The organism is Bacteroidota bacterium (assembly GCA_030706745.1).
Lineage (GTDB): Bacteria > Bacteroidota > Ignavibacteria > Palsa-1295 > Palsa-1295 > PALSA-1295.
In genome coordinates, this window is sequence record JAUZNX010000019.1 from 1 (window position 1) to 53,587 (window position 53,587).

The following is a 53,587-nucleotide window of genomic DNA, read 5'->3' on the forward strand; positions in this document are numbered from 1 at the left end:
AAGCCCATGGTCTTACAGATGGCCGTCGCTCGAAAACTCATACATCTCCTCTATGCGATGGAAAAGCATCAACGGGCATATGACCCTAAATATCAAAAATCACAACGGAACGGAGGAACGAACTAATACGGTATCTCCGGAGGGAAGCCGCGCAAGCGGTGCAGTACCCGCCAGCTCAGGGTGGAGCGAAGAGGAACCTTGAGTAAAAGTTTGCTGAGGGTGTGGCATTTTGCAAGCCAAGGAATTAGGCCGTATCTTTGTCAGATGTTTATCACCATTTGAATGGAGTTTGATACGTGGCAAATGCGGATATTGGAATCAAAGACCTAAAGCAGGAAGCTGTCCTCAGGATTCTCGAGGATAGCGCGACTTATCGAGTACCATATTTCCAAAGAGAGTACTCGTGGAGATCTGATGATTGGACTGCTTTTTATGAGGATTTGGAAGCAGTCAGAAGTAGTAAGGAAGGTCATTTTTTCGGTTTCATGACCTTCAGGACTGCAGTCGATGGCGATATTGAAATAATCGAAGGTCAACAGCGACTGTCAACAGTCTGCATTTTTCTGGCAGTGGTTCGTGATATTTATTACGCGGTAAACGACCTTGATTGGAAGGACTTGGACAAGTACATTAATCGCCAGCCCGGATTCAAGAGTACCGATTTGGTAACCCCACGTTTGAGGCTATCAAGAATGAATGCGGATTACTTTCAGACCTTTATTCAGAAGGCAAGCGCCCCAGAAACCAAGCTTGCCAACCAAAAGAAGAGCAAGTTGAGCGTCACTAACCAATTGATACTTGGCGCATATAAATATTTTTATGATCAACTCCAATTAGCGTCCTCACGACTTAGTAAAGATGAAAGTGATGGCTTCTATTCATCAATGGTTGAGGCTTGCACTAGTAAACTTGTAATTGTCACAACCTACGTCACAGATGAAATCGTCGCTTACAACATTTTCCAGACGCTTAATGGACGGGGCCTAGACTTGACGTTGACTGACTTGCTAAAAGTCTATCTCTTTGAAATGGTAGGTAAAGCGAAGACCAACGTAGCCCTAGAACGTTGGGATATTATCAGAGAAACACTAAGTTCTGTCAACACCAATGCTTTTCTTAGGCATTTCTGGCTTTCGACCCGATCATTGGTGCAGGAGCAAAAGCTCTTAACCGAAGTCAAGAAGTCTGTTCACACGGGGCGGCAAGCTCTAAGCCTTCTGGATGAGTTGAAGGAAGAGGCTGGTGTTTATGACTCACTTCTGAATCCAAATCCTGAGGACTGGTCGGACCCGGAAATAGCCGATCTTCTTGAAGAACTTCAGATTCTCTCGACGCAACAACCCCTGCCTCTTCTACTTGCGGGGCAGAAGAGGTTTCCACTTTCAGAGTTTAAGAAGCTTATCCGTTTATGCATTGCTTTCGTCTTCAGATATCAAACGATAGGCGAACTTGAGAATAAGGAAATGGAACGCCTATTCAGTGGCCTCGCTATTGACATTAGGAAGAAAAGTGTGAAAAATACCGCTGAGGTCTCGGAGCGAATGCAGGCCTTGTACCCGCGAGATGATGCTTTTAAAGCACAATTTCTTGGCAAGACAGTCAAAGCTAGGCAGGTTGCAAAATATATTCTGAGTCGCATAGAAGACCACCTTGGCGGAGATACCGAGAAGGTCGCGAAAACAATCACTCTTGAACACATCCTTCCTCTTAGTCCGGACGATGAATGGAAAGCTTATCTTTTTTCAGAAGGGATGAAGAAGGACGAACTTGTACATCGCTTGGGTAACTATACCCTCCTCACTGGGAAAGTGAACAAGGCAGCTCAGAGTAAGTTTTTTACGAAGAAGCGAGATGAGAATTATAAGAATTCAAACCTCAAGATCAATACCTCGCTACAAACTATCAAATCCTGGACTGAAAAAGACATCGCCCACAGACAGAGTTGGCTTGCGTCGATTGCATTGCGGATTTGGAAGATTTGACGGCCATCGAGGATTTGCCGAGGAAGCGGCAGTCCTTGCTGTGATAGCATTTGCCGTGGCGAGTGATGTAGACGGTCTTCTCGTTCTTCTGCGAGATCGCGGTAGTGTCGGTGGGTTTGTTTTGCGCGGGCGCGGCAATCGGTAGCGCGATGAGCGCGCAGAGAATGACAAGCGATGTGAGACGTGGGAGCATGGTGCGCGGTGTAACGATGGGGAGGGGAGTGTCGTGTCGGGCGAGAACATTGGTGTGTGGTAGAAGGGCGGCCGCTCCGCGGCGCCGAACATAAAATGATTGCCCCGCAACCCCGGCCCTCCCGGGCCGGGCTACCCAGCGCAGCGGCTCCGCCGCGAATTCGGATTCTGGCGGTTCGACGGCGGCCGCTTCGCGGCGCGAATAAAAAAAATGATTGGGGCGCCATCCCCGGCCCTTCCGGGCCGGGCTACAACAGCGCAGCCCACTTCGGTGGCGGAACACGGAATTCGCGGCGGAGCCGCTGCGCTGTGTAGCACGGCGCGGAAGCGCCAAGTTATTAACAAAATGAAAATAATTCATCAGATTTAAGATGTTGAGGTGGTGATTTGTTGTTATATAGGGTGAAGGGGTGTCTCTTTATTTGCGCATTATGTTTCCATGGGCATAAATGGAAAATGGCCCAGGCCATCTGGAAATTGCGCTGTGGGGCCTCAATAACCAAAGAAATAGATCATGATCGAATACAAACAGGGAGCGTATCGGGAATTCAATCTGGAGACGATCTTCTCGGACGAGGTCCAGGTACCGGATAACAAGATCATTTGGAGGTCTCGTCATCTTTTGGCGGACGGCCGACCGGACCCGGAGAACGAAGAGCTGATCCAGATCGCGCAGAACGGGATCAATGTCGTGTCCTCGCGTGACGTGCGGCGAAACGTGCGGACTTCGCTGCGGATCGGTCTCGATCTTGCGGCGAGTGGGTTGAGGGTGCTTTATGTCAATAGCTATGCGGGTGTTGCGCTGTTGCGGGAGAGCTTGCAGTCGGAGTTGAATGCGGGTGGGAGTCGGGTCAACCACCCCCTTATCGTGGGCGATGACCCCGCCTTGAAAAGGCGGGGGAATCTAATTGACGAAAGGCGGGGGAATCTCACTGATGAAGGGCGGGTGGATTATTTGAAATCAAATTTCCGCATTCTCGACTGCAAGATGGGGACGTGGGGTGTGTGCGCCGGGGTCGTCCGGAACATGCTTTCGACGACGCGGCGTGTGGATGGCGTGGATCATCGCGAGGCGAAGATCGATGTCCTGATCCTGAACTCGTTCGAGTTTTCGGGTTTGTACTACTACGAGAAGCGTTGGGTCGCGCTGGACGTCAACGATTGGGTCAACGAGATTTCACTGACGGCGATCGTCTTCACGCAGGAGGTCCGGGCCGTCATGGGTGCCGGGATTCCGGTTCGGGGGCCGGTCGGGCTTCTCACAGCATGGGCTATGACCGTTTCAAAAGTGGATGAGCCACTTGTGGGTAGGAATTCGCCGGTTCATGAAAAACTTCCGAAAATCAACAACAAAAAAATATATACTGACGCGGTGCCCCTGGAAATATCGGGTTGCGAGGACGAACAGGGAGAGGACGACCCGGATGAGCCGACGCCTTATGGAGGTCCTTATGACGAAGAGGGCAGGCCGCTGCGGTATGAGTGGGAGGGGAAATTATCGCCGGAATACCCTCAGCCGCCGGAATGGCCGGGGGGAATTACGAATGATGAGCGAGGAATGGGGTGCCGGAAACCGTGAAGGGGGTATCTTCGTTACGGGCGGGCTATTTGGCAGGGGCGGATTGCCGGAGTCTCCGGCGATTGAGGTCCACGCGGGGAGTAACGTTCGCTGGTTATTACGGACCAGGAAGGCGCAACCATGGTTGCGCCGGAACGCTGCGCGAGATGGCGAATATTGGAGAGCTTCAAACTCCGATGATTGCAAGATGCTGCCAAAAGCGATGTTGGGATCATCGATGATCTCATCAAACACAACACAATCAATCAATGACACGCGAAGAAAAAACGCAAGTCGTTGCTGAACTGAAGGAAGTCATCGGCCGCTCGACGGGCATGTACTTCACCGACTTCGAAGGGCTGACGGTCGAGCAGACCACGCGTCTGCGCGCCGAGCTCCGCAAAGCCGGTCTGACCTATAAGGTCGCGAAGAACACGCTGCTGAAGCGCGCGCTGGATGAGTCGGGACGGCTCTCTCCGGAACTGAGTGCGGCACTCGTCAGACAGACGGGCGTTGCGTTCGGGTTCGACGATCCGGTCGCACCGGCGCGCATCCTCCAGGAGTTTGTCGGAAAAAATCAAGATAAACCAGCGCTCAAGCTGGCGTATCTCGAAGGCACGACCTATCCTGGGACCGACCTGAAGAAGGTCGCCGCGCTGCCGAGTAAGAAAGAAGTGATGGCGAGCATCGTCGGAAGCTTGGAGTCGCCTATGCGCGGCATCGTAAGCGTCCTCGGCGCGCTGCAACGCGACATCGTCTATCTTATGGACGCGATCGAGAAGAAGAAGGGCGAAGGCACACCCGCTGAACCCGCAGCCGCATAGTTCAACAACAACTTTTAACAACGTAACCGTAATAAGATCATGGCAGATATTAATGCAATCGTAGATCAGATCAGCGCATTGACGCTGGGTGAAGCAGCGGACCTGAAGAAGGCGCTCGAAGAGAAGTTCGGCGTAACGGCTTCGGCCCCGATGATGATGGGGATGATGCCGGCGGCCGGCGGCGCTGCTCCGGCAGCCGTCGAAGAGAAGACCGAGTTCGACGTCGTGCTTACCGATGGTGGCGCTTCGAAGATCAACGTCATCAAGGCCGTCCGCGAAGCGACGGGTCTTGGCCTCAAGGAGGCAAAGGACCTTGTCGATGGCGCGCCGAAGGTCGTCAAGGAAGCACAGCCGAAGGCCGATGCCGAGGCCCTCAAGAAGAAACTCGAGGAAGCCGGCGCAAAGGTCGAGCTGAAATAAGTGAGTTACGAGAATGTACTCAGCAAGCCCCGGCAAATTGCCGGGGCTTTTGCGTTTATTGCATACGAATTCACACCCTGGCTCCTGTAACAAAATGAAGATTCGGAAGTTATTCGCCCAGAAGGCTGTTACCTTTTCGGAGTTGAGTGGTCATCTTAGAATAGAACCGAACCAACCATGATGAAGCGCGCGGTCCCGACAGTTCTCTATCTTCTGCTGCTGTCAAGCCAACTTAGTGCTCAGGTGCCAAGCGGTCTCTCGTCCGATGGGCGTGATTTCTACTTAGGCTTCATTCGAACGAGCTTCAACTGCACGACAGTCATGCCGTATCAGTCCTACTGGATACTCATTAGCTCGTATTACGACTGTAACGTCACGGTTGGCTACTTCGACCACCAAACCGGTGCGGAAGTGATCGGTAGTCAGGTGCACATTACGGCAAAGAATTACGCGCAGGTTCCGATAAATCTCTCGTATGTCATTGTCTCCGATGGCAACAACGGCAACCTCAACGTTAATGGTGAAGTGGCCGAATACACAGGCATCCACGTCCATGCCGACCGCCCGATCAGTGTTCAATACTTCTCAGCAGGTCCAGACAACTCCGAGATGTATCTGGCGTTGCCGACCAGCGCGCTTGGAAAAGAATATGTCGTTGCTGCCGCGCCAAACGACGATGGGACCGGTGCTCCATCGCCCGCACGCTTTTGTAACAACGGCGGCGAGCCGTCGAGCTCGTTCTTCGGAGTGATTGCCGTTAAGGACGGAACACACGTAAAAATCTTCCCAGCGGGGACGACCCGTAATGGTATCCACGGCGCGACCTCTGGCCCGAATAACGGAAACGGCACGCCTTCGGAACTCGATGTCACATTACAGCGTGGCCAGGTTTACTGGGTGAAGTCCGAGATCAAAACAAGTCCAGGCCCGGGGAATATAGACGAGACAGGATCTCAGATTGAGGCGGACCAGGCAGTTGGCGTGCTTGCCGGCTGCGAAAATGCGCTTAATGGCACGACTCAACTCAACTTTGCCGACATGAGAAATCTCAATCTTGAGATGATGATCCCGACCCAATATTGGACCGACGGAGGGTATCTCGTGATGCCGATGTTCGATTCTCCTGGCATCAATCCGAATGATTACAGTGCCGGGGACCAGGTCAAGATGATCGTGGCCGACCTGGGCGGTTGCCGGGTTACGGGGGACCTCGCGACTGGAACCAGCCTGTATGACGTTCCACTCTATGGGTCCGCCACAGAGAACAACGTCGAGCAGGGAGCGCATTTCTATTCGGACTGTGGCCATAAATTCGCTGTCGAGCAGTACGATTACCGCGGTGCGGGTGGATCCGCGAGCCCGCAGGGGCCATTTACCGCCCCAGCACAGATGAATGTTGTCTCTGCCTCGCGCTATCGCACCAGTTTCATGTGGACCGTCCCGGATGATGTGAAGCAGGTGGCAAAACACCGTTATATTAACGTGATTGCGCGCAGCGATCAGTTATCCAAAATTAAGGTTTGGAAAAACGGAAATCCGATTGGCACGATTGGCAATATAGGGACTCCATTAGGAACGACCACGTTTCCAGACTATCCCCCGTTGACCGGTCTCCGGTACGAACTAGGTGTTGGGTGTTACTATGCGACCGCCGATAGCGCGTTTGCCGTGTATCAGTATGGAGTGTCCGGATTCGATTACGATAACGATCTTGGCGACATGGATGCGGATGACTTTTTCAACGAGTACGCTGCACCATGTGGACAGTCATTCGGTATCGAAGGTGCATACTCGCCGAAGTGTACCGTCGATACTAATTGCACCAGTTGGACGATCCACGTGCATGACTCGAATCCTCTCGATCGGTCCATCTCAGCGGTTGACATCTTGAACGATCCGATGGGTGTCCAGAAGCGAAGACTGGGTATGGATTCAGGATATGTCAGTTCGAATGTCAGCTTCAATCCCGTGAATTTTACGGTCATACCGGGCATCGATACGGTGATCACGGTCGAGCTCGATGTCATTAATCCGTTGAAGAATGCGGAGGCATGGGTTTGGGCGGTCAATGGCGCGGGCAACGACACGGTGATCCATTTACTTTATGCCGCTCCGGCATTAGCATTCGGGGCCCTCACCCCTAACGGCCCTGATAGTCTGACCTTCCTAAATGCACAAGAGGGGGTGGACACTTGCTCCTACTTTGTATTCAAGAATAATGGTGCTCCCGGCTCGTGGAATTACAGTCTTAAGAGTATAAGCTTCCGGATGGGCAATCAAGGCTTTTCGGCTACGACGGATCCGATGCTACCAGCCAGATTGCATCCTGGTGATTCTGTGATTATTACAGTATGCTTTAATGCTACAGAAGCCGGTAGAGTCTTTTTAGATACGCTCGTTGCCCAGACGGACTGCCCAACTGTGCTTGGCGCGCTCATTGGCTCGACGACGCTCCCGGAGATCAATGCCAGCGATTGGGACTTCGGATCGCAGAATCTGGTCGGCAAGACGGTTTGCCATACGGTTCGTGTTTGGAATTCGGGCAAGGCTCCATTTACTCTAACCAATAATTGGGTTATGGAGAACTACGGTGCCGGAGACTTTACATTCCAGGATCAGAACAAGTTACCGGTGGTGCTCAAGCCGGGCGATGCCATTAATCTGCAAGTCTGCTTCACCCCCAGCGGCCCCGTTCGCGATTCATCGATTCTGCGATGGGCGTCGAATATCCCTGAGCCATTTACTCATACCAAGAAGGACTATAGTATCCTGGTGGGAAGTGGCATTCAGCCAGAACTTTCGTGGGACCGGCCAAGCGTACATGTTAAGACGCAATTTGGGACGGTGTGGACCGACACATTGTATCTGCGCGATCTTGGAACGGCTTCGGTCATGGTCGATAGTCTCGGAATCGTTGGTCCCACTAGTAGCGAATGGACAATTGATGCAGTCCAGCACGGTCATTCGACCAACTTCGTGATTGGCCAGGAAACATTGCCAGATAGCGCTTATGTGGTGATATCCTTCACGCCCGACCCCAAATTCGGAGTGTCATCAACCGATACATTGATTGCTTACGATGAGGATGGTTTTTATCCGAAGGTCATTTTGCGCGCTGACACGACCAGTAGCTCGGTCGCCGCGATGGCGCCGGATGGGGGTGCCAGCTTGCTGGTCTCACCGAATCCGTTCGAAGATCGCGGCCTGGTCGCGTTGGTCATGTCGCGGACCGCGAGAGCTTCCATTACGATACTGGATATCCTTGGGCACCAGATGGCGACGTTGCTGAATTCAGCAATTGGGCCGGGCACATACCAGTATACGTTTGACGCAAGTCCCTGGCCGGATGGGGTCTATTTCGTCCGACTTGAGTCTGGGGAGCAGACGCTCACAAAGAGAGTGATGAAGAAGAACTAACCGGAAGGTGGAAGGACTTTTGCATGAGCTTTCTGTGTTCAAAAATAGGTGAGCATACCTCCTTCCCTAAAGAAAGCCTCTCAAAATGGCCATTCGGCCACGAAGGGCATATCGAAGCGGCCGTTACCGACCAAAGCTGATCTTTTGCGCGATCCGACCCTGAACAAGGGCCGAGCCTTTACGGCCGAGGAGCGCGTTGCGCTCGGACTGCGCGGGCTTCTGCCGCCACGGATCATCTCTCTGGATGAGCAGGCCGCGCGGGTCATCGCTACTGTCCGTGCGAAAAAGAACGATCTCGATAGGTACAATAGCCTCATCGGCCTGCAGGACCGCAATGAGACGCTGTTCTACCATGTGCTGATCCATCACCTCGAAGAGCTGATGCCGATCATCTATACGCCGACGATCGGGCAGGCGTGTCAAGAATATGGCCATATTTTCCGCCGCTCGCGTGGGATGTATATATCGGATGCTGACCGCGGGCAAATCCGGTCAATCCTTGCTAATTGGCCGCGTGACGATGTTCGCGTCATCGTCGTAACCGATGGCGAACGCGTTCTCGGTTTGGGCGACCTCGGTGCGCACGGCATGGGCATTCCGGTCGGTAAGCTCTCGCTCTATGTCGCTTGCGCCGGTGTCAAGCCCGAGCAATGTCTACCGATCACGCTCGATGTTGGTACGAATAACGAAGTGTTACTTTCGGATCCTGCTTATCTGGGATTGCCACACGAGCGCGTTCGCGGTGAAGAATATGATAGTTTCATCGAAGAATTTCTACACGCCGCGAACGACCGATTTCCGAATGTGCTGATTCAACTCGAGGATTTTGGAAACGCGAATGCCTTCCGGCTACTTGAGAAATACCGCGACCAGTATTGTCTGTTCAATGATGATATTCAGGGCACGGCGGCTGTGACGTTGTCGGGTTTATTTTCGGCGCTTCGAATTACAGGTGGGAAGCTCTGCGATCAGACTATCGTACTCTTCGGTGCTGGTGAAGCTGCGACGGGCATCAGCAATCTCATCGTGCTTGCCATGACGAAGGAAGGAATGCCCGAAGAGGAAGCTCGCAAGCATTGCTGGCTGATGGATTCGAAAGGACTTGTCGTGAAGAGCCGGACTGATCTTGCTGAGCACAAGAAGCCGTATGCGCATCAGCACGAACCGCTACCGGATCTTTTTTCGGCCGTGCAATCGCTACGGCCAACCGTATTGATTGGTGCTTCGGGACAGTGCGGGGCGTTTACGCATGCGGTGCTGTCACAGATGGCCGGCGAACAGGTACACCCGATTATTTTCGCGCTTTCGAATCCGACGTCGCAATCCGAATGCACCGCGGAAGAAGCCTATCGTTACACCGAGGGTCGCGCGATCTTCGCGAGCGGCAGTCCATTCCCGGATGTCCGGTATGGTGGCCGTGTCATTTCTCCCGGTCAGGCGAATAATGCGTATGTATTTCCGGGCATCGGACTTGGTGTCATTTCCTCGGGTTCGACGCGCGTAACGCAAGAGATGTTTTACTCGGCAGCTCGTGCGCTCGCGGATGAAGTCTCGCCGGATGACTTGAAGATTGGGCGGGTATTTCCTTCGCTCTCCAAAGTCCGGCAACTTTCCGCGTGCATCGCCACCGCTGTGGCGAACGTTGCATTCCAAACGGGACTCGCGACGGTCGAGCAACCGGCTGATGTGCGAGGCTGGCTCGAATCGCTGATGTATGTGCCAGATTATTCGTCATATGTTTAGGCGGTACGCAGGAGTTGTTCTTGTTGGGCTGGTGTCATTTTGCACGGCAAATGCGCACGCAGTTGCTTCTTCGGTCTTGAAGCCAGTTACAGTTTCGCAGTTGCTCAAGCGGATGTCTCGTACCGAGTTGTTCGCGCTGCTCGGTCGAGAAACGCTGACGGACTCCGCCAATTCGCAGAGCCCTGATTCAGGCCTTCGAATCGTGATGCTCAATTTCAAGCCTGTTTTATTCGAGGGACAGCAGGCGGCCGTCAGCGCGATGCTGAAGGACGATACGCTTATCACTGTCGCCGTTTCAATCCCGCGTCGGGGTATGGCGACAATCGACGATTTCACGAAGTTGAAATCAGATATTGTTCGTGAGATCGGTGATCCAACAGCTTACACCGATACCTACATCGACTATATGATGAAAGGGATGCAATCGGTCTTCGGATCGTTTAAAGATGGGAAAATCAAGGTCGATATTTTGACCAAGCTCGGGTCGTAATTTCTTGCGTTATGGAAAAAGCAACATTTGGAGCCGGCTGCTTCTGGGGCGTCGAAGCAGAATTCCGGAAGATAAAAGGTGTCAAGCGGACGGACGTCGGATATGAAGGCGGCCACACGGACCAGCCAACGTATCAGGATGTCTGCACAGACAAAACCGGCCATGCCGAAGTCGTGCAGGTCGAGTTCGATCCAGCGGAAGTCGCCTATCAGGATTTATTGAATGTTTTTTGGGAGAACCACGATCCGACGCAGGTAAATCGGCAAGGCCCGGATGTCGGCACGCAGTATCGCTCGGTCGTCTTCTATCACAATGATGAGCAGAAGCTTACTGCCGAGCAATCAAAGCGCGAGCGATCGGAGTCAGGCAAGTACCGTCGTCCGATTGCGACCGAGGTTGTACCGGCTACCGATTTCTGGCGCGCCGAAGAATATCATCAGCAATATCTGGAGAAGCGCGGTTTGGCGAGTTGCCACATTTGAGCTGGCGTTAATAGCCCAACTTCCAGCCTTCTCCTTCGAGATACACATTGGCGATCAATGAGTCCTCGGTTTTTGGCGTGCGGCCGCTAACTTTCAAGTCGTAAACGACCATTGCTGTGTCATTGTGGCGATTCACCTCGCGAACGGTCACCGCCACACTGTCACCCCGCCAATGATTAAACAAGCTATCGAGTGCGCCCGGAATTGATTCATAGACTTCGCGCCGGTCGCGAGCCAGAGTGTTCACATAGGCAAACGAATCCTGCCTGCTGAGCGCTCGATAACTACTGAGGATGGCATTGCCTGGTGTATTCGGCAGTCCCTGCTGGGCGCAGGAAGCCAGCAGGGGAAAGAAGATTAGAGGTAGTATCTTTGTCATTGTACACAAGATAAGCGACACTAACAATTCATGCAAAAAGTATGCGACGATGAAAGGCACACTGCCATATTCATTGAACTGTCATTATCCCGAACGCACTCGCTCAATAGCCCAACTTCCAGCCTTCTCCTTCGAGATACACAGTCGCAATGAGTGAATCCGATTTGATCTGGTTTGGGCCGGATGCACGAAGGTTATAAACGACAGTTGCCACGTCATTTCGTTTCTGAATCGAGAGGACCTTCACATCGGCGTGCTCACCTTTCCATTGCTGAAGGAGCGCGTGTGCCGCCGCTGGAAGCGCTTCATAGACGCCCCGTTTATCACGCGTGAGTGATTGAAGGTATCCAATAGAATCCTGGTTCGTAAGCGCCACATAGCTTCGGACAACCGCGTTCGCAGGCGTGTCTTTATCCTGTGGCCCCACACATGAACTTAGAATCAGAGAAGGCGTGAAGAGAGCGAGAAGAATGACGAATGATTGGCGCATAGTACAATAGAATTGTCCAATGCTACAAGACGCAAACCCCGTGCTGAATTATTTCCCCGGGGATTTGTATTCCATTGGGTGCAGAATGTGAAGCCGGACTCATTGAATCGCGAGGACAGAATCGTCTTACGCGCTCCACGTGCAGGGGATATAGGCCTGGTCATTCATCGTCATGGAGTCCTCTATGCTGAGGAGTACGGCTGGAACGAGCAGTTCGAAGCACTCGTGGCGGAAGTCGCTGCGAAATTCCTGAAGCGACATGATTCCGTGAAGGAGCGGTGCTGGATCGCTGAGTTGGATGGCGAGTTCGCGGGATGTATCTTCATCGTTCGGGAATCTGAGAAGGTTGCGAAGCTCAGGCTTCTGCTCGTCGAGCCGAAAGCACGCGGTTTTGGACTTGGCAGACGATTGATTCAGGAGTGCATCGACTTCGCAACTAATGCCGGCTACGAAAAGATGGTCCTCTGGACAAACGATGTCCTTCATGCCGCGCGGCATCTTTATGAGGAGTTCGGCTTCCATCTCATCCATGAAGAGCCAAACACGCTCTTCGGTCCGCTGACGACGGCGCAGACGTGGGAGCGGTCATTGTGACAGACGGAACTCATCAAATGCCCACTCGGTCTTAGCCTATCCAATCGATCCTGTTACTAAACGTTGTCCTGCAATGGAAAACAAAAATGTGAAGTCCGATAATACTGCGGCCGCGATCCTGACTGACGGAGGAGAACCGGAAACAGAGACTGCTGCCGGAACGCCGTTCCCGTTCCTGACGGGATTCTGGAGCAAGGGTGATGAGATCGCAATCACCGGAGGGGTGCTCTTCGCCCTGGGAATGATCCTGATCACCGCAATCAAGACGGACGTCTCACCGACGGGTCTGCTCATCGGACTTCTCTTCGGCGGTCTCTATGGCCTCATTATCTGGCTGGCCTTGAAGCTCTACTCTGAAATGGCCGGGGTCTGGCTCAACGTGGAGGAGAGTACTCGTATCGTCGCAGATATTATGTCCCGCAAAGAGGCGCAAGAACTTCAGGAAGCTGGTCGTGAGTAGAAAATAAAAGTGTTTCCACGACCAATCGCATCCTCGGGCTCCTCTTAGGCAATCTCTAATTTCTCGGTCCCGTCACAAGTGTATCCAGAAAAACTTGGTTGGGCCAGCGCCAGACAGTATAAATCATCCGACGACCCACATCGGATTTCATGCGATGCATGGTCTCGACGATGTCAATGTTCTGCATACTCCGGCCATCAATTTCGAGGATTTCATCGTCAGTCTTCAAACCGCTCGCCGCTGCTGGCGTATTTGGAAAAACATAAATGGCGGGCCAGAAGTTGAGTCCGTCACTTGTCCAAATAGTTGGTCTTATACCCGATTGTCCCTTCCCGACAGGAAGCGCAATTGGCGTGGGATTGAAGAACGGGTGAAAAAATGATTCAGGTAGAAGAAGCTGAGATGCAACCAATGCATTCTGCGAGCTTGCCACCCCGCCGGCCTGATATTGACCGATTTCCTTCAACGTTCTTGCATCGTAAACAATAATTGTTAATTCCGGAAAAGCCCGAGATCTTGAATCGTATCGCGGAATACGAGGTTTATGATCCAACGATCCAAAAGACGACGAGATGAAGGAGAATGGTAGCACCCGCTTCATAGGAACCGTAACAAATCTCGTTGAGTCGAATTTCTCGCGCAAATTGAAATCAGTTCTCACACATTCAGTCACGATGAAATCTGCTGAATCAATATCGTCCACATAACGGTATCCGCGACTAATAAGCTTATTGACGAGAGCAAACAACATTGCATTTTCATCATTGCCGGACAATTGTACCGAAGCTGAATCCAATTCGGAATAAGGGATGGCAGTGAAAGAACGGTAGAGGCTTGGACCGAAACGAGAAAGAGAATCAATTCTTTGGATCGAGCGAGGACCATCGATCCAGTATGTTGGCTGACAACTGGCGATTCCAATTGAGGCAAGTAGAATGTAGAGGAGTATGTATCGGCGCATTATTAGTTTTGAGATCAATCAGTCGAAAAATAACCGCAGACCCCACTCATGGCATTTCCCGGTACTTCGCTCATAATCAATCGGAAAAAAGATTCTCCTCATCCGACCACTTGCACGTTTGAATGGCAGGCAAACTTCTGCAAGTCACTATCGAATGCGGCGCTCGTAGACCAGCGTATCCCTAATCAGCCTTTTGCCGCGCAACGCTTCGAGTGTGATGCGGCGGCCAACATCACCTTTCATCCGTTTGTAGAAATCAACGTAGCTAATGCCATCGAGAGATTCGCCATCCAGATTCGTGAGTAAATCTCCGAGTTTGAGTCTGCTGTGGCCTGCGGCGGAATTGATCGTGATAGAGACAATCTCCGGGAAGATGTGCGGGTAGTCAGCACGCGAAATCTTAACAGCAAATCCCGCCGAGCCAGGACCGAGGACGGAATCCCAAAGGTTGATCTCGAGATTCTCGGAGAGCCGGTATTCGACAAGCGTAGGGAGCATCTTCTCAGCGATTGCGACCCGACTGAAGTCAGAATCAATGGCTGCGCCTACAAACTGTCCGGCGCACTCCGAACTCCGCACATCATAAACGAAAAGCTCGAGGCGGGTCGGTAATCTCTTTCGACTCACTCGTTCGCGGACAGAATCCAACGGATTTAGTATGTATGGCTGGATATTCTCAAGAGCGGGTGGCAAAAACGTCACATGCGGATAATCGTTGGTTTGGATTTCGTCGGAAAGCTTTGCCGTAACTATGAAGTCCAGCGAATCCAGATCGGTGGAATAATGGTATCCTCGTGATCGCAACTCGCGTACGACGGAGTATAGTATCTTCCGTTCGTCCGAATCTGCCGGTTGTTGTGTGAGAGCGGAAGAAGGGACTGCTGCAAATGTGTGGCATGCGTCGAAGTTCGGCTCGTAGTCGTAGCTGTATTTCTTGAGGCGTGTAGTGAAGCGGGGTTCGTCGTACAGGTAGGTGGAGTTGCAGCCAACCAGGAATGCCAGCGCTCCCAGAATCGCCAGCACGCGGGACAGAACTGATATAGCATTTGCTTTTGAAGCCATTGTAGAGTTAACCCGGGCAGTGTTCGGACTATTGCACCCCATGAGCACTAATTTCTCGGCCCCATCACTATCGTGTCTAAGAAGACGGTGCCAGGCCATCGCCAAGCGGTGAGAATCAGTCTGTGTCCGACTTCTCCCTTCATGCGACGCCGGAATTCAATTAAGTCAATGTTTTGTGTGCTGCGGCCATCAATTTCTAGTATGAGATCATAGTCTTTCAAGTGGCTTGATGCTGCAGGTGAATTTGGGTAGATAGTGACTGTGGGCCAGAAATTAAGGGCATCGAAAGTCCATATGGATGGTCGTAGGCCAGCTTGCCCCTTCCCTGAGGGAAAAGTCATTGGCACTGGATTGTAGAACGCGCGAAAGAACGATGCAGGAATAAGATGCTGAGAAGCGACCAAGACATTCCCTGCATTTGCAATACCACCGGACTGATATTGGCCGATTTCTTTCAAGGTTTTCGAATCGTAAACGACAATTGTCAATTTCGGGGAAACTCGAGCATTTCGATCATATTGAGGAATCAGAGGTTCGTGATCCAAGGATCCGAAAGGAGAGGAGTTGAGGGAAAATGGCAAGACACGCTTCATGGGGAGAGCAATATACTTGGTTGAATCCACTTCTTCGTGCCATTTGAAATCCCTTCTTATGCATTCAGTCACGATGAAATCCGCTGAGTCAAGATCGTCCACATATTGAAACCCCTGTCCTAGAAGCTCATTGACAAGTGCAAACAACATTGCATTTTCATCTCTACCGAACACCTGCGCAGCTGCCGAATCCAGCTCTGAATAGGGAATAGCAGTGAACGAATGATAAAGGCTGGGACCAAACCGGGCCAGCGAATCAACGCTTTGGATCGATCGCGGTCCATCGATCCAGTACCAAGACTGGTGGCAACTCGTAATGCTAAGCGAGGAAAGAAAGACGGCGAGAAATGTGAATCGGCCCATTGTAGGTTCTAATGTCAATCGTTACCAATGAACACAGACCCTGCTCGGAGCATTTCCCGGCCTTCCACTGTTCCCGTCCCTCTTAATCAAAAGGAAAGCAATTATAGGTGGCCGAACCGCTGACGTTAGCCCGCATTCGCAATTTTTCGATCATCGCGCACATCGATCATGGCAAGTCTACGCTTGCCGATAAGCTGCTGCTGGAAACCCATACGATCGAAGCTCGCGAGATGACCAGCAATCAGGTCCTCGACGATATGGCGCTCGAGCAGGAGCGTGGCATTACGATCAAGCTGCACGCCATTCAGATGAAGTATCGGGGCGGCGATGGCGAGGACTACATCTACAACCTGATCGATACACCCGGTCACGTCGATTTCACATACGAAGTGAGCCGGAGCCTTGCCGCCTGCGAGGGCGCGCTACTTGTTGTGGACGCCACCCAGGGTGTTGAAGCACAGACCATCGCCAACCTCTATCTGGCCATCGATGCGGGACTCGAAATCATCCCGGTCCTGAACAAAGTCGACTTGCAGTCTGCGATGGTGGAGGAAGTAAGCCACCAAATCATGGAGTTGCTTGGGTGCAAACAGGAGGATATCATCCTTGCCAGCGCCAAAGCGGGAATTGGGATCAAGGAGGTGCTGGAGGCGATCCGTCTTAAGATTCGTCCTCCGAAAGGAGATGTTACTGCGCCGCTCCGCTGCCTGATTTTCGATTCGATTTTCGATTCGTATCGTGGCTCGGTCGTCTATATGCGTGTCTTTGATGGCACGATCAAAGAAGGCGACGAAATCCTCTTCATGGCGACCAAGCAGAAATACCGCGTGGAAGAACTCGGTACTCTGCGGATGGGCCGCGAGAAGAAGTCATCCCTTTCGGCGGGGGATGTCGGCTATCTAATCGCCGGTGTCAAAGATGTGAAGGACACGCGCGTGGGTGATACGGTCACCAGTTTCCGCGGTGGAGCGACCGAGCCGATCTCTGGCTTCAAAGTTTCGAAGCCGATGGTCTTTGCCGGCGTCTATCCGCAATCGGCCGAGGACTTTGCGATGCTCAGGGACGCGCTGGATAAGCTTTCGCTCAATGACTCCTCACTGATCTACGAACCCGAAAGCTCCGTGGCGCTTGGCTTTGGTTTTCGATGTGGATTTTTGGGTCTGCTTCACATGGAGATCATCCAGGAGCGACTGGACCGCGAGTTCAACCAGAACATTGTCACCACGGTGCCGAACGTAGAGTACCACGTTCTGACGACGAAGGGCGATGTCGTCGTTGTCGATAACCCCTCGGCGATGCCTGAGCCGGGGAGGATTGAAGGGGTGGAGGAGCCGTTCATCAAGGCGCAGATTATCTGCCCCTCGGAGTACGTCGGCTCGATCATGAAGCTTTCGAATGAACGGCGCGGCGTTTACAAGACGACGACTTATATCGATCCAACCCGCGCCGACATTCACTATGAGTTTCCGCTCTCAGAGATCATTTTCGATTTCTACGACAAGCTGAAATCCATCTCGCGCGGCTATGCATCACTCGATTATGAATTCCTCGAGTATCGCATGAATGACCTCGTGAAGCTCGATATTCTGCTCAATGGCGATCCGGTCGATGCGTTCTCGACGATTGTTCATCGGGATAAGTCGTTCGAGTGGGGTAAGAAACTTTGCTCGAAACTTCGGGAGCTGATTCCACGTCAAATGTTCGATATTGCCATTCAGGCAGCCATCGGACAGAAGGTCATCGCACGCGAGACGGTCAAGGCGCTCCGTAAGGACGTAACTGCAAAGTGCTACGGCGGTGATATCTCACGCAAACGGAAGTTGCTCGAAAAGCAAAAAGAAGGCAAAAAGCGGATGAAGCAAGTGGGCCGAATCGAAGTCCCGCAGGAAGCCTTCATGGCCGTATTGCAAATTTCGGATTAGCATACATGGCAGATAATACAAATACAGGAAATCGTACTCGCAGCTATGCGGAGATTCGCGCGGCGCGCGACGCGAAACAACAGTCCGATCCGCCAAGCGCGAATGGTAAACCCGTGCGGAAGAAAGAGAGCTGGTGGCGTTCACTGCTCATCGCGTTTTTAATCGCGGGTGTCCTGCGAACCTTCTTCATCGAAGCATTTCGTATTCCTACTGGCTCGATGAAGAACACGCTCCTCGTGGGTGATCATCTGTTTGTCAACAAGATTGGGTACTTCATCGAAAGTCCGAAGTACATTCCGTTTACGACGATCGAGATTCCCCATGTTCATATCAAGACCTGGGGCATTCATCGTGGTGATGTCGTCGTGTTTGAATATCCCGGCGATCGCGACGATGTGGTGCCTCGCGAGAAAGACGTGAAGTACATTAAGCGTTGCATAGGCGAGCCCGGCGATGTGATTCAGATCGTCAATAAGCAAGTATATGTGAACGGCAGGATCTTCCCGAATCCCAAGGAATCGATTCTTGAGCCCGATACACAGAAGGTTGGTTTTGTAGAGGCAAATATCTTTCCGAAAGGTGCGCAGTGGAACCGCGATAACTTCGGACCGCTTCGGGTGCCTAAGGCAGGCGACACAATCATGCTGACGAAAGAGAGCCTCGATCGCTGGCAAGTCTTTATCGAACGCGAAGGTCACAAGGTCGAGCTCGCATCGAACGATCAGGTATTGGTCGATGGCAAGCCGACACTCGAGTACCGTGTCCAGCGCGATTATCTTTGGATGATGGGCGATAATCGGGATGACTCCGAAGATTCTCGATTCTGGGGTTTCGCGCCAGTCGATAACGTTGTCGGTTCCGGCTTGATTATCTATTGGTCATGGTACAATCCGCCGTCATCGGGCAATGGCGATGGCTACGATCCGGATGAAGTTCAGAACACCCACGTCCGATGGGGCCGGATGGGCAGAATCATCCATTAATGCTCTCTAAGGGCTGTCATTGCGAGGAGCGGCAAAGGAGCGACAAAGCAATCCCTTCCAGGAATGGATCGGACTTCGTGTTAGAGATTGCTTCGTCGGGCTCTGCCCTCCTCGCAACGACGGCACAGTTGAACGATGAGTCAGCAACCCCTTAGCGCCTATCTCCACATTCCGTTCTGCGAACGGAAGTGCGTATACTGCGACTTCTATTCGATAGAAAACCTCTCGCTTCGGTCGGAGTTCGTCGATCTCTTGATCCGCGAAATCGATATGAAGCTAACGCGCTATCCTGAGTTGGCGCGCAGGCCGCTTCAGACCATATTCTTTGGTGGTGGAACACCATCATTGCTCACTTCCACTGAGTTGGAGCATATCGTTGCAAAACTCGATTCTCACTTCGGAATTGCGAACGAATGCGAGTTTACACTTGAATGCAATCCAGGCACAATTACGATTGAAAAGCTGCGCGGCTATCGCGAACTCGGTGTCAATCGACTGAGCTTTGGAGTGCAGTCGTTCGATGCGGATGAGCTTCGCTTTCTGGGCCGTATCCACGATGCTGATGAGTCGCGCGCGGCCATTCGATTGGCGCGTGAAGCCGGATTTGACAATGTCAGTCTCGATCTCATATTCGCATTGCCAGGTCAAACAGAAGTAACACTCCGGAACACGCTTCGCGAGGCGATTGCTCTGGAGACGGATCACATCAGCGCCTACAACCTGACTGTCGAGCATGGCACGCCACTCTATCGGCTGGTGAAACAGAAGAAGGTGATCGAGCTCGATCCAGATCGAGCGGCAGGACTGTTCGATCTTGTGCAACAGACTCTTTCAGACGCAGGCTTCGAACAGTATGAGATTTCAAATTATGCCCGGAGCCCCGAGACCAGAGCCAAGCACAATCTTGTCTATTGGGATGGCTTCAAGGACTACGTTAGCTTTGGTCCATCCGCCCACGAGTTCGTTAGTGGCGAGCGTGCGTGGAATGTATCATCACTCGAACAATATGGGAAGATGATCGAGCGCGGCGAGTTGCCTCGCATCAATTCCGAGCGGCCGTCACTCGATGAACGCCGGATCGAAGTTCTCTACGTTCAGCTTCGCTCGACAGGTATCCGGCTTGCGGAATTCGAGGAAGCATTCAGGGAGGCTCTGCTGTTGCATCCCGAAGTCCAGTACTTCCTCGGAGATGGATTGCTGCGAGTGGATGGCGATCTGCTTCGCCTGACCCCTCAGGGCTACCGATTCTGCGATGGTATTGTGACGAAACTCGTATCCCACCCGCAAGGGCAACCGAGCTATACATTGCCGGTCGTATCCGCCGAGGCACTTTAGAAATTTAGCACGTTAGCGTTAGCACGTTAGTATTTTCAAAATGCGCCCAGAATTCAAACGCATACACTATTATCTGGCCGGCTTCACGTTCGTTGTCGGCTTCCTGACGTATCTCCTCACGATGCAGCCGACGATCCCGTTCTGGGATTGTGGCGAGTTCGCTGCCGCCGCGAGTGCCTTGCAGGTGCCGCATCCGCCGGGCGCGCCACTCTGGACCGTCGTTGGTCGCATTGCGATGTTGCTGCCGACCTTCGCAGATCCGGCCGCACGTTACAATCTTTTTTCCGTGCTGAGTTCCGCACTCTCGATCCTATTGCTCTATCTCACCCTGGTCCGTTTGCTCCGCATGTGGCGGGGCAATCCGAAATCGGCACAGGATGCCATTGTTACATTTGGTGGTGCACTCATTGGGGCATTGGCCTATTGCTGGACTGATAGCTTCTGGTTCAATGCGCTCGAGTGCGAAGTGTATGCATTCGGTTCACTCTTTATCTCCTTGGTGCCTTGGTTGATTCTTGTCTGGCATGAGCATGCCGATGAACCACACAATGAGCGATACCTGCTACTGATCGCGTTTGTGATTGGCCTGTCACTCGGGGTCCATCAGCTCGCGTTGCTCACGATGTTTCCGGTTTTTATGATCGTCTATTATAAGAAGCGGAAGATTGTTACGCTAATGAGTTGGCTTGGGATGGTCGGCTTATCGGTCGCGATGTTCGTATTGGTATTTTACGTAATCTTGTCCAAACTGGTCGATTGGGCCGGCAGTGGCAATTGGGTCTTATCCGTGGCGATCCTCGTAGCGATTGTCGGAGTAATCATATATGGTCAGCGAAAGAGGAACGCTCGCGTCGCACTCGCCGGATGGTCGCTTGCGATGGTATTTCTTGGCTATACAACTTATATGTTCGTGATGGTCCGCGCCGCGCAGAATCCACCGATGAACGAGAATGCGCCCTCGACATTCTCGAAGCTTTCGGGATATATTAATCGCGATCAATACGGCCAGATGAGCATTGCCGATGAGTTTACACACCGCCGATTGCCGCAGCAGCGAGATGACCACGGGAACACATGGAATAACTATACAAGCGACGGAGATTTCTTCTGGCGCTACCAGACCAACTGGATGTTCCATCGCTATCTCGGGTGGAATTTCATTGGCCGCGATGGTGACTTCATGGGCGCTGGTGTTGATTTTTCCAAGACCTGGGCGATTCCATTTTTCCTCGGTCTGTTCGGGATATACTGGCACTTCAAGCGCGACCCCAAGCGAGGTTTGACGCTGCTCGGTGCTTTTATCATTATGGGGTACTTGGTTGACTGGTACCAGAACCAGCAAGACCCACAGCCACGCGAGCGAGATTACTTCTATGTCGGTGCTTTCTATATTTTCGCGATGTGGGTCGGCATTGGAGCGGTTGGCATCATGGAGATCGTCAAGGAAAAGTGGGCCGATTGGGACAAGCGCAAGATGACCTTCGCGCTCGGAATATCCGCTGCACTGTTGCTGATCCTTGGTCCGATCAATCAGTGCATCGGACTTGCTGGACTGGCTTCCGGCCAAAGCTTCGCAAAGTCAAGTAAGTGGGCAGAATACTCGCGCAAAAACAACTGGGTGCCATGGGAATACGCTTATAATATCCTGCAAAGTTGTGATGCGAATGCAATCCTATTCACATGGGGCGATAACGACACCTTTCCACTCTGGTGCCTACAGGATTCCTATGGCATTCGGAGGGATGTACGAATCGTCCAGCTCCAGCTCGCCACGATGATGTGGAACGCCGAACAAGTCGCGCAGAAGAACGATTGGGGATCCGAGGGAGTACGGCTCCAAATCTATACGCCTGCGCGAATGCAGCTTCCATCGGACAATGAAGCGTACGAAGCCATTCAGCAAGCTCGGGACTGGAAAGCGCCATTCATCATACCGGTTAATGACGCACAGGCGCGATGGATTTCAGGCGATTCCACCGCACATGCGACTACTATGACCTGGGCACCGAAGATTGTGAACTTCAGCGATTTTCTGGTCGCTGATATTGTCAACTCCAATCTTGGTACGCGCCCAATCTGCTATTCTGTGACGGTACCCGAGAATGCGCGCGCGGGTCTGAATAAATTCCTGATTTATGAAGGCCTCGTTGCGCGCGTGACGCCGTTCCAACAGCCGGAGGACATGACCGGTCTCGCTGGGAGCGTTCAGCCCGTTCGCTATAGCGAGATGATGTTCCAACGTCCACAGCAGCCGCACGCCGAACCGTTTCGCGGGTTGATTCTTCACTCCTATGCTGATCCCACTTCACATCTGAGCGGTATGGATGAGGATTACGCAATGACCTATCGGTATGATTTCATGCGTCTTGCCGATTGGGATGTTAGTCACGCCGATTTTCTCGGTGCACGTCGGACATTGGACTCCATGGAGGCCCTCATCCCGGTCCATCGGATTGGAATGGATTTCTCCTTTGCGTCATTCATCGCCGACTTGGCGGATAAAGCCGGTGACTGGCCACTGACACAGAAATATGCCGCGTATGGCGCTGCCAAACTGCGCGAGCAAATGCAGAATCCGGACTGGACGGAAAGTAACTCGCAGTCCCACCCGGATGTCCAGCTTGCGAACCTGGAAATGCGTGCTGGTGAATTCGCCAGAGCTCGGAAGGACTTTGAAGCGATCCGTGGGCAATCCAAGCCGGATCAGCAAGGATTCGCAGATTTGAAGCTTCTGGAAGTCGATGCCCGAAGGCTTGAATCGGAGAAGAAATATGACTCGGCCTACCACAAGTACAATGAAATTCTCCAAGCCTATGCTCCCTCCGCCACGCGTGGGGCGGACCTGCAGGATCTGAAGAATCGGGCTTGGTTTGATTCGGTCAACATGGCGAAGCCTCGCTAAGCCGCTATTTTTCAGGAGTTTTCCCCACTGTTCATGAGTTCATTGTCGCTCAGTATGGCACCGGAGGCCTGCCTCCGGTGCTGCCCGAGGTTCTCTTCAGAACGATCAAGGTTTTAGACGATACAAATGCAGATAAAACGCATCCATTACGTCCTCGCCGCGCTCAGCTTTCTGGTGCCGCTGATCACCTATGTTACGACGATGCAACCCTCGATCCCGTTTTGGGATTGCGGCGAGTTCATCTCCGCTGCCTCACAATTAGGGGTGACGCATCCGCCGGGCGATCCTACGTGGACGCTTTTGGGACGCGTCGGTGGGATGCTACCCTTTTTCAGCGATCTGGCCGCCCGCTACAATTTTCTTTCTGCATTGTGCGGGGCTATCTCAGTGATGTTGCTGTATCTTATTGCCGTCCGCGTGATCAAGATTTGGCGTGGCACTCCGCAGACGCTTTCGGATGCGATCACGCACATGGGTGGGGCATTCGTTGCCGCACTCGCGTTCACATGGAGCGATAGTTTGTGGTTCAACTCCAGCGAGTTTATCGTCTTTTCGCCCGGTCTCCTGTTTATCATGCTCATCCTCTGGATCGCAATGCTGTGGCATGAACGCGCCGAGGAAAAAGGCAACGAGCGATATTTGATGTTAATCTTTTATCTGCTTGGACTTTCGATCGGCGCCCACCAAATGTCAATGCTGGCATTTTTCCCCGTGTGGGTTATCGTATTCTACAAGCATTGGAAGAAAGTGACGTGGGGGCACTGGTTCGCGATGTTCGTCGCTGGTGTGCTCTCCTTCCTTTATATTTACAAAGTCGTTCTGACCGGCCTTGTTGGCTGGGCTGGTTCGGGCCTTGGCATCATTTCAGCGCTCATCGTCATCGGCTTGATAGGTGGTACGATTTACACGATGAAGGAGAAGAAGGCGTTCGCCAATCTTTTGTTGTGGGGTGGTTTGCTCGTGCTGCTTGGATACACGACATACACCTTGCTGATGATCCGTGGCGTGCAAGACCCGCCGATGAACCAGCACCGCCCGACCACATTTGCCGCGCTGCATGAATATGTTGCGCGTGAGCAATATGGCGAGGCACGCGAATTCCCTCGTCGTGACGATCGGCCTGAAGTCAAAGGCGACCCGCTGCACAATCCGACGTGGGATCCAAACAAATCATCGTCTGGCGCGGCCTATACGAGCGATATTGATTTCTGGTGGCGCTACCAGACAGTACACATGTACCTTCGCTATCTGGGATGGAGCTATATTGGAAGGGCCAATGACAGTCAGGATGCTACTACCGATTGGACGAAGACGTTTGGCATTCCCATTATACTTGGAATGTTTGGGCTGTTCTGGCATTTCAAGCGGGATCCGAAACGAGCCCTAGCGTTTCTTGCGGCGTTCCTCGTCATGGGCCTGCTTACCGATTGGTACCAGAATCAGCAGGACGCGCAGCCTCGTGAGCGCGACTACTTCTATGTCGGATCGTTTGCGGTATACGCCATGTGGATCGGCATAGGTGCGACGGGGCTAATGGAATTGCTGCGAGCGCGGCTTGCGAAGAAACAAAATCTGCCGATGCAGGATGCTGGTCCGAAAGACCGGGAAGTCATGGAGAAGCCGGACGAAAAGGTCCCGGTCCTCCGAGGCGAGGGACCACTCGGCCTGCTGGCTGGCACTTTCGCACTTGCGCTTGTTCTCGTGCCAATCAATCAATGCATTGGCCTGGTTGGCATGGGCGTGTTTGGTCAGAGCTTTCATCAAGCCTCAAAATGGGGCGAATACTCACGCCAGCATAATAACGTCCCGCTTGAATACGCATATAATATTCTTCAAAGCTGCGATCAGGATGGTATCCTGTTCACGGCCGGCGATAACGATACCTTCCCACTTTGGTGTATTCAGGATCTCTATGGGGTTCGGCGCGATGTGCGTATCGTGAACCTCTCGCTGGGCAATATGGGATGGTATGTCAAGAAGTTGAAAGATGATGGTCCGTGGGGTTCCAAGAAAGTGAACTTGCCTTCGTTTACGGAAGAGCAGTTGAACAATCCTGACGAGACGGCCGCCGGTATTCATTATACGGTCGGACCGCCATCCACGGTGACGGTTAACGTATCCGCCCCGGCCATGCAGCGATTCACCGGCGTTGCTCAGCCCGGCTCGTTTAGCTGGAAGTACGTGAGCCAGCATAAGCAGGAAGGCAGCGATCAGTATGTGTATCAGGTTGCAGATCAGTTGGTCCGAGATATTGTCGCGAGCAACTTCAACGATCGGCCAATCTATTTTGCAGTGGCCGTGCCGCCGAGCTATTGGGTCGGTCTGGACGAGCACATCCTGTTCGAAGGTCTGACCGCGCGTGTCGTACCAACGATCCATAAAGCATCTCGACAACTGATCGATGGTGATATCAACGAAGGACCATACGAGGAAACCGCGTATCGCACGGTTCCAATGGTCTATACCACCCCGTATCGTGGAATGCTGTTGAATAGCTATCGCGACCCACGTTCGAATCGTAGTTCGCTTGATGATAAGTATGGAACGACGACGTACTTCGAACTGTACGCGCGCATGGCGAACTACTTCATTCAACGCAACCGTATGGCGGATGCTCATCGGGCGCTCGATACGTTGAGCGCGAGAATGCCTCCGGCGCTCGTCGACTGGGATTATACGTTGCTCCAGTTTATCGGACAGCTGTATCAGGCGACCGGCGATCCGAAGAGTGCATTACACTATACGCAACTCGCGGCTGCAAAGCTCAGCTCGCTGCCGCAAGAAGAAGCGGCGGATGTCGGCACCCAGTTGCAGAATGACTTCCGAAGAGGCGATTTATACTACAGCGCACAACAGTACGACTCGGCACGAGCGATATTCTCTGCCTTGCGTCCCCAGGTCGAAGGCGGCAATAAACTGTTTATTGATTTCCGCCTCGAGCAAATCGATGTAAAGCTTTTGGAAAACAAAGGCGATAAACGCGGGGCGCTGGCCAAGATGAGCAGCATGCTCACCAAGTATCAGGGCCTCAGTCAGATGGGCGTCGGCAATGAGCTTCAGTCACTTCAGCAGGAGCGCGATCGCTTGGCTGCCGAGCTGGGCATGACTGATTCCGTAAAGGATTCTCCCGCATCGCCGGTAGTCCCGAATCCGGATATCAACAGAGCGCCCAACGATACTGGTGGCACCAAGCCAAAGCCTTCGAAAAAGTAACCTGCGTAGCGGAGTTCAGACTGGTGTTCTTATCACTTATTATTCCGGCCTACAACGAGGCCGGGCGGATTGGGCCTTCTTTGGAGAAGGCCTTCCGGTATTTTGAGAGCAAAGACTACGATGTCGAACTCATTGTCGTCGACGATGGATCGAGCGATAACACGATCCAGGCCGTCGATATAGCATTTGCAAAAAAGCCGCCGATGCTCGAGCGTGTAAGTACGCGACTCATTCCACTTGGCGTGAACACGGGCAAGGGTGCGGCGGTGAAGCGTGGGATGCTTGCCGCGTCCGGCGCGGTTCGAATCTTTACGGATGCCGATTTTTCCACGCCCATTGCGGAAGTGGGGAAGATCATTCAACCGATTGCGTCTGGCGAATGTGATATCGTGATCGGCAGCCGGGCTGCGGAAGGTCGAGCGCTGGTCAAGAAACACCAGCCCTGGCATCGCGAGATGATGGGGCGGTTCTATAATGTCCTCGTGCAGTTGTTAGTCTTTCGAGGGATTAAAGATACACAGTGTGGATTTAAGGGCTTTAGCGCAGCGGCGGCCGAAAAGGTTTTTGCGAAGCAGCAGGTCATGGGATTTTCATTCGATGTCGAAATTCTCTATCTCGCGCATCGATACGGATTTCGCATCCGCGAAATCGCCATTGAATGGTACAACGACGAGCGGACTACAGTCGGTGCAGTAACCGATTCTGCGAGAATGTTCTGGGAATTGCTTCGCATTCGAAACCTGCATCGGAACGACCGATAAGACCGGATTATGGAGAACCGATAGAGAGCAAGAGGCAATAATTGGCTGCAACAGTTAAGTCGACAGGGCAAAAAGCAAAACATGCTACCGAGCGGAGTCGCCCGCTCGCGGCGGGTGGTAGTATGTCAAAAGCTGCAGTGCTTCGCAGCTTCTCTCCATGGTATGTTGTTGGTTTCTTCGTCCTGCTCACCATTATTTTCCACTCGGATATTCTTCTCGGTGGCAAATTCTTATGGGAAGATTTCGTCGAGCAGGAATTTCCATTCCGCACGCTGGCAGCAAGTTCGCTTGCACAAGGTATCCTCCCACAATGGAACCCGTATGTTTTCGCCGGAATGCCATTCATGGCCGATATTCAAGTCGCATTCTGGTATCCATTCAATATGGTGCAAGCACTGTTCGTATCGGACGGGTTTCTTTCACCAAATGTGATGCAGTGGTTCAGCCTCATGCACTTCGCGATCGCGGGGATTGGGATGTACTGGTTCGCGAAGAAAATTCTTGCCGTCGATGATTGGTCCGCCGTCTTTGCTGGCATTGCATACGCATTTGGCGGATACATTACAGCTCAGGCGATCCACCAGATGATCGTCTATCATATTGCACTTTTTCCGTGGGTTGCATACTTCTTCGTTCGCGGGTTCGATTCATGGCGGCATGCTATCATTGCGGGACTTGTGCTCGGTGTGATGTATCTTGCGGGACATCCGCAGTCAACCCTTTATTTCACATTCCTTCTCGCACTGCTCGCAGTCTATGAGATCGTCCATCGGCTAAGAACTAAGACCGAACAGGAGGGGCCAGGTGAATCGAATGTGTTGCCCGTCGTGAGAATGGTGCTTCCAATTGTGATCGGCCTCGGCATCTTTGCGATTCAGTACTTGCCATCACAAGAGTTGGCCGATCTCTCGCGCCGCGATACCATCACATACGAGAAGTCGCTCGACGGCTCGCTTTCATGGGGTCATCTATACACTTTTGTTTTGCCACGGCTTTTTGGCGTCACGACTGGCGATCCTTCGAACGCAAAAGTCCCATATTGGAACGGGGCTTACTACAACTCGTGGGAGACATCAATCTACATTGGCATACTGCCGCTGTTTTTTGCGATCATGGCCGGGCTTATTGCTCGCAAGCGGAAATACGTGCCATTCCTGGCCGGCATTGGCCTTTTAGCTGTCCTGTTTGCGCTGGGCGATCACTTCTTCTTATACAAGCTGTTTTTCCAGCTTCCGCTCTTCAGCAAATTTCGTACGCCCGCGCGTATGATGATGCTCTTTAGCTTTGCGGCGAGCGCACTCGGAGGAATCGGTCTTTCCGAAGCCCTGAAATCGGAACGCCCCAAATGGGGCGCGAATGGGGGATGGATTATTCGAGGTCTTCTCACGCTGCCATGGCTGCTGGCCATTGCAGGAATGCTGCATGCCACCAGCTTTTTCAAGGGAGCACCTGCCGAATCACAGGCCTCAATTCCCTGGGCGGCCGGACTGGCCACCTTCCCAGTGCTTGCAATGCTGGCCGTAACAGGTTTGCACTATTTGGGTAAATTGCGTGGCAATATGCTGGCTACGCTGACCATCGGCGTCACGATCATCGAACTGTTTACTTATGGCATGTCCTTGAACGCGAGTCCGACTGATCCACGCGAGGCTTATCGCGAGCAGCCACAACTGATCGACATGCTCAAGCAGGATCAGGCGAAAGAACTTAGCCGTGCGCGAACACGGATTGGTGGGCAGATGCTCGTCCGCCGAAACCAGGGCGCATACGACCGCATCCAACTTGTCGAGGGATATGATCCGCTCGTGTTACAGCGGGTCTTCCCAGAAATGGCAAATCCGGAAGCAAGCGCCGATTTGATGAACATCAAGTGGTCGATCATGCCAGGGAAGCAGCCTGGATTCGGTCCGAGGCCAGGCTATATGCCGCGTGTCAAGCTCTATTACCAGTCAGTGGTCCTACCAGACAGTCAGGCGCTCACGAGATTGAAGCAAGATTCCAATTTCGACTACCGGAACACGATCCTGCTTGAAGAGCAACCAACATCAGCGATCGGTCCTGCTGACGCCGCCGGCGTTGCGACCGTCTCCAAGTATGGTGACAATGAAATTACTGTTTCGGTAACGACGGGTGCGAACGCGATGCTATTTCTTTCGGAGATCTACTATCCGGCATGGAACGCCTATCTCGATGGCAAGCCTGTGAAGCTCTATCGTGCGTTCACGTCATTACGGGCGGTCGAGGTGCCGAAAGGCGTTCACACTGTGACGCTCCGGTACGAATCGCAAGCATTTGCGCGCGGTAGTTGGATTACGATTGCTACGCTAGTGCTGAGCCTCGGAGCATTGGGCTTCCTCAAGCTTAGGAAGAGAAGCACATAGCGATGCGCCGCGAAAAGATCGTCCTGCTCGCCATGCCCGGCATCGGAGACGCCTTGCTCTCGACGCCGATGATCGAGCTGCTGCGTCGCGCGAAACCGGAGGCCGAAATCCATGCCTTCGTCATGTTTGCGGCGACACGCGAAATGTTCGAGCAGGATCCCTACATCGACCGCGTTCATCATTACGATTTCTTAAATGGGTCGAAGTCGGGGGCGCTGAAGTTTGTCTCCGATCTGCGCAAAATGCGGTTTGACATTTCGATCAACATCTATCCGCAAAACCGGCGCGAGTACAATCTGATCGCATTCCTGATCGGTGCGAAGCAGCGCATCGGCGTCCGCTATCGCCGGCGCGATCCGCAAAACCTGAGCTGGCTGAATACGAAGACGATTCTCGAAGATGATACGCTGCATTGTGTCGAGGAGAACGTTCGTCTTCTTTCGCTCATCGACATTCCGCACGAGCTTGGCGAATCCTCACTTCCGCCGCTTCGATTAACCCTTAGTGAGAAGCATCTGGCGTTCGCTGATCAGTGGTGCAAGAGTCACCTTCGTGGTGACGAGCAATTGCTGATCGGCTTCCATGCTGGCACCGCACTCTTCAAAAATCACATTCGCCGACGCTGGGCGCCGGAGAAATTCGCGGAGTTGGCAAAGCGGCTGACGTCGGATTTAGGTGCTCGCGTTCTGCTGTTCGGAGGACCCGATGACTCGGATGCGAACCGGGAGATTCTCTCGCTGGCAGGGGAGTGCATCACGATGGTCGAGACGAAGAGTATACTCGATTCCGTGGCAGTTATGCGGCGATTGAATATGTTCGTCTCGAATGATTCAGCGCTGATGCACATCGCCGGTGCGCTTGAACTGCCAACAGTCGCGATCTTCGGCCCGACGAACGAGACATACGTCCATCCCTGGCGGACGCGCTACACTATCGTCCATACGGGCATCGAATGCAGGCCGTGTTTCATCTATTCCCCCAAGCCGCTGACCTGCTACCGTAAGGACCCGTCGGAGCACTTTATCTGTATACGCGCGATAGAAGTGGCGAGAGTCTTCAATGAAGCGAAGATGATGGCGAAGCCGGATCCTATGCCGCCTGCGGCGTAAGCAGCCCCGCAGCCGCCAGCACCGTCTCCGCATTTGCGACAATCCGCTCGTGCATCTCGGCCAGCGTATGCTCGCCATGCACGCGAGCACCAGCAGCATTGAAGTGTCCGTTGCCACCAAACGACTGTGCAAACATCGCCGCTGATACGGGGTCTTTCGAGCGTGTCGAAATCTTCCAACCCTCCTTCAATTCGAGAAGGAATACCGAAAGCACAATGCCACCAACCTGAAATGGCATTTGCACGAACCCATCGACATCCTCTTCGTCCGCGTTAGCAGCATGAAGCTGAGCCTGCATGATACATTGGAACGCCATGTGGCCATCGTAGTGATACTCGAGGGAATTCAACGCATCACGCAGCAACAACAGTCGTCCCGCCGGCGATGTATTATACACTTCGTGGTATGTCCGCACCGGATCGGCGCCAAGATCGATTAGGTCAGCGCACATGCGGAGCAGTTCGGAATCCGTTCTCGGAAAGCGGAAGCTTCCGCTATCGGTCATGATCGCGACATAAAGCGCATTCGCCGCCTTCTTGCTGATTGTACCACCCAATTCTGGCTGCGCCGCGCGAACAAGGCGCACAATCATCTCGCCCGTTGACGATGCATCGGTATCGAGGAAATATTCCTTTGCGAACGGCTTGGGGTTCAGGTGATGATCGATGACCGCAACGTGCTGTGTCCCGCCGGTAAGATATTTTCCCAGCGAGCGCGTGCGTTCGGGATCATTGACATCGAGCACGAGAATTACATCTACACCGTGGACAATGCCCTCGTGCTTTTGGGGATCGTGCTGCTCAATAATGGGCCGCTCCTCATCGAAGAACATGTAATTGTAGGGAGTTGGCGAGTGATTGATGACCCGAACCGATTTGCCGATGGAGAGGAGCCATTCGGCCAGGCCGATTTCGGAGCCGAGGGCGTCGCCATCGGGATTGACGTGCGTGGTGATCCCGAACGACTGGTGCTCGCGAATCAAGCGTATAAAAGAAGCGACATCGAGTATTTGTTCTGCCATAAGAGAGCCGTGAACACCGCCTGCCGCCGGAGGATTCATCCGGCTCGAATTATTCGTGTGTCATTCGTTTTTGATTCGTTACTATGAAACTCTCGGCTATCATTGGTATTACCTTGATTATACTCGCACCGCTGCATTTTGTCCGCGGTCAGTCAGTCACGTATATTGATACAGATTCGACGTTCCGTGTGACTTACGTTCGATTTGAGCTTACCGTGCGTCCTGACACAGAATACCTCATCGGCAAAGTGACGCTCCGTTGCGTTGCTCGTGCAATGCCTGCCGGCCATCCGATGCGTCTGAGCATGCGCTCGGTGCTTTCGATCGATACCTTAACCGCCGGCGGAGTAGCAGCAGCATACAATCACGTGGACGATACACTCTATCTCACTCCATCGGCAGCATACAGTCCCGGTGAGGTCTTTGATGTTGCCATCGCTTATCATGGTTACTCGTATGGTGCGTATATTCACACTTTCCAGGATTGGCAACCGACAGGAATTCCAATCATCTGGACTGCGAGTGAGCCATTCGGATCGAAGCAGTGGTGGCCCTGCAAAGATAATCCCGCGGAAAAGGTGGATTCGGCCGATCTATTAATTACATGCGATCTGCGCTATTCCATTGCTTCCAATGGCACGCTTCGGGCCGTAATCGATCATGATACCTCACATACATTTTGGTGGCACGAATCATATCCAATCGACCACTACTTGCTTGCATTTGCGTGCACCGAGTTCGACACGCTAACACACTGGCACCGCTGGGCCGATGGCGACAGCACGCGTATTCTGAATTATGTCTTCCCGGTCTCGACAGATACAATGCGCACCGATCTGCTATTGATCGATACGATTATCGATCAATATGAAGCATGGTTCGGGCCTTATCCATTCCGGCGAGAGAAATACGGCACATGTCAATGGCATGGCGGCGGAATGGAGAATCAAACCCTCTCATTCTGTAACGATGCGGATTGGAGTCTCCTCGCACACGAAACGGCACACCAGTGGTTCGGCGATGGTATTACTTGCAAAACGTGGAATGATTGCTGGCTCAATGAAGGCTTTGCGACTTATGTAACGGATCTATTTGGAAGGCGGCGCTTTGGACAGTCATGGGTGGACACTGATTTCTCCCTCGCGGAAGCGTACGTGACCGAAGTGACGGATGGCAGGGTCCACCAGACGGATAGTGTGTTCCAGAATGCTCCGGATGATTACCAGCGCGGTAAACGCGTGTTGGATGGCCGATTGGTGTACGCAAAACCGGGTCTCGTTCTTCACATGCTGAATTACGTTCTCGGAAGCGACACTGCCTTCTATCGCTGCGTCCGCGAATATATGATGGGTCCCCTGCGGTATGGCGTCGCCTCAACGGAGGACTTTCGAGCTGCCATCGAAAGAGCTAGCGGCAAAGATCTCAAGTGGTTTTTCGATGAATGGATCTATGGAGATGGTTTCCCACAATACTCCATCGCGTGGTCCGAGCAAGATTCTCTTGTTTCGGTCGCGATCAGTCAGCGCGGGTCATCACCGAATAGTCCGTTCTTTGTCATGCCGATCGAGTTGCGGTTTACCGGCCCTGGGCTCGATACGATGGTTCAGGTATGGAATAACCATCCTCTTCAGTCGTATGTTTTTCAACTATCAAAACCAGCTTCCCTGATCACGTTCGACCCACATAATTGGCTGCTTGATGGCGCTTCACCGCGGAGCATGCTGGTCCAGTCGTCGCCAAACAACCCTGCTAGACTATCTGTAATGCGGGAAAGCAACGGAACGTATCAATTTACTTTCAATCTATTCGGTGCACCGAATGTCTGGCTTGAAATCTATGACGTAATGGGCCGGAGTGTCGGGTTTGTCGATGGCGGGATGATGGCAAACGGCACGGAGTCACTCCAATGGATTCCCAATGGTCTCGCAAGTGGCGTTTACTTTGGCAGGCTGACCACAGGATCGGGCATATCCACGATCCCGTTCGTGCTTGCTCCTTAAAAGAGTATCTTCATTCCAGCGGCGAAATCTGGTCGACCCGTGCTGCTGAAAAGACCGGATATATTCGATGTTCCTAAATCCAAAAAGAACGCATTCCCGATCCCGGCTCCGAGGGCAACCGTCAGTGACGTTGTTCCTTCTTGCGTGGTGATTCCTACTGCGGTGTGGAATGCGATCGAGGTACTGGGACGGTCAAAGATCGCCGCGAGACCAAAACGTCCCTTTTGCGGCGAACCTACGACATCGGTAAATCCGTAGGCAAATTCGGACGCTACCGAAAGCGAGGAGTTTGGGATGTCAATTCCAAGAACACTAAGATCAAGCGCGGCGGCGATGTGCAAGGTGGTTGGCAAGGACGAGGTAAATGGTGCGTCCGTTGTATCGAGCTTACCACCAAGCTGTTTCAAATAGGAGCGGATCGAATCCTCACTGAATGATCCGCCGCCTTGTGGCTGGGTATATATGATAACATTCGCACTGTCCTGCCTCCTGACATCGGTATGGCTCGTCCAACGGATCGACCCGATGTCAGTAACACTGAGGCCAAATCGCCAACGAGGAGACTGTCCCGCCACCGGCGTTTCCGAAACGGCAATAGCCGGACTGACCCCGATTCCGGAACCAGCGGTCGAACCACTCAGCAAATCAAGACTCAATCCGTTCGGGAGCTTTCCATTGAAGGCATCCGAGGTCGAGAATTGGATGGAGTACTGCGTTTGGATATTGGTGTGTGATTGCGGCGGGTTCGGAATCCCTGGCTCATGGAAGCTTACGAACGACGATGGATTGACTCGCATGTATGCGATGCCCTGCACGTAGCTCAGTGTAAGTCCCCCCGCGATGTCAGCATCTCCTGGCTCACTGCCTGCAAAGAATGTCTTGCCATAACTGATACCGTATTCATTATACCACACGCCTTGCACGTCGACTTGCTGAGGTGGTAATATGGTGCCGAGCACGAAGTTTGCGGTATCCTGGGGCGGATGCACATAGTTGAGAAGGGCGTCCGGTATGACAGACCGAAATGCTGCGTGGACATCCCAGGTAACAGCGAATGTTCCAATGGATGCGGTGGAAAAGGAAAGTCCGAAAATTCGAGCGCTTAGATCAGCGGAAACTTGATTGTGATAGAATTGATCCAGCAGCGTGCTATTGCCAGTGACAGAATCGGTTTTAAAGGCGCTCGAAATATTATTGATGGAAGAAAGACTCGATCCGCTGCTAATCCCAAAAGAGGAAATAGGCGCGATCACCAATTCAAATGCTCTTGGAGTGCCATAGGCAAGGAGCGCGGGATTCAGTCCGACGGCGTCAAGGCCTCGAGCCGTGACGGCATACGTTCGCCCGGCGCCATGAGCGAACGGTGCGAGCCGTTCCACGCCCTCCTGGGCGTTAGCCGATAGAGCGATACAGAGAAGCGGGAGCAAGAGAACAAGTCGTTTGACCATAATCAGTTATCGTGTGCGAACCATTAATCGTTCGAGTTCAGGAATCGTCCGGGGCGAGTTTCGAGACAAAATTTCCGGGCCCGTTGGTGTGATCAAGATGTCATCTTCAATGCGGCACCCAATGTTCCACCATTTTCGGTCGCAAGGACTTCCTTCCGGAATATAGATTCCCGGTTCAACGGTTAGTACATTCCCTGACCGAAGTGGTCCTCCGGTCCCTGCATCATGTACATCGAGCCCGAGGTAATGGGATGTGCCATGCATGAAGTATTGACGATACTCGTTGGAATCCTTGATGATTCCAAGTCGCAAAAGTCCGCGAACAATTACGCGGCGCGCGGCGAAATGCGCGGCCCAAAACGCAGCGCCAGCCTGACACGCCTGAATGCCGCTATCTTGAGCTTCGAGCACGAGCGAATATATGGTGCGCTGCTCCGGCGTGAACTGTCCCGATATGGGAAAGCTCCGCGTTACATCCGCGGCATAGCCGTGATATTCCGCGCCCATATCCATCTCGATAAAATCGCCGGGCTGTGTCTGCCGGCGGTTTGTCTCATAGTGGAGAATCGTGGAGTTCGGTCCACTTCCAACAATGCAAGGATATGCGGTATACTCCGCGCCATTCTCCGTAAAGATCGACTCCGCGAGTCCCTGAATCTGATATTCGTACCATCCCGGACGCGCCTTGCGAATCACTGCATTATGCGCCTCATTTGAAATGGCAATTGCTCGCCGCATCAGGCGAAGTTCCTCTGGCATTTTCACTTCGCGTAATTCCGCAAGGACTTTCGAAAGCCGAGTACTTGTGATTACTTTGTAGGGATTCTCAACAGAGGGCATAGACTCATTCGGGGCACTCATGTAAACAGGATCGCTCTCCGGCTTCAGTCCAATAGGTCGATAATACAGTGAATCAGAATGAGGGAGGAGTCTCTGCAAGTAGTCATTTAGGCTGTCAATCGGCAATGCAGATTCCGGACGGAGTACGGCCAATGCGCCTTCCGGTCCGAGCCGCTTGCCAGTCCATGTCTCTTGCTTCGGATCGCGCTGCTGAACAAACAGAATTTCGTGGACCCCGTGTCCAGCGACTGAGATCGGATCTTTGCTCAGAATGAGAGCGCTCTTTGGCTCCAGACAACCGGTGAGATAATAGAAATTTGGGTCTTCATGGAATTCGTAGTCGATGTCATTGGAGCGTACCTTTTCACGGGTGGATAATAGGACTGCAACCGAATGTGGCGCCATCGAATCGAGCACGCACTTCCGCCGGTTGGCATGAAACGAGGGTGGCAGACGGTCCACATCGTACAAACCATACTTATGCAAAGTATCGAGCGATACTTCATGCCCCAGGTCCTGGGCAATGCTCATACCAGGAACAAGAAGCAAAAACTGTAATACCAGGAGGGCGGAGAGACGCTGCATGGATTAGGATGGAATGCGATCGATTTCTTGAGCGACATCGAAATCGCTCTGCGTGATTCCACCGGCCGAATGTGTCGATAGCATGACCTGAACGTATTTATAATCATGCAACAGAAGATCGGGATGATGATCGTGGCGCTCAGCTATTTCCGCGATCTCTTGAATGAAGCTTGTGGAATCCACGAAGTCTTTGCGCTCGAAATTCTTCTCGATCTGTGGCTTCGCGGAGTTGTAGCTCCAACCCGTCAATGGTGTGAGCTTCGCCGTGATTTGCTCGGTGCTTAATCGGTCTTTTGGGGTCAGCGGCATAATGTTCGAAATAGAAGTGCGAATAATTGATAAACCTACTCTGTGTAAGAAGAATCCAGGTACTTTGTGCGTTCAAGGATCTTCGGAGCCTTACCTTTGTCGAAGTCGATTGAATCGCTATTTCCGATTTTTCAGAATCCACTCAGCAAAATCTCGAAAGGCACCGTTTCCCCCAGTGGCCTTCGCAATATAGTGGGCCACGGCCTTTGCTTCTGGCATGGCATCCGCCGGAGAACATGTCAATCCTTCCTGGCGGATTACGGCCATAACTTCCACGTCATTCAGATCATCACCGATGTATGCCAGTTGGCTGACTTCAAACCCGGTCTCACTGAGCACTCGGGATAGCTCCTCGCGCTTATTCCAGATTCCAGGAAAATAGAATGGAAGTTTCAATTGCTTCGAGCGCGCCTCGACACGCGGAGATGCCTCGCGAGTCATCATCGCCGTTGAGATACCCATATCACGCAGCCGTTCCATCCCCATTCCGTCCCGAATACTGAAGCGCTTGAGTTCCTCACCCATCGCCGAGTAATAGACGCCAGTATCGGTAAGGACACCGTCGACATCCGTAAGCACGAGCTTTATCTGTCGCGCTCGGCGGCGAATTTCAGCAAGGGTCAGCTTCTTAGATTGTGGCATGTACTGCAACAGGGTTCAGTCGATCGAAGCCTCAACACAATCCTGGAATATCGAGTGTCTCATGTGCGGCCCGTAGACCTGACCGCAGTCTAGTCGTTCTTGCGATTCCGCTTACTTTTGGATTCACTGCCCATAGAGCCTTGGCGTCGGGATTCCGTTCGGCGGTTTGTGCTTCGGTCAGTATGCAGCCCGTGGCGGTTGTCCTTCGTCGCAGCGCCGATTGCACGTCCAACCGCACCACTGCGAGCATCGCCTCGGGTAGTGTCACGAGGGGCTCTACTCAACATTCGCCCTTCTTCGGATTGTGGACCGTGGGGTTGTCGGGCCGATTTAGTGGATTTGGGGTTCATTCCTCGCTTTGCGTCGTTAATCATAAGTATTCCTTCAATTGTTGTCAGCCGTATTCCTATCCCACCTATTTGTTGAACAAAGTGCGTTCCGAAAATTCGTGAAATCCAGAATTCAGAGGCTCAAAGCGGAATATTCGCAGATCATTTTGCGGCAACCGTTCATTCTTTCCATCCGGAGTGCAACCCATGCGAATATTATTCGATGGACTTTGACGACCGAAGCGGGGGAGTCTTTTCCTGGAGAGTCCGTACCGGTGCAATATGTGACCGGCGAGACTCCTGAGTCCGTGCTCGAGCTTGCACCGAAGCTCGATGCGATGGTTCGAGGCGAGCAAATTGGCGATTGGCTTGCGATCAGTCGCGGAATGGAGCGGGCTTTCCCGGAGCATCCGGCCGCTCGTGCTGGTGTCGAAATCGCACTGCTAAATGCCTTTGCTGCAAAGGCTGGGATTTCCGCACAGACATTACTCGGCGCCGCAAAGGCAGAGGTTGAAACGGACATCACGATCTCGCGGCTTCCGAACGCCCTTGAGGTTGCTTGCGAAGCCTACAATGATGACTTTCGGATTTTTAAGCTCAAGGTTGGGGGCGGTAGCGTGGAAGAAGACTTGGACCGCATTGCTGGCATAGCGAATGCGCTCCCCGACGCCAGGTTCCGGTTGGATGCGAATCAATCATTGACTGTTAGGAGTACCATGGATCTGCTGGATTCTCTGCAGCACGCCGGAATCGAAATTGAACTTATGGAACAGCCTGTCCCAAAGGAGGATATCCGAGCACTCGACGAGGTTTCGCGTCTCACAGCAGTGCCCATTATTGCCGATGAAGGATGCCGCAATGCTCGCGAGGCCTATCGGCTATTCGCGGAGACCAACGTACAAGGAGTGAATATCAAATTGATGAAGTCCGGCATCCTCGGTGCGCTCGATACGATTGCCATCGCGAAGGCCGCAAATCGGAAGCTGATGATCGGTTGCATGCTCGAAGGCGAAATCGGAATGGCGGCGAGTGTAGCGCTCGCGTGTGGATCTGGCATGTTCGACTACATCGATCTCGATGGTCATCTCTTGGTGGACTATGGTCATAGGACGTCCTTGTTCCGGGCCAATGGTCCGAAGCTCTCCACGTGGTGACCCTAAAAGACTTCCTGGAAATAGAATATCGATTCCCGACGTTCACAGATCATGCGAATTGCCATTGGCTCCGATACAGCGACAGAGTTAACAGAAGCACTCATTCTCGAACTTGAAAAGCGAGGGCATGAAAGAATCGAATTCGGTCCACTGAACAAAGGCGACGCTGGACGTGACTGGCCGCTTGTCGCCGAGGATGTTGCGCGGGCTGTTGCCGAACAACGAGCCGATGAAGGCATTGTTTGCTGCTGGACCGGAACGGGTGTTGCGATCGCGGCGAACAAGATTGCCGGCATTCGCGCGGCGCTGATTGCCGATGCCGAAACAGCTCGCGGCGCTCGAATCTTCAATCACGCCAATATCCTCGCGCTTAGTCTCCGCTCTACGACCGTCCCAATCATGCAGGAGATTTTGGACGCATGGTTTTCTACGCCAGTCAACGAGGGCGAAGCACAGACCGAATGGAATCGGGCACAGATCGAACGAATCCGCGCGATGGAGCAGACACTATAGAAGTTTTAGGTTCGCGAATTTCAGCATCAGGTTTTTGCGCCCGAACTTGGCAAACTCGACAGTTGCTTTTGCCTTTTCGCCTCGTCCGGCAACTTCCAGGACCCGGCCCTCGCCAAACGTCTCATGGTAGACGCGGACGCCGCGATGAATAGTCTCTTCGGTCTGCGAATAGTTGGTCGGACTATCCCCATCGATGTAAGGTCCAGCAGCAGTCTCCTGCCGCGATAATGGATCGCGTTCGCGGCGCTTGCGAGTGAAGGTTCGGCCATTGACTTGCGGTGAGCCGGAGAGCAGGTAAGAGGTCTCGCGCTGGTATTCGGTCGCCGGCTGCCGCTCGCGTGGCTTCGTCCCGTAACTTGTCACCCGCTCAGTTGAGCCCGATGGCTCCAATTCTTCGACGAATCGCGAGGGCATTTCGCGGACGGTTTCGCCAAATCGCAAGCGCGCCAGTGCATAATAAATGTAGCACTTGCTCTTTGCGCGTGTAATACCCACATAGAGCAATCGGCGCTCTTCCTCCAGGGCCTTTGCGTCATCTTTGGATGCCTGACTTGGAAACAGCCCCTCCTCGAGTCCCGTGATGCAAACGACAGGGAATTCCAGACCCTTAGCTGCGTGCAGTGTCATCATGGTGACGGTATTCTTCGAACCATCGACAGTGTCGACTTCACTGACCAGTGCGACTTCTTCTAGGAAGGTCTCGAGCTTGGCTTCCGGTTTTTCGTGAAAGTAGTCGGTGATCGCCGAAAGGAATTCCTGAATGTTCTCGCGGCGGGCCAGCGAGTCCATTGTGTTCTCGAGCTTCAGGTCCTGGAGAATATTTGTCTCATCGATCAGCGCCCGCATCAGCTCGCCCGGAGACATCTGTTCCTTGAGGGCAGAGTAGCGCTGAATCAGGCGGACAAATTCACGGATCTTGCCGGCGATTCGGGGCTGAATCGCAGTGACGAAATCAATCGATTCCAGCGCGGCAAGCATTGTGATTCCGTGATCTCGCGCGTACGCCTGGATACGCTCGAGCGTCGTCTGACCAATGCCGCGCGCCGGGTAATTAATGACGCGCATGAGACTCTCGGTATCGGTCGGATTCACAAGCAGCCGCACGTAGCCCAGGACATCTTTAATTTCCTTGCGCTTGTAGAATGCCGTGCCGCCTACAATCGTATATGGAATTCCTTGGCGTCTCAGGGCATCTTCGAGGGCGCGGCTCTGGGCATTTGTCCGGTAGAGAATCGCGAAATCTCGAAGATCGAGTTTCTCCTTTCGCGCTTCATCCTCGATTGCTCGGACGACCGCGCTTGCCTCATCGCGTTCGTCCATGCACTCGATGATGCGCACGGGATCGCCGTGTGGATTATTGGTAAAGAGGGTCTTGGGAATTTGGCCCTTGTTGTTCTTGATCAGCTCGCCGGCCGTGGCGAGGATGTTCTTCGTTGAACGGTAATTTTGTTCCAACCGGAAGATCTTGGCTTCGGGCCAGTCACGTTCGAAATCGAGGATATTTCCGATGTCCGCACCCCGAAAGGCATAGATCGATTGTGCGTCATCGCCGACCACGGTAAGATTTCTGCTTTGCGCCGCCAGTCGCTTGATGATCGCATACTGTGCGCGGTTCGTGTCCTGATACTCATCGACGAGGACATATCGAAATTTGTTTTGGTATTCGATCAGGACCTCGGGATGCGCATCGAAGAGATCGATCGTTTTGAGAAGCAGGTCGTCGAAATCCATCGCATTCGATGATTTCAGCACCCGGACATATTCGGGATAGATCTGGGCGACCTGCTCTGCAAAAAAATCGCGCGCCAGTCGTTGATACTCTTCGGGATACACCAACTGGTTCTTTGCACTTGAAATGCGGGAGCGAACCGCATTGGGATTGAATTGCTCTTTCGAAATCGAAAGGCCATTCATGACCTGCTTGATTGCCGAAAGCGAGTCGTCTGAATCGTAGATCGTAAAGCTGGAAGTGTACCCGATTTCCTTCGCATGGCGCCTAAGCAGCCTGGCGAACACGGAGTGGAATGTACCCATCCACAGCGCCGACGCCCATTCTGGCTCGACCATTCCGGAAATTCGCTCCTTCATCTCTCGCGCCGCTTTATTAGTGAAGGTCAGTGAGAGGATTTGCCATGGTTTTACCCCATTTTCCAGCAGGAAGGCGATTCGATGGGTAAGCACGCGGGTTTTTCCCGAACCGGCACCGGCCACGATCATCGTGGGGCCATTCGAGTTACGGACTGCTTCTAATTGGGCCTCGTTCAGGCCGGATAAAATATTGGGCATTCGTTAGGGGAGTGCAAAATAACTTCCGGGCAAGTCGAGTGCCCGGAACTCGCTACTATTCTTGAGTGATTTCAGGATTTCACGCGAATTCATCTCTAATGGTTCTGATCAATAACCAGGCAGGATGCTCTCCTCTATGAATACTCAAGCAGATTCCGATGATCGGACCGGCATCGAGCGGGCGTTCGATGTCATTCGCCATCATACCGTCCACACTCGTGGGTACGTTCTCACAGCACTGAAGCTCATCGATGAGTTCGGCACCGAAGAAGATAAAGCATTGCTGAGTGATCTCTTGCGCAATGGGCCCCCCGCACCACCTCTGCCACCGGCAAATTCTCGCTCGAAGAAACAGAAAGCAACTCAAGCGAGCTAATCACGATGGATCGTGTCTACGGGTAGTTGAACTCGCGGAGCTCCGCCAAACGCTCCCGCGCCAGGTATCGGCTGCTCCTGCGGCTTCAAGGTCTTTTCGTTCGTGCGAGAGCCCGATTCCAACGCTCCGCTGGGCGCCAGGATTACGGGGTGCAGAATGTGATAATGCTCGAGATTTTGATCGCTTTCAAATCCAACGCCGTCCGTTATTCGCCCGTTGGGCTCGACAATGTGAACGGCGGCATCCGAATGAAGTGTCTGCTCCTTGTTGAGCCACTCGAGCGAATCGGTATCGACAACCGTCCCTGAGTCACTCACGATATGGACATGCCCGTAGGCCGTCATATTGTTTGTCAGTTGATTGACCCTTGCACTCATGCTTGTAAGAATTGTCGAGTGCTTCCCATCGCGATTGTAAAAATCGACCTTGACGCTGCTATCGAGCCAGGTATAGCGCTTGGTATCGAACTGCTGGATGCGGCCCGCGTGCAGAATCGCTCGGAGCATCCCGCTGGAAGAAAAATTCATCGAGGTGTTATAGCTCACCTGGGTCGGCTTATCTAAACCGACAGGGACACGAATGCCATTCTGTGTCGTACCCGGCATCACCTTCGGACCTTCATCGCAACTCCCAAGAGTCAGCGAGAGCCCCACAACGCAGCCAACGATGATCGAAAGCCTTCTCACGAACTAATACCTGCCTTCACGAGATCGTGCATGTGAATGATACCAGTGAGCTCGCCGGACTCGCTCAGTACCAGAAGTTGCATCACCTTGGGAGTAGTGTCCTCCATTTGATGCAGTGCTTCGATCGCCAGCGCTTCAGCACCAATGGTACGCGGCGAAGGAGACATCAGATTCGTCGCACGAACTTCTCGCGAATCGACAGACGGATTTGCAAGAAAATGCCTTCGTAAGTCACCGTCGGTAATAATCCCGGCAAGCTCGCCATCCACGGTTACTGCAGTCGCGCCATAGCGTTTCCGCGACATTTCAAGCATGACCTCATTGAGTGTTGCAGAGGCCGGCACGACCGGAAGCTGTGGCCCGCTGCCCATGAGGTCCCGCACTGAAAAGGTTAGCTTGCGTCCCAATGCACCAGCGGGATGCAGGCGGGCGAAATCTTGCGGGGAGAACTGACGAGCCTCCAGCAGCGCGATTGCCAACGCATCGCCGAGCGCAAGCGAAGCGGTCGTGGATGCCGTCGGGGCCAGGTCATGCGGGCAAGCTTCTTCCATGCAGTGCACAAGCAAGAGTGCCCCACCTGAGTCATGAGCCGCCTGCGTCAATTTTGAATCCGTCGAACAGGTGATGGCGATGATGGCAACGTGGATGCGATCCAGCGCCGGAAGTAACATCAGCAGTTCATCTGACGCCCCGCTCTTGCTGAGGATGATCGCAATGTCTCCAGGTTGCACGAGCCCGACATCACCGTGTGCAGCTTCGGCGGGATGAAGAAAGAATGCTGGTGTTCCGGTCGAGGTCAGGGTGGAAGCGATCTTATTGGCGATATGACCGGATTTGCCGACACCGGTCACAATCACACGACCCTTGGTATTGATAAGCAGCTCGCAGGCATGAGAAAAGGCAGCGCCATCGAGTGAGGAGCCGGTCGCATGCAATGCCCGTTCTTCTATTTCAAACGTTCGGGCGGCGCTTTTTGAGAAATCGTACACAGTCAGACGGTTCTTGTTACTGAATCCCGGACGGCGAGTAGACGTTCGAGCAGCGATTCGAGTTCGTCAAGCGGAAGCTGCGAATCCCGGTCGCTGAGCGCTTCGGCAGGATTTGGGTGTGTCTCGAGAAACAACCCGTCAATTCCGACAGCCACCGCTGCGCGAGCCAATGGGGCAAGGAAGCGCCGATCGCCACCGCTCACACCATTCTGGCTCGGACGCTGGATGGAGTGCGTAGCATCGTAGATGACCGGACATCCAAACGAACGCATGTGCACCAATGAACGGAAATCAACGACGAGATCGCCATAGCCAAAGAACGTCCCTCGTTCGGCGAGGATTACTCGGTTGTTGCCAGTCTCCTCAATCTTGGCCTTGGCATGGCGCATGTCCTCGGCAGACATGAATTGTCCCTTTTTAACTTCAACGATTTTACCGGTTTTGCCAGCAGCTTGGAGCAGCTCGGTTTGACGTGAGAGGAAAGCTGGAATTTGAATAATATCAATGACTTGTGAGGCTGATGCAATCTCTAACGCATCATGCACATCACTCAGAATTGGCAGATCATAATCCGCCCGAATCTTGGCCAGAAGTGTCAGGGCCTTCTCATCGCCAATGCCGGTAAAACTGGTAGAACTCGTTCGGTTTGCCTTCCGGTAGGATGACTTGAAAATGAAGTCAACTGGCAGCGAGGATTGAATCTCGAGCAGCCTTTCGGCGACTGTCCTCAGGAGCGGCTCAGACTCAACAACACATGGCCCTGCAATGACAGCCAGCCGATCAGAATTGCCAAAGATGATCTCCCGTCCAACAGGTGAGAATACCGATACGGGGCGGGTCACAGCGTCCAAGTTGGTTTGCACAGGAGCGAAGAACAGTTGATCGGTCAGAATACTCACCCCAAACTTGCCGTGCGCTGACGGGTAGCCTCGGCCAGGATGATCGCCGCGCTGATCGCGACATTCAATGATTCGCCTTCGCCATATCGCGGAATTACAATCTCGCCATCCGTCAGTGGAAGGAGTCCTTGACGAATTCCTCGGGCTTCGCTCCCAAAGACCAGCAGAGTCTTGCTCGGGAATTCGGTATCGAAAATCGACTTCGCATGCTTTGAGACCATCGTCGCAAATACTTTCCAACCGGCAAACCGAAGCTTGGCAATCCGACGAGAGAGATCGATTCCCGATTCGAGGCCAACGCTGAAGATTGCACCCTGTGTTGCCCGAATGACTTTGGGGGCATAGGGATCTGCTGTTCCCTCGCCAAGGAATACCGACTTCACACCAAACCACGCGGCAGTCCGGATGATCGTGCCGACGTTGCCAGGATCTTGCACACCGTCAAGGGCAAGAGCAAAATCTCCGCTCGCTTCGATCTTCGGTTCAGGGATGCGAAGCACACCGAGGATTCCCTGCGATTCCTCTGTATCGCTCAGACGACTCGCGAGTTTATCGGAAATGGAATAGAGCGCCGCTCCATGATGTATGCAACGATCGAGTAATCCTGCGAATCGCTCTGCGGCATGACTCGTAATTGCGATCCGCGCGATCAGCTCGGGGGCCTTGTCCAATGCCGCTTCAAGCAAGTGCGGGCCTTCGATGATGAACTGCCCCTGATTGCTCCGCATCCGAGGACGTGTCAGCAGTCCTCGGATCTCTTTGGCCTGAGCTTCGGTCAGGGGCTTCACTCGTGATATTCTCCAAATACTCGCCGCATCGTGTCTGAAATTTCACCCAATGTGGCGAAGGCTTCGACAGCGCTGATGATGAGCGGCATAAGATTCTCGCCGCTGCGGGCGGCTTGCTCCACTGCCGCAATTGCCCGGTCTGTTGCCGCTTGATTTCGCTTTGCGCGGAGCGCCTGAACGCGCTCGGCTTGCTCGTGCTCCAGATTCGGGTCGATCCGAAGCACGTCCGGCGGGTTCAACTCTTCGGTCACAAACTCGTTGACGCCGACGACGATCTCCTGTTTGGACTCAACTTTCTTCTGCCACTCGTAGGCGCTTCGAGCGATCTGGTCCTGATAGAATCCATGCTCGATTGCACGCACCGCACCACCCACAGCATCGATCTCGCCAATCAGTTCAAGGCTCCGACGTCGCAGCTCGCTTGTGAGATACTCCACATAATAGCTGCCCGCCATCGGGTCGACAGTGTCCGCGATGCCCGACTCGTAGGCGATAATTTGCTGCGTCCGGAGCGCGGTGCGAGCCGAAGATTCCGTTGGCAGGGCCAGCGCCTCGTCCTTGCCGTTCGTGTGCAGTGATTGCGTGCCACCAAGCACGGCAGCCATCGCCTCGATCGTCGTCCGGACGACATTGTTCTCGATCTGCTGCGCCGTCAGCGTTGAGCCTGCGGTCTGCGAGTGAAACCGGAGCTTCATCGACTCCTGGCTCTTCGCATGAAACCGATCGCGCATGATTTCGGCCCACAGCGTTCGCGCCGCACGGAATTTCGCGATCTCCTCGAAGAAATTCGAATGCGCATTGAAGAAGAATGAGAGTCGCGGCGCAAACCGATCGACATCGAGGCCCGCATCCAGTGCAGCTTGGACATATGCGATGCCATTCGAAAGCGTGAACGCGATCTCCTCGACGGCCGTCGCGCCGGCTTCCCGGATGTGGTAGCCCGAGATCGAGATCGTGTTCCACGTCGGCAGCTCCTCCGCGCACCAGCGAAAGAGATCGGTCACGATCCGCATCGATGGCGTCGGCGGATAGATGTAGGTCCCGCGCGCCGCGTACTCCTTCAGGATGTCATTCTGCACCGTCCCCGAGAGCTTTCGCAGCTCTGCGCCCTGCTTCTTGGCCTTCGCCACATACAGCGCCAACAGGATGGAGGCCGTCGCGTTGATCGTCATCGAGGTCGAGACCTTCGCCATCTCGATGCCATCGAACAGCACGTCAAAATCCTCGAGCGAGTCGATGGCGACGCCGACGCGCCCGACCTCACCGCTTGCCATCGGGTGGTCCGAGTCGTACCCGATTTGCGTCGGCAGGTCGAAGGCAATCGACAGCCCCGTTGTCCCCGAAGCCAGCAAATACTTATATCGCTTGTTCGACTCCGCCGCCGAGCCAAAACCGGCATACTGGCGCATCGTCCAGAGACGCGACCGGTACATTTCCGGGTAAATCCCGCGGGTAAACGGAAACTCCCCGGGCGATTCTTTTTCGGAATACACCCGCCCGATCTCGATTCCCGAAGTCGTTTCGAACTGCTCTTTGCGCAATGGCATGCTACAAAAATACGTCCGGGCACGTCATTGGCTATGAGATGAGCTATATTGCACACGATGAAACACCCGCTCATCCGTCTTTTCATCACGATCCTCATTACCGGAGGGGCGCTGTACCTCGCGTTCCGAGGGGTCCATCTCAGCGCATTGCTCGATGAACTGGCCCGCACGAACATCCTGCTTATCCTGGTGGGGGTGGCTTTGCTGTTCTGCTCCCACGTCTTCCGCGCATGGCGCTGGACGGTCATTGCGCGACCCATGAAGCCCGGCACCAGCATTCTCATCGCATTCAAAGCCATCATGGGTGCGTATGCCATGAACAACGTTATCCCGCGCTCCGGAGAGCTTGTCCGACCGTATATTTTCGCAAAGCACGAGAAGGTCTTTATGAGCGGCACGATTGCCACGATCCTGATCGAGCGCGTCGTCGATCTCATCGCCAATGTGCTGGTCATGATGCTGGCGCTCGTCGTATTCCCGCGGGAGATCACCAACGCGTTTCCGTCACTGGCCGGTGAAACGCTCCCGATCATGGCCGGTATGGTCCTGCTCATGGCGCTCGTCATCACGATGATCTTCAGCGCGGGCAAGACCGAACGCGTCATCCACCGCATCATCCGCAACTGGCCCGCGAAGCTCGAAGGCCCGATCGGACGGGCCGCCACCGAGTTCGCCAGCGGACTCCGCGGCGTCCGCGCCAGCGGGGCAGTACCGGTCGTCATCGGTACCGTCGGCATCTGGATTTTTTATGTACTCAGCATGTACGCATGGCTCTTCGCATTTCCGGAGCCGCAGATCATGGCGGTCGGAATCGTCGGCGCGTTTTTTCTCCGCGTCGTCTCCGGCATCGCGTTTCTCGTGCCGACTCCGGGTGGCGTCGGGTCGTACCACTACCTGATCAGCCAGGCGCTGTTCCGGATCTTCAGCGTGCCGCTGGCGGCGGCCATCACGTATGCCACGCTGACACACGCCGCGTTCGATATCCTCACCACCGTCACCGGACTCATCATCGTTATGACCGAAGGCATCTCATTCCGCAACTTCAAGGAGGTCGTTCGCGCCTCCGAGGATCACTCGCCGCAAGAGCTGGCGACCGCGCTCAAGCAACCCATCGCGGAGGTCGGCGGGCTTGGCCTGGGAGAACACTGAGAACCGGAATGCGCCCGACGAATCCAATGTTTACCATGCAGTCTACGCCTTCGACTCCGGAGCGCGAGATTGTGCAGGCGGCCCCCTCCGCTACTCCGCCCGCGATCCTCCACGGCTCATCCGACTGGCGCGAAGGGTGAGTGGATGGCAACCTTCTTTCACCGCGGCCATGAAGAGAAAATTTTATATTATCGGTCACAATCCGAACACCAGCTATGAGGCATACGAATGCCTCGCGCAGGGAGCGAATGCCATCGAACCCGATGTCCACTACGACGCACCCAGCGCGACATTCTATGTGAGTCATAGCTCCGGCGATCCGGAGGACTATCCTTTGCTCAAACAGTATCTCAACGACTTAGGCGATCTGATTCGCGACGGGAGCATCCCGAATCTCGCGCTCGCTGCGTTTGACTTGAAACCACCTTACGCGTACGACATCAAAGATCTCTACAAGCTCATTCGCAATGAATTTGCCTATGAGTTCAGCGACATCCCAATCCTGACGACGATTGGCGAACCCTCGGCGATGGCGTTCTTAGATGGAGTCCGGGGCGATCAACGGCCCAATGAAGCTGTCGGTGTCGATGAAGGAGTCGCGCCGACACGGGTGTACGAACACTTCCGGACGCTCGGCATCAACTACACGTATGGCGCGGGTCTCACGAATTTGCTCTGGAGGGGATTCTATGATGCGTATGCCGATTGGGTCCGCGAAGCGATTCGATTCCGGGGAATTGCCGGCGGACTCAAAATGACCTACGCCTGGGTCATCGATAACGAAAGTTATATGAGGGATTACCTCGACATGGGAGCCGACGGAATTATTACCGAGGATATCCCGCTCATCAGCCAGTTGATCGGATCGACCTACGCCGATGGCTACGAACTCGCAGCGCGTGGCGATAATCCGTTCGCCGATAACATGCCAGCCATATCGAGTGCCGAGCAGCCGTAGGGACGTGCCGCGCACGTCCTGCCGCGATTGACGAAGATCATTCCGTCATCGCTCCGGCAGGAGCGTAATAGTTGTAGCCGTGGGTTTCAACCCACGGTGTTGTGATCGGAGAGAATTTCAAGCTCCGTCAGGAGCGCAATATTTTCTTTTGGGATGGAGCCTAATATGTCGCTCCGATGGAGCTTGATTGTGCTGGCGGCCTCGCACCCGCCGGTTAAAACCGGCGGCTACAAATATCTCGCTCCTCTGGAGCGAGGCGCCGGAGCGGGGCGCGAAAACCGCTTCGCCGGGAATGCCACCGACCAACCCCGCGTTCGCATTCACGTTCTATGCCCTCGACTCCCGAGCGTGAGTTCGTTTCTGCGGACCCCTCCACTCCCAGCCGATGATGAAAAGATCTTAGAATTTGAACAACCAACTTGCCATCAGACGATGCGAATGGTTTTTTCGTTTTGAATATTTAAGTTCATCTGCACAATCAATGCCTAGCCAAGAGCATCAAGTAGTGTTTAGCTTCGCCGCCTCTGTTCCTCCTGGGAAAGACGCGATGCGAGAAGTGGCCCACGTCCCGCAGATTCGCTACAGTCAGCCTCAGATGGGGACAACTGCACAGACCTATTTTAAGGAGCTCTTTAATAAGTCTGCAGAAGAATGCAAGGTCGAAATCCAATTTAGAAGTGGAGGAAGTCAGGACAACCTAGTTCGAGACACGCTGGTCGCAATATGCGGTACAGAGGACATTGATGAAAAAAGAAGGCTTGCTACCGGGCTTGCCCATCGGCTGTATTCGGTAACAGACCATAGAAATAAGACTGGCTTATTCACGATCATTGAAGGGAAGCGGGGTAATAAGCACAGAGTACTTTTGACGCGGTTTAGGGAAGATGAGGTAATCACGACTAATCCCAGGAACGACGGTACGATTGACCTCGAAGTGATAATGGAGGCCTTTACGAAGAAGTCCCAATTTTATAAGTCGGCGCTATTCGAGGATGAACACAGCAGGTCAATGTTTTGGAACGGTCGTATCGTCGATAAGCAAATCACCAAGACTCATAATGACGTATCGCGTTACTGGATGAGCGATTTTCTCAATGCGCAGTCATCACTCACATCAAGGCAAGGCACAACAAATCTTGCAAGATATATTAAGACCGCAATTGAGAAAGAGGAATCGGTTAATGGCAAACAAGCACTCATTGCTGCGTCTGTTCTATTGAATCAGCGGGCTGGCGAGAACTTTAGCGTAAGGCAGTTTTGTGAGACCTATCTGTCTGACGATATTGCACGAAGATTCAGAAGTGTGGTGAAGTCTGAACTTGAATTCGAGAGCATGTTCGAGATTAATGCCGAAGTTCTCGATAGTGAGATTGGGAGCACGCTGCTGAGTCTGGCCAATGGAATTCAGTTGAGCGTCCCAACTTTCCTTTACTCGAACAGCGTACACGAGGTCCGCATGGATGACGGCGGGACAGAGGTGACAGTTACAGGCAAGGTAGTCAATAAAAAGCTAAGAAAAAAGACGAAATAGAAGAACGTGGAAAGTGAAGCCGCACCAACCATCAGTGCAACATATGACAGCATTTTCAATAGCCTTAGGTTGCTCTGCGATAAGACGCACGAAGAGCTTAGTGCGATATTAGAAGGTTTCCGCGAAAGCTATAATATCGATTCGATCACAAGGCGCGTGAAGTCCAAAAAGAGCTTTCTTGATAAAGCGGAGAGAGCAGATGGTGAGAGAAGGGCGTATCCTGATCCTTTCAGGGACATCCAGGATCTCATCGGCATCAGGGTAGTTGTGTATTATAAGCACAACCTGGTTGATGTCAGAGATAAGGTGCTTGAACACTTGCATCCAATCGAACTCGTTGAAAAGAAGCCAGCGTCTCCTTCTGAATTTGATTATGAAGGAGTGCACCTCATCCTCCCGCTGTCCGTGGCAGTCAGAGGGCAAAATGAATCGGCGGTTTCTGCGATGAGTGGTCTGTTTGAACTTCAGATCAAAACATTATTTCAGCACTCATGGTCGCAAACCGAGCACAATCTCGGTTATAAAACGGCTGGAGCGAAACTGGACCCGATGATAAAGCGAAAACTGGCATTCGTTGCAGCCCAATCCTGGGGTGCGGATCACATCCTTGAGGAACTGGCAAGCGCAGCGGTTGCGGCTAGCTGACTAATTCGAACTCCTTCCAAGTTCTGTTCAGTATCTCGACGCCCCGCAGACCTCGAATCGCAAGGTCTGAAGTCGGAAAATTCCCTTCTATTAGCGAATTGAACTCTCGCCCTTTCACCCTCTGTGTACTAGTAAGCCTAGTTCACTTGCCATAACGCATGTTTGAGCAACAGCTTACTCACAATTTCCGAAAAGCAGTGGATAACCCGTCTATCGCTCTGCAAAGAATGTGGGAAGAATTGGGGCTAAAAGGTGAACAATCCGAGCCTATTTTTCGTAAGTTTGAGTGACTAGAAAAGCAAACGGGCAACGATCAATTGCCCGTCTGCCGATAGATGAGTGGCTCGGTCGTTTGGCAACTCCCAAGTTGCCCATCATTAGTATCGATGCAAATATACGACTGAGTTACCATCTGTCATTGGTCATGTACTAAGAACGTGCATAATTTAAGAAATTGTGCATATATTATCACTTATTCACACGTTTTATCAATGACAAGATATCTGAACCGAAATGGAAACTCTGGAGTGACAGCATTCGAAATCGAACCGGAGGGCATCTGGATACAATTCCGAGGGGGAACGTCCTATCTCTATCCCGCCTCGCGTGTCGGATTTGGCAACTTCCAAACAATGTGCGGTTTCGCGACCAGAGGTCAGGGGTTAGGAACGTTCATCAATACGACTCCGACGGTCAAGAACGGCTACACCTTGAAACGCTAACTTCAATTCGAACAATTTGAAAGGAGGTGAGAGTCATGAGCGATCAAAACTCAAACCACTACTACGTCGAACGACGACCGGACGGCAGCTATGCAGCGACGAGGGGCGGAGCCGAACGTGCTGGATTTACAGGTCCCACTCAGGGCAACGTTATCGAGCAAGTAAGGCAGAACAATCCGGATGCTCCAATCCACGTTGAGCGGCAGCGTCATACGACGGATGGTAATCCCGATAAGTGGCGTTCGGCCTAATTGGGCATTGACTACAAGTATCCGTGGTCTGGGTGCGGCTTCAGCCTGGGCTGCGGGTACTCCGTGCCTTCGGCACTATGTTGGTAGCGGTGGCTTCGCGCAAGCTGAGGCGCGCGCGCTACACGGCGCCATTGGGTGGAAACGTTGCTGCGGCGGTACTGTTGTGAATTATTATGGAACAGCAGCTAATCGTGAGCGATCCTGAAATTCTGGGTGGCACACCGGTCTTCCGAGGTACTCTAGTGCCGGTCAAGAATCTCTTTGATTATCTGGAGACGGGCGAAACGATCGAGGCGTTTCTCCATTCCTTCCCATCGGTCTCGCGGGAACAGGCAATAAGCGCGCTGGAGCTTTCGGAGCAGTTGCTCACTCATTCCAACTCGTCGCTCGATGAAGTTGCTGCTGGATGAACGGGTCCCGGAGGACCTGAAAGATTTCATGGTCGGTCACGATGTGGCAACCACCGGCGAAATGGGGTGGAAGGGGATCAAGAACGGAGACCTAATGAACCGAGCGGTCACGGCAGGATTGGATGTCTTTTTGACTTCAGATAAGAATCTCCGTCACCAGCAGAACATCGGCAAGTATCAGGTCGCGGTAATTGTCTTCGATGTCCTCCGCAACACGTTGCCGGAATTGCGGCAGAAGCTTCCGAAGTTGTACGAGTTGCTCCGAACCGTGGAGAAGGCGAAACTATATCTCTGCTGATTATCAGCTTCGGCGGACCGCACACATTGACGAGCATGTGTGCCGGGCTATGAGCCATCTTGTGCGCTTGCTTCCCGGTGGCTTCGCGCAAGCTGAATCGTGCGCTACAATGCAAGACCGAGGAATGCGGTGAAGGCCGAAGTGTTTAGCCGCGAAGCGGCGGCGTACTCGCTGCCCAGGGTGGAGCGAGCTTGCGAGCGAAACCCTGGGTTAGCATCGTGCGGAAGTTCTGTAGCCCTGAAAGGGCGGAGTACATCGCCCTTTCAGGGCTACATATTCTTTTCGCGTCTGCAACCCAGGGTTCCGCTCCGCCGCAAGCGGCTACGCTCCACCCTGGGCTGCGGGTACTCCGTGCCTTCGGCACTTTGTCGGGAGCGGCGGCTTCGTGCAAGCTGAGGCGTGCGCTACAACGCGCGACCGAGGAGTGCGGTGAAGGCCGAAGTGTTTAGCCGCGGAGCGGCGGCGTACTCGCAGGCCAGGGTGGAGCGAGCTTGCGAGCGTAACCCTGGGTTAGCGTCGTGCGGAAGTTCTGTAGCCCTGAAAGGGCGGAGTACATCGCCCTTTCAGGGCTACATATTCTTTTCGCGTCTGCAAC

The 53,587-nt window shown here is 53.3% G+C and carries 46 protein-coding genes; 30 read left to right on the forward strand and 16 right to left on the reverse strand.

Annotated elements, in window-relative coordinates; genetic code table 11:
* Nucleotides 1-296: 296 nt before the first annotated feature.
* The 8 genes from Q8902_14730 (at nucleotide 297) to msrA (ending at nucleotide 11,108) form a co-directional block, all read left to right on the forward strand.
* Complete coding sequence (locus tag Q8902_14730) at nucleotides 297-1,982, forward strand: DUF262 domain-containing HNH endonuclease family protein (protein ID MDP4200813.1); 1,686 nt, start codon at nucleotides 297-299, stop codon at nucleotides 1,980-1,982.
* A gap of 706 nt (nucleotides 1,983-2,688) precedes the next feature.
* Nucleotides 2,689-3,753 (forward strand): hypothetical protein, encoded by a 1,065-nt coding sequence (locus Q8902_14735; protein ID MDP4200814.1) that lies wholly within the window; start codon nucleotides 2,689-2,691, stop codon nucleotides 3,751-3,753.
* Between the two features lie 248 nt (nucleotides 3,754-4,001).
* Entirely contained in the window at nucleotides 4,002-4,556 is a 555-nt protein-coding gene (rplJ, locus tag Q8902_14740) for a 50S ribosomal protein L10 (GenBank protein ID MDP4200815.1), read from the forward strand.
* 39 nt (nucleotides 4,557-4,595) lie between these two features.
* A complete protein-coding gene (rplL, locus tag Q8902_14745) occupies nucleotides 4,596-4,976 on the forward strand; it encodes a 50S ribosomal protein L7/L12 (protein ID MDP4200816.1) in 381 nt (126 codons plus the stop codon).
* Between the two features lie 177 nt (nucleotides 4,977-5,153).
* The gene (locus tag Q8902_14750) at nucleotides 5,154-8,393 is read left to right on the forward strand and encodes a T9SS type A sorting domain-containing protein (protein ID MDP4200817.1); all 3,240 of its coding nucleotides are present in this window, start codon (nucleotides 5,154-5,156) and stop codon (nucleotides 8,391-8,393) included.
* A gap of 108 nt (nucleotides 8,394-8,501) precedes the next feature.
* Nucleotides 8,502-10,136 (forward strand): NAD-dependent malic enzyme, encoded by a 1,635-nt coding sequence (locus Q8902_14755; GenBank protein MDP4200818.1) that lies wholly within the window; start codon nucleotides 8,502-8,504, stop codon nucleotides 10,134-10,136.
* A gap of 76 nt (nucleotides 10,137-10,212) precedes the next feature.
* Nucleotides 10,213-10,626 carry a hypothetical protein gene (locus Q8902_14760; protein ID MDP4200819.1) on the forward strand — a complete coding sequence of 138 codons (414 nt, stop codon included), beginning with the start codon at nucleotides 10,213-10,215 and terminating at the stop codon, nucleotides 10,624-10,626.
* Between the two features lie 11 nt (nucleotides 10,627-10,637).
* Nucleotides 10,638-11,108, forward strand: a complete 471-nt coding sequence (gene msrA / locus Q8902_14765; GenBank protein ID MDP4200820.1) for a peptide-methionine (S)-S-oxide reductase MsrA — start codon at nucleotides 10,638-10,640, stop codon at nucleotides 11,106-11,108.
* A 7-nt stretch (nucleotides 11,109-11,115) separates the two neighbouring features.
* Here msrA and Q8902_14770 read toward each other — a convergent pair whose 3' ends face one another.
* The gene (locus Q8902_14770) at nucleotides 11,116-11,487 is read right to left on the reverse strand and encodes a hypothetical protein (protein MDP4200821.1); all 372 of its coding nucleotides are present in this window, start codon (nucleotides 11,485-11,487) and stop codon (nucleotides 11,116-11,118) included.
* 103 nt (nucleotides 11,488-11,590) lie between these two features.
* Complete coding sequence (locus Q8902_14775; GenBank protein ID MDP4200822.1) at nucleotides 11,591-11,977, reverse strand: hypothetical protein; 387 nt, start codon at nucleotides 11,975-11,977, stop codon at nucleotides 11,591-11,593.
* Nucleotides 11,978-12,064: 87 nt separating this feature from the next.
* On the opposite strand from Q8902_14775, the gene Q8902_14780 reads away from it, so the two are divergent.
* Both Q8902_14780 and Q8902_14785 read left to right on the forward strand, forming a co-directional pair.
* Complete coding sequence (locus Q8902_14780) at nucleotides 12,065-12,571, forward strand: GNAT family N-acetyltransferase (GenBank protein MDP4200823.1); 507 nt, start codon at nucleotides 12,065-12,067, stop codon at nucleotides 12,569-12,571.
* A 73-nt stretch (nucleotides 12,572-12,644) separates the two neighbouring features.
* Nucleotides 12,645-13,031, forward strand: coding sequence for a hypothetical protein (locus Q8902_14785; protein MDP4200824.1), 387 nt, complete (start codon nucleotides 12,645-12,647; stop codon nucleotides 13,029-13,031).
* 55 nt (nucleotides 13,032-13,086) lie between these two features.
* On the opposite strand, the gene Q8902_14790 is transcribed toward Q8902_14785, so the two are convergent.
* The 3 genes from Q8902_14790 to Q8902_14800 form a co-directional block, all read right to left on the reverse strand.
* Nucleotides 13,087-13,992 (reverse strand): PDZ domain-containing protein, encoded by a 906-nt coding sequence (locus Q8902_14790; protein ID MDP4200825.1) that lies wholly within the window; start codon nucleotides 13,990-13,992, stop codon nucleotides 13,087-13,089.
* 147 nt (nucleotides 13,993-14,139) lie between these two features.
* Entirely contained in the window at nucleotides 14,140-15,054 is a 915-nt protein-coding gene (locus Q8902_14795) for a hypothetical protein (GenBank protein ID MDP4200826.1), read from the reverse strand.
* A 47-nt stretch (nucleotides 15,055-15,101) separates the two neighbouring features.
* Nucleotides 15,102-16,010 (reverse strand): hypothetical protein, encoded by a 909-nt coding sequence (locus Q8902_14800; protein ID MDP4200827.1) that lies wholly within the window; start codon nucleotides 16,008-16,010, stop codon nucleotides 15,102-15,104.
* Nucleotides 16,011-16,117: 107 nt separating this feature from the next.
* On the opposite strand from Q8902_14800, the gene lepA reads away from it, so the two are divergent.
* The 8 genes from lepA to Q8902_14840 all read left to right on the forward strand — a co-directional run bounded on the left by lepA (nucleotide 16,118) and on the right by Q8902_14840 (nucleotide 30,616).
* Nucleotides 16,118-17,932, forward strand: coding sequence for a translation elongation factor 4 (gene lepA, locus Q8902_14805; protein ID MDP4200828.1), 1,815 nt, complete (start codon nucleotides 16,118-16,120; stop codon nucleotides 17,930-17,932).
* A 5-nt stretch (nucleotides 17,933-17,937) separates the two neighbouring features.
* On the forward strand, nucleotides 17,938-18,915 hold the full coding sequence (lepB, locus tag Q8902_14810; GenBank protein ID MDP4200829.1) for a signal peptidase I: 978 nt from the start codon (nucleotides 17,938-17,940) through the stop codon (nucleotides 18,913-18,915).
* A 135-nt stretch (nucleotides 18,916-19,050) separates the two neighbouring features.
* The gene (gene hemW / locus Q8902_14815; GenBank protein MDP4200830.1) at nucleotides 19,051-20,250 is read left to right on the forward strand and encodes a radical SAM family heme chaperone HemW; all 1,200 of its coding nucleotides are present in this window, start codon (nucleotides 19,051-19,053) and stop codon (nucleotides 20,248-20,250) included.
* Nucleotides 20,251-20,290: 40 nt separating this feature from the next.
* Nucleotides 20,291-23,152: a DUF2723 domain-containing protein gene (locus Q8902_14820; protein ID MDP4200831.1), complete on the forward strand. Its 2,862-nt coding sequence runs from the start codon at nucleotides 20,291-20,293 to the stop codon at nucleotides 23,150-23,152.
* Nucleotides 23,153-23,278: 126 nt separating this feature from the next.
* Nucleotides 23,279-26,365 carry a DUF2723 domain-containing protein gene (locus Q8902_14825; protein ID MDP4200832.1) on the forward strand — a complete coding sequence of 1,029 codons (3,087 nt, stop codon included), beginning with the start codon at nucleotides 23,279-23,281 and terminating at the stop codon, nucleotides 26,363-26,365.
* Between the two features lie 23 nt (nucleotides 26,366-26,388).
* A complete protein-coding gene (locus Q8902_14830) occupies nucleotides 26,389-27,126 on the forward strand; it encodes a glycosyltransferase family 2 protein (protein ID MDP4200833.1) in 738 nt (245 codons plus the stop codon).
* Between the two features lie 122 nt (nucleotides 27,127-27,248).
* A complete protein-coding gene (locus Q8902_14835) occupies nucleotides 27,249-29,507 on the forward strand; it encodes a YfhO family protein (GenBank protein ID MDP4200834.1) in 2,259 nt (752 codons plus the stop codon).
* A gap of 2 nt (nucleotides 29,508-29,509) precedes the next feature.
* Nucleotides 29,510-30,616 (forward strand): glycosyltransferase family 9 protein, encoded by a 1,107-nt coding sequence (locus Q8902_14840; protein MDP4200835.1) that lies wholly within the window; start codon nucleotides 29,510-29,512, stop codon nucleotides 30,614-30,616.
* On the opposite strand, the gene Q8902_14845 is transcribed toward Q8902_14840, so the two are convergent.
* Nucleotides 30,597-31,637, reverse strand: a complete 1,041-nt coding sequence (locus Q8902_14845; GenBank protein ID MDP4200836.1) for a DHH family phosphoesterase — start codon at nucleotides 31,635-31,637, stop codon at nucleotides 30,597-30,599. The genes Q8902_14840 and Q8902_14845 overlap by 20 nt on opposite strands.
* Before the next feature lie 83 nt (nucleotides 31,638-31,720).
* Between Q8902_14845 and Q8902_14850 the strand changes: the two genes are divergently transcribed.
* Nucleotides 31,721-33,637 (forward strand): M1 family aminopeptidase, encoded by a 1,917-nt coding sequence (locus Q8902_14850; protein ID MDP4200837.1) that lies wholly within the window; start codon nucleotides 31,721-31,723, stop codon nucleotides 33,635-33,637.
* On the opposite strand, the gene Q8902_14855 is transcribed toward Q8902_14850, so the two are convergent.
* The 4 genes from Q8902_14855 to Q8902_14870 all read right to left on the reverse strand — a co-directional run bounded on the left by Q8902_14855 (nucleotide 33,634) and on the right by Q8902_14870 (nucleotide 37,461).
* Nucleotides 33,634-35,085 carry a DUF5723 family protein gene (locus Q8902_14855; protein MDP4200838.1) on the reverse strand — a complete coding sequence of 484 codons (1,452 nt, stop codon included), beginning with the start codon at nucleotides 35,083-35,085 and terminating at the stop codon, nucleotides 33,634-33,636. The two genes, Q8902_14850 and Q8902_14855, sit on opposite strands and share 4 nt — an antisense overlap.
* A gap of 6 nt (nucleotides 35,086-35,091) precedes the next feature.
* Nucleotides 35,092-36,510: an aminopeptidase P N-terminal domain-containing protein gene (locus tag Q8902_14860; GenBank protein MDP4200839.1), complete on the reverse strand. Its 1,419-nt coding sequence runs from the start codon at nucleotides 36,508-36,510 to the stop codon at nucleotides 35,092-35,094.
* Between the two features lie 3 nt (nucleotides 36,511-36,513).
* Nucleotides 36,514-36,819 (reverse strand): 4a-hydroxytetrahydrobiopterin dehydratase, encoded by a 306-nt coding sequence (locus Q8902_14865; protein MDP4200840.1) that lies wholly within the window; start codon nucleotides 36,817-36,819, stop codon nucleotides 36,514-36,516.
* 117 nt (nucleotides 36,820-36,936) lie between these two features.
* Entirely contained in the window at nucleotides 36,937-37,461 is a 525-nt protein-coding gene (locus Q8902_14870; protein MDP4200841.1) for an HAD-IIIA family hydrolase, read from the reverse strand.
* A gap of 448 nt (nucleotides 37,462-37,909) precedes the next feature.
* Between Q8902_14870 and Q8902_14875 the strand changes: the two genes are divergently transcribed.
* Nucleotides 37,910-38,944 carry a dipeptide epimerase gene (locus Q8902_14875; GenBank protein MDP4200842.1) on the forward strand — a complete coding sequence of 345 codons (1,035 nt, stop codon included), beginning with the start codon at nucleotides 37,910-37,912 and terminating at the stop codon, nucleotides 38,942-38,944.
* Between the two features lie 51 nt (nucleotides 38,945-38,995).
* Nucleotides 38,996-39,457, forward strand: coding sequence for an RpiB/LacA/LacB family sugar-phosphate isomerase (locus Q8902_14880; protein MDP4200843.1), 462 nt, complete (start codon nucleotides 38,996-38,998; stop codon nucleotides 39,455-39,457).
* On the opposite strand, the gene Q8902_14885 is transcribed toward Q8902_14880, so the two are convergent.
* The gene (locus Q8902_14885; GenBank protein ID MDP4200844.1) at nucleotides 39,452-41,743 is read right to left on the reverse strand and encodes a UvrD-helicase domain-containing protein; all 2,292 of its coding nucleotides are present in this window, start codon (nucleotides 41,741-41,743) and stop codon (nucleotides 39,452-39,454) included. The two genes, Q8902_14880 and Q8902_14885, sit on opposite strands and share 6 nt — an antisense overlap.
* Before the next feature lie 136 nt (nucleotides 41,744-41,879).
* Here Q8902_14885 and Q8902_14890 point away from each other — a divergent pair, with 136 nt between their 5' ends.
* Nucleotides 41,880-42,119, forward strand: a complete 240-nt coding sequence (locus Q8902_14890) for a hypothetical protein (protein ID MDP4200845.1) — start codon at nucleotides 41,880-41,882, stop codon at nucleotides 42,117-42,119.
* On the opposite strand, the gene lptC is transcribed toward Q8902_14890, so the two are convergent.
* The 5 genes from lptC to Q8902_14915 are packed head-to-tail and all read right to left on the reverse strand — an operon-like array spanning nucleotide 42,116 to nucleotide 47,028.
* Nucleotides 42,116-42,805 carry an LPS export ABC transporter periplasmic protein LptC gene (gene lptC / locus Q8902_14895; GenBank protein MDP4200846.1) on the reverse strand — a complete coding sequence of 230 codons (690 nt, stop codon included), beginning with the start codon at nucleotides 42,803-42,805 and terminating at the stop codon, nucleotides 42,116-42,118. The two genes, Q8902_14890 and lptC, sit on opposite strands and share 4 nt — an antisense overlap.
* Nucleotides 42,802-43,794 (reverse strand): KpsF/GutQ family sugar-phosphate isomerase, encoded by a 993-nt coding sequence (locus Q8902_14900; protein MDP4200847.1) that lies wholly within the window; start codon nucleotides 43,792-43,794, stop codon nucleotides 42,802-42,804. The genes lptC and Q8902_14900 overlap by 4 nt, the downstream gene beginning before the upstream one ends.
* Before the next feature lie 2 nt (nucleotides 43,795-43,796).
* Nucleotides 43,797-44,636 carry a 3-deoxy-8-phosphooctulonate synthase gene (gene kdsA, locus Q8902_14905; GenBank protein ID MDP4200848.1) on the reverse strand — a complete coding sequence of 280 codons (840 nt, stop codon included), beginning with the start codon at nucleotides 44,634-44,636 and terminating at the stop codon, nucleotides 43,797-43,799.
* 53 nt (nucleotides 44,637-44,689) lie between these two features.
* Nucleotides 44,690-45,481 carry an RNA methyltransferase gene (locus tag Q8902_14910; GenBank protein ID MDP4200849.1) on the reverse strand — a complete coding sequence of 264 codons (792 nt, stop codon included), beginning with the start codon at nucleotides 45,479-45,481 and terminating at the stop codon, nucleotides 44,690-44,692.
* Nucleotides 45,478-47,028, reverse strand: a complete 1,551-nt coding sequence (locus tag Q8902_14915; protein ID MDP4200850.1) for a methylmalonyl-CoA mutase family protein — start codon at nucleotides 47,026-47,028, stop codon at nucleotides 45,478-45,480. Before Q8902_14915 ends, Q8902_14910 begins: the two co-directional genes overlap by 4 nt.
* 57 nt (nucleotides 47,029-47,085) lie before the next feature.
* Between Q8902_14915 and Q8902_14920 the strand changes: the two genes are divergently transcribed.
* The 8 genes from Q8902_14920 to Q8902_14955 all read left to right on the forward strand — a co-directional run bounded on the left by Q8902_14920 (nucleotide 47,086) and on the right by Q8902_14955 (nucleotide 52,992).
* Nucleotides 47,086-48,177: a lysylphosphatidylglycerol synthase transmembrane domain-containing protein gene (locus Q8902_14920; protein MDP4200851.1), complete on the forward strand. Its 1,092-nt coding sequence runs from the start codon at nucleotides 47,086-47,088 to the stop codon at nucleotides 48,175-48,177.
* 169 nt (nucleotides 48,178-48,346) lie between these two features.
* Nucleotides 48,347-49,135, forward strand: coding sequence for a hypothetical protein (locus Q8902_14925; GenBank protein ID MDP4200852.1), 789 nt, complete (start codon nucleotides 48,347-48,349; stop codon nucleotides 49,133-49,135).
* 406 nt (nucleotides 49,136-49,541) lie between these two features.
* The gene (locus Q8902_14930; GenBank protein ID MDP4200853.1) at nucleotides 49,542-50,666 is read left to right on the forward strand and encodes a hypothetical protein; all 1,125 of its coding nucleotides are present in this window, start codon (nucleotides 49,542-49,544) and stop codon (nucleotides 50,664-50,666) included.
* A 6-nt stretch (nucleotides 50,667-50,672) separates the two neighbouring features.
* Nucleotides 50,673-51,311: a RelA/SpoT domain-containing protein gene (locus tag Q8902_14935; protein MDP4200854.1), complete on the forward strand. Its 639-nt coding sequence runs from the start codon at nucleotides 50,673-50,675 to the stop codon at nucleotides 51,309-51,311.
* 491 nt (nucleotides 51,312-51,802) lie between these two features.
* Nucleotides 51,803-52,033, forward strand: a complete 231-nt coding sequence (locus tag Q8902_14940; protein ID MDP4200855.1) for a hypothetical protein — start codon at nucleotides 51,803-51,805, stop codon at nucleotides 52,031-52,033.
* Between the two features lie 35 nt (nucleotides 52,034-52,068).
* Nucleotides 52,069-52,284: a DUF2188 domain-containing protein gene (locus tag Q8902_14945; protein MDP4200856.1), complete on the forward strand. Its 216-nt coding sequence runs from the start codon at nucleotides 52,069-52,071 to the stop codon at nucleotides 52,282-52,284.
* Nucleotides 52,285-52,457: 173 nt separating this feature from the next.
* A complete protein-coding gene (locus Q8902_14950; protein MDP4200857.1) occupies nucleotides 52,458-52,694 on the forward strand; it encodes a DUF433 domain-containing protein in 237 nt (78 codons plus the stop codon).
* The gene (locus Q8902_14955; GenBank protein ID MDP4200858.1) at nucleotides 52,675-52,992 is read left to right on the forward strand and encodes a hypothetical protein; all 318 of its coding nucleotides are present in this window, start codon (nucleotides 52,675-52,677) and stop codon (nucleotides 52,990-52,992) included. The genes Q8902_14950 and Q8902_14955 overlap by 20 nt, the downstream gene beginning before the upstream one ends.
* The last annotated feature ends 595 nt before the right edge of the window (nucleotides 52,993-53,587 follow it).

Excerpts from the sequence above, each read along its gene's own strand:
- Q8902_14940 (MDP4200855.1), top strand. The coding sequence starts at position 51,803 with ATGACAAGATATCTGAACCGAAATGGAAACTCTGGAGTGACAGCATTC.
- Q8902_14735 (MDP4200814.1), top strand. The coding sequence starts at position 2,689 with ATGATCGAATACAAACAGGGAGCGTATCGGGAATTCAATCTGGAGACG.
- hemW (MDP4200830.1), top strand. The coding sequence starts at position 19,051 with ATGAGTCAGCAACCCCTTAGCGCCTATCTCCACATTCCGTTCTGCGAA.
- Q8902_14890 (MDP4200845.1), top strand. The coding sequence starts at position 41,880 with ATGAATACTCAAGCAGATTCCGATGATCGGACCGGCATCGAGCGGGCG.
- Q8902_14880 (MDP4200843.1), top strand. The coding sequence starts at position 38,996 with ATGCGAATTGCCATTGGCTCCGATACAGCGACAGAGTTAACAGAAGCA.
- Q8902_14950 (MDP4200857.1), top strand. The coding sequence starts at position 52,458 with ATGGAACAGCAGCTAATCGTGAGCGATCCTGAAATTCTGGGTGGCACA.
- Q8902_14855 (MDP4200838.1), bottom strand. The coding sequence starts at position 35,085 with ATGGTCAAACGACTTGTTCTCTTGCTCCCGCTTCTCTGTATCGCTCTA.
- Q8902_14860 (MDP4200839.1), bottom strand. The coding sequence starts at position 36,510 with ATGCAGCGTCTCTCCGCCCTCCTGGTATTACAGTTTTTGCTTCTTGTT.
- Q8902_14800 (MDP4200827.1), bottom strand. The coding sequence starts at position 16,010 with ATGGGCCGATTCACATTTCTCGCCGTCTTTCTTTCCTCGCTTAGCATT.
- Q8902_14925 (MDP4200852.1), top strand. The coding sequence starts at position 48,347 with ATGAAGAGAAAATTTTATATTATCGGTCACAATCCGAACACCAGCTAT.
- Q8902_14790 (MDP4200825.1), bottom strand. The coding sequence starts at position 13,992 with ATGCGCCGATACATACTCCTCTACATTCTACTTGCCTCAATTGGAATC.
- Q8902_14920 (MDP4200851.1), top strand. The coding sequence starts at position 47,086 with ATGAAACACCCGCTCATCCGTCTTTTCATCACGATCCTCATTACCGGA.
- Q8902_14775 (MDP4200822.1), bottom strand. The coding sequence starts at position 11,977 with ATGCGCCAATCATTCGTCATTCTTCTCGCTCTCTTCACGCCTTCTCTG.
- Q8902_14825 (MDP4200832.1), top strand. The coding sequence starts at position 23,279 with ATGCAGATAAAACGCATCCATTACGTCCTCGCCGCGCTCAGCTTTCTG.
- Q8902_14820 (MDP4200831.1), top strand. The coding sequence starts at position 20,291 with ATGCGCCCAGAATTCAAACGCATACACTATTATCTGGCCGGCTTCACG.
- Q8902_14865 (MDP4200840.1), bottom strand. The coding sequence starts at position 36,819 with ATGCCGCTGACCCCAAAAGACCGATTAAGCACCGAGCAAATCACGGCG.
- Q8902_14795 (MDP4200826.1), bottom strand. The coding sequence starts at position 15,054 with ATGGCTTCAAAAGCAAATGCTATATCAGTTCTGTCCCGCGTGCTGGCG.
- Q8902_14870 (MDP4200841.1), bottom strand. The coding sequence starts at position 37,461 with ATGCCACAATCTAAGAAGCTGACCCTTGCTGAAATTCGCCGCCGAGCG.
- msrA (MDP4200820.1), top strand. The coding sequence starts at position 10,638 with ATGGAAAAAGCAACATTTGGAGCCGGCTGCTTCTGGGGCGTCGAAGCA.
- Q8902_14785 (MDP4200824.1), top strand. The coding sequence starts at position 12,645 with ATGGAAAACAAAAATGTGAAGTCCGATAATACTGCGGCCGCGATCCTG.
- Q8902_14945 (MDP4200856.1), top strand. The coding sequence starts at position 52,069 with ATGAGCGATCAAAACTCAAACCACTACTACGTCGAACGACGACCGGAC.
- rplL (MDP4200816.1), top strand. The coding sequence starts at position 4,596 with ATGGCAGATATTAATGCAATCGTAGATCAGATCAGCGCATTGACGCTG.
- lepB (MDP4200829.1), top strand. The coding sequence starts at position 17,938 with ATGGCAGATAATACAAATACAGGAAATCGTACTCGCAGCTATGCGGAG.
- Q8902_14770 (MDP4200821.1), bottom strand. The coding sequence starts at position 11,487 with ATGACAAAGATACTACCTCTAATCTTCTTTCCCCTGCTGGCTTCCTGC.
- rplJ (MDP4200815.1), top strand. The coding sequence starts at position 4,002 with ATGACACGCGAAGAAAAAACGCAAGTCGTTGCTGAACTGAAGGAAGTC.
- Q8902_14915 (MDP4200850.1), bottom strand. The coding sequence starts at position 47,028 with ATGCCATTGCGCAAAGAGCAGTTCGAAACGACTTCGGGAATCGAGATC.
- Q8902_14835 (MDP4200834.1), top strand. The coding sequence starts at position 27,249 with ATGTCAAAAGCTGCAGTGCTTCGCAGCTTCTCTCCATGGTATGTTGTT.
- Q8902_14845 (MDP4200836.1), bottom strand. The coding sequence starts at position 31,637 with ATGGCAGAACAAATACTCGATGTCGCTTCTTTTATACGCTTGATTCGC.
- Q8902_14955 (MDP4200858.1), top strand. The coding sequence starts at position 52,675 with ATGAAGTTGCTGCTGGATGAACGGGTCCCGGAGGACCTGAAAGATTTC.
- Q8902_14885 (MDP4200844.1), bottom strand. The coding sequence starts at position 41,743 with ATGCCCAATATTTTATCCGGCCTGAACGAGGCCCAATTAGAAGCAGTC.
- Q8902_14850 (MDP4200837.1), top strand. The coding sequence starts at position 31,721 with ATGAAACTCTCGGCTATCATTGGTATTACCTTGATTATACTCGCACCG.
- Q8902_14750 (MDP4200817.1), top strand. The coding sequence starts at position 5,154 with ATGATGAAGCGCGCGGTCCCGACAGTTCTCTATCTTCTGCTGCTGTCA.
- Q8902_14840 (MDP4200835.1), top strand. The coding sequence starts at position 29,510 with ATGCGCCGCGAAAAGATCGTCCTGCTCGCCATGCCCGGCATCGGAGAC.